Source organism: Stenotrophomonas sp. YJH_SMC_110 (genome assembly GCF_059369255.1).
Genome location: NZ_JCAFSM010000007.1, coordinates 1 through 56328, shown reverse-complemented (window position 1 = coordinate 56328; position 56328 = coordinate 1). Strand labels below are relative to the sequence as shown.

The window sequence follows — 56328 nt, the reverse complement described above, 5'->3', positions numbered from 1 at the left end:
CCCTTGAGATTCAGCGACAGGTCCATCAGCAGCTGGTTGCGGCGGTCTTCCGGGAAGAAGTTGACGATGCGGTCCATCGCCTGGTTGGCGTTGTTCGCATGCAGGGTGCACAGCACCAGGTGGCCGGTTTCGGCGAACGCGATGGCGTGATCCATGCCTTCGCGGGTACGCACCTCGCCGATCATGATCACGTCCGGCGCCTGGCGCAGGGTGTTCTTCAGCGCGGCTTCCCAGCTGTCGGTATCGATGCCGACTTCGCGCTGGGTGATGATGCAGCCCTCGTGCTTGTGCACGAACTCGATCGGGTCTTCGATGGTGATGATGTGGCCGGTCGAGTTCTGGTTGCGGTAACCGATCATCGCTGCCAGCGAGGTCGATTTACCGGTACCGGTGGCGCCGACGAACAGGATGATGCCGCGCTTGGTCATCGCCAGCGTCTTGATGATCGGCGGCAGGCTCAGTTCTTCCACGGTCGGAATGCGCGTCTCGATGCGACGCAGCACCATGCCGACCTGGTTGCGCTGGTAGAAGCAGCTGACGCGGAAGCGGCCGACGCCGGACAGGCCGATGGCGAAGTTGCATTCGTGCGTCTTCTCGAATTCCTCGCGCTGCGCCGGGGTCATCACGTTGAGGACCAGGTCGCGGCTCTGCTGCGGCGTGAGCGGGGTCTGGGTGATCGGCGAGATCTTGCCGTTGACCTTCATCGCCGGCGGCATGCCGGCCGTGATGAACAGGTCCGAGGCGCGCTGGTGCGCCATCAGCTTGAGGAACGAAGTGAAATCGATGGTGGTCGCGGTGCTGTTCACGGCGGGCTCCCAAGAGGGCATGTACCAGGAAACGGTCGGTGGAGGAAACGGCACGGAGACGGCGCCGCACTGGTGCACGCCGCCCGTGGTTGTCCCGCCTTACTCGAACAGGCGCTTGTCCTTGGCGTACTCGCGGGCCTGGTTGCGGGTGATCAGGCTGCGCTTGACCAGGTCCTGCAGGTGCTGGTCCAGGGTCATCATGCCGTACTGCTGGCCGGTCTGGATGGCCGAGTACATCTGCGCCACCTTGTCTTCGCGGATCAGGTTGCGGATGGCCGGGGTGCCGACCATGATTTCCCACGCTGCGGTACGACCGCCGCCAACCTTCTTCAGCAGCGCCTGCGAGATCACCGCACGCAGCGACTCGGACAGCATCGAACGCACCATCGGCTTTTCGCCGGCCGGGAACACGTCGATGATGCGGTCGATGGTCTTGGCCGCCGAGCTGGTGTGCAGGGTTCCGAACACCAGGTGGCCGGTTTCCGCGGCGGTCAGTGCCAGGCGGATGGTTTCCAGGTCGCGAAGTTCGCCCACCAGGATGATGTCCGGGTCCTCACGCAGTGCCGAGCGCAGCGCTTCGTTGAAGCCATGCGTATCGCGGTGCACTTCGCGCTGGTTGATCAGGCACTTCTGCGAGGTGTGCACGAATTCGATCGGATCCTCGACGGTGAGGATGTGGCCGTATTCGTTCTTGTTGATGTAGTCGATCATTGCCGCCAGCGTGGTCGACTTGCCCGAACCGGTGGGGCCGGTCACCAGGATCAGGCCCTGCGGCTGCTGGATCACCTCGCGGAACAGCGGCGGGCAGGCCAGGTCCTCGAGGGTGAGCACCTCGGACGGAATGGTACGGAACACCGCACCGGCGCCACGGTTCTGGTTGAACGCGTTCACACGGAAGCGCGCCAGCGACGGGATCTCGAAGGAGAAGTCCACTTCGAGGAATTCCTCGTAATCGCGGCGCTGCTTGTCGGACATGATGTCGTACACCAGCGCATGGACCTGCTTGTGGTCCAGGGCCGGGATGTTGATCCGGCGAACGTCGCCGTCCACGCGGATCATCGGCGGCAGGCCTGCGGACAGGTGCAGGTCGGACGCTTTGTTCTTTACGGAAAACGCCAGCAGTTCGGCGATATCCATGAGCGGCTACTCCCCAATAACGGCTTCGACTGGAAGGATCTTTCCCCGGGCGGCAGTATAGCCTCCTGATTCAACGGAACGCGTTACGTGGCCACTCCCCTGCCCCAGATCCTGAGCAACCTGCATGCCGCCGCCGAGGCGGCCGGCCGGCCCGATCCGCGCCTGCTGGCCGTTTCCAAGACCCAACCGGCCGAGGCCGTGGCTGCGCTGGCCGCGCAGGGCCAGCAGGCCTTCGGCGAGAACTATGTGCAGGAAGCGCTGGCCAAGATGCAGGCGCTGCAGCACCTGGCGCTGGAGTGGCACCTGATCGGCCACCTGCAGTCGAACAAGGCCGAGGCCGTGGCCACCCACTTCGATTGGGTGCAGAGCGTGGACCGGCCCAAGCTGGTGACGGCGCTGGCGCGCCATCGCCCGGCAGCGCGTGGTCCGCTGAATGTGCTGATCCAGGTCAACATCGACGATGAATCCAGCAAGCACGGCTGTGCGCCGGAGGATGTCGAGGTGCTGGCCGCTGCGATTGCCGCCGAGCCCACCCTGCGCCTGCGTGGCTTGATGGCGATTCCCGCGCCATGGCCCGAGGCGGAACGCCGTCGGGATGCGTTCGTGCGCATGCGCACACTTTTCCAGTCGCTGGCCGCCCAGCACGCGCAGGTCGACACGCTGTCGATGGGCATGAGCAGCGACTACGCCGACGCCATCGCCGAGGGCGCCACTTTGGTGCGCATCGGCACCGCCCTGTTCGGCGCGCGTCCTCGCCCGGCCTGATCTTGCAAGGAGAGTTTCATGACAGCTGATTCCATCACCTTCATCGGCGGCGGCAACATGGCGCGCAGCCTGATCGCCGGCCTGATCCGCCAGGGCGTGCCCGCCGCACACATCCACGTGGCCGAACCGGTTGCAGCACTGCGCGAGTCGCTGGCCACCGATTTCGGCGTGCAGGTGCACGACAATGCCGCCGATGCCGCCGCACAGGGCCGCACCTGGCTGCTGGCGGTGAAGCCACAGGTGCTGCGCGAGGTCTGCCAGTCGCTGCAGGCACTGGCCCAGGCAAGCCGGCCACTGGTGGTGTCGATCGCCGCCGGCATCACCAGCGCGCAGCTGGAACGCTGGCTGGGCGGCAACCTGCCGGTGGTGCGTGCAATGCCCAACACGCCGGCCCTGCTCGGCGCCGGCGTGACCGGCCTGTATGCCACGCCGTCGGTGGATGCACAGCAGCGCTCGCAGGCCGAACAGGTATTGGCCAGTGCTGGCCGTACCGTGTGGATCGAGCGCGAGGCGCTGATGGATTCGGTCACTGCCGTGTCCGGCAGCGGGCCGGCCTACGTGTTCCTGCTGGCCGAAGCGATGGAAGCGGCGGGCATTGCCCAGGGCCTGCCGGCCGACGCCGCGCGCACGCTGGTGGTGCAGACCCTGCTGGGCGCTTCGCGCATGCTCGATGAAGCCGGCGAAAGCCCGGCCGAGCTTCGCCGCCGTGTGACCTCGCCGAACGGCACCACCCAGGCCGCGATCGAGAGCTTCCAGGCCGGTGGTTTCGAAGTGCTGGTGGACAACGCGCTGCGTGCTGCGCAGGTGCGCGGGCAGGAATTGTCTGCGGCGAATGATTGATCCCGATGTGTGCCGACCAACGGTCGGCACCTACCATCATCCACGCATGGCGTGGATGCTCATTGCCCAAATGTGGCCATGACGAAATCCACGAAGCACTGCAGCCGCGGGCGCGGCCGTCGATCCGGCAGGTAGATCAGATGCATCGGTCGCGGTTCGGGCAGGTAGTCGCGCAGCAGCGGCTTCAGGCGCCCTGCTGCGATCTCCCCCGCCAACAGCGCGGTGGGCTGCAACACCAACCCGGCCCCGGCCACGGCGGCTTCGCGCAGCGCGAACCCGTCGTTGCAGGTCAGCCGCGCCTCCCAATCCACCTGTTCACCGTGGGCCAACTGCCAGCCATGGCCACCACGCCAGGCAAGATGGCTCAGGCAATCATGCCCCTGCAGGTCCGCCGGCGTGCGTGGCGTGCCGCGCCTGCGCAGGTAAGACGGCGCCGCGCACAGGCTCATCGCATACGGCGGCAGCGGCCGCGCCACCACCTCCTGCGATGGCAACGGCCCGACCCGGATCGCCACGTCGAAGCCGTCCTCGATCAGGTCCACACGGCGGTTGCTCAGATCCAGTTCGATGTTCAACTGCGGCTGCGCGAGCAGCAGGCCGGCCAGCTGCGGCGCCAGCACGCAGCTGCCCCAGGTGGTCGGCGCACTGACCCGCAGCAGGCCACGCGGCTGTACCTGCAGACCGGCCACATCGGCCTCGGCCTGCTGCACCTGCTCCAGCACTTGCCGGCATCCGGCCAGATAGGCGCTGCCGGCTTCGGTCAGGCGCTGGCGGCGGGTGTTCCGTTGCAGCAGCGCGGTACCCAGATGCGCCTCCAGCTGCTGGATGTACTTGCCCACCATCACCGCCGAGACCTGCAGCTGTTCGGCGGCGCCGGCGAAGCTGCCACGCTCGGCCACGGCAACGAAGGCCTGCATGCATCGAAGGGTATCCATTACTAATCCTTAGTTAGGAATCTGCGAATCATACGCCGCTTACCTAACCCCATTGTGAGGGCGCAGACTGCGCTCACTCCCTTACGCAAGGAACGGCCATGAAGATCCTCCTCGTTGGTGCCAGCGGCACCCTCGGCCAGGCAGTCGCCCGCCAGCTCGGCCAACAGCATCAGATTCTCGCCGCCGGCCGCAGCAGCGGCGAACTGCGCGTGGACCTGACCGATGACGCCAGCGTCGCCGAACTGTTCGCACGTACCGGCCCGGTCGATGCGGTGATTTCCACCGCCGGCAAGCTGCACTTCGGCCCGCTGCAGCAGATGACGCCGGCGCAGTTCAACCTCGGCCTGCAGGACAAATTGCTGGGCCAGGTGAGGCTGGCACTGGCCGCGCAGCATCATCTCAACAGCGGCGGCTCGATCACCCTGACCAGCGGCATCGTCAGCGCACAACCGATCCGCGACGGCGTCAACGCCACCTCGGTGAATGCCGCACTGGAAGGCTTCGTGCGCGCAGCCGCACTGGAGCTGCTGCCGCGCGGCCTGCGCATCAACGTGGTCAGCCCGAACGTACTGATCGAATCGATGGCCGCCTACGGCCCCTACTTCCCGGGCTTCGAGGCGGTAAGCGCACAGCGCGCGGCACTGGCCTTCCAGCGCGCGGTGGAAGGCATCCAGAGCGGCGAAACCATCACGGTCTGGTAAGAAAAAGGGGACGGAGGGGATTAAGTCGCAAGTGCACAAACGACATAATCCCCTCCGTCCCCTTTTTGTCGCTCACTCCCAGCGCATCGGGCCGTCGCCGCGCTCGCCGAGGACGTCGCCGGGATTGGCCAGGCGGCAGTGCTGCAGCGACAGGCAGCCACAACCGATGCAGCCGGTCAGTTCGTCGCGCAGCAGCTGCAGCATGTGGATGCGCTCTTCCAGCTCGGTGCGCCAGCGCGCGGACAGCCTGGCCCAATCCGCTTTGGTCGGTGCGCGTCCGTCAGGCAGGCTTTCGAAGGCACGGCCGACTGCTTCCAGCGGCATGCCCACCCGCTGCGCCACGCGGATCACCGCCAACCGGCGCAGCACGTCCCGGCTGTAACGACGTTGGTTGCCCGAGGTGCGCAGGCTGCTGATCAGCCCCTTGCGCTCGTAGAAATGCAGTGCGGAAACGGCCACGCCACTGCGCTGGGAGACCTCGCCAACGCTGAGTTCCTGGGATGCCATTGCTTGACCTCAACTACAGTTGAGGTGGCATGCTGCTACCTTCGCCGCCCGTTGACAAGCGCGGCCTGCACCTGACCCGTATGACCCCGACCCTCTCTCCCGCCGACACCCACCTGCCGGCTGACAGCTCGATCCTGTCCGCGCGCTACCGCGCCACGACCATCGGCATGGTCGCACTGGTCGCGCTGCACGCCTTCGAAGCACTGGCCGTCGCGGCCGCGATGCCCACCGTGGCCGAAGCACTCGATGGACTGCGCCTGTACGCACTGGCCTTTGGCGGCACCCTGGCCACCAGTGTGATCGGCATGACCCTGGCCGGGCGCTGGGCCGATCGCCACGGCCCCGCGCGGCCACTCTGGTACGGCCTGGGCTGCTTCGTGCTGGGCCTGCTGCTGGCCGGCTTTGCGACGCGCATGGGCATGCTGGTGGCCGGGCGCCTGATGCAGGGCCTGGGCGCGGGCGCGATTTCGGTCTCGCTGTACGTGATGGTCGGCCGCAGCTACCCCGAACACCTGCGACCGAAGGTGTTCGCGGCGTTCTCCGCAGGCTGGGTGGTGCCCTCGATGGTCGGCCCGGCGTTGAGTGGCCTGATGGTGCAGCACCTGGGCTGGCGCTGGGTATTCCTGGCAGTGCCACTGCTGGCGATACCGGCCGCACTGCTGCTGCGCCCGGCACTGGCGCGCATGCAACCTCCCGTTGCGGTCTGCAACGATGGCGAACGCAGCAACGTGGTGCGCTGGGCCTCTGGCGCCTCACTGGCCGCACTACTGCTCTACGTCGGCGGCCAGCAACAGGGCATGGCCGCCCTGCTCTGCATCGGCGTGGCGATGCTGGCGCTGCTGTTCTGCGTGCATCGGCTGCTGCCGGCCGGAACCCTGATCCTGCGCCGCGGCCTGCCCAGCGTGATCGCGTTGCGCGGCATTGCTGCAGCGGCGTTCTTCGCCTGCGAGGCCTATCTGCCCCTGCTGCTGCAGCGCGAACGCGGGCTCTCGCCCAGCTGGGCAGGCGCCGTGCTCAGCCTCGGTGCGCTGGGCTGGTTCGCCGGTTCATGGCTGCAGGGCCACCAGCAGCGTGGCTGGTCACGCCAGCAGCTGCTGCGCGTTGGCACGGTGATGATGACGTTCGGCATCGCCGCAACGCTGTCGGTGCTGTTCAACCCGATGCCGCTGCCGGTCGCGCTGGTCGGCTGGGCCGTGACCGGCTTCGGCATGGGCATGATCTACGCCAGCCTGTCGGTGCTGACCCTGTCGCTGTCAGCACCGCATGAGCAGGGTGCCAATACCTCGGCGCTGCAGCTGAGCGAGGCGTTGTCGGTGACCACCGCGCTGGCGGTGTCCGGCGCGTTGTTCGCCATGTTCGTGGAAAGCGCGCCGCATACCGGCTACCTGCTTTGCCTGGCCATCACCTTCGGTCTGGCGGTGCTGGCCGCAGTGGTCGCGCGGCGGGTGTAGCGCCGCCGGATTCCGGTAGTGCCGGCCGCTGGCCGGCAACCTCCGCGCACGCGGGAATCCGATGATGGCGACGGCCAGAGGCCGGCATTACCGTGTACCGGTCCCGACGTCATCGATATCCCGATGCAGGATGCGGCGCACTTCCAGCACGGCCTGCGGGGTCTCCTGCACGCTGTGGCCGGAAATGATCACCTTCTCCGACAGCGCGCCCGGCAGATGCGCGCTCCAGTACGGCACCAGCCCGTCATCGGACTTCTCCACCGGCAGCTCCGGCTTGCGCTGGGCGATGATCGAGTGGTACTTCAGGCCCGCTTCGATCGGCAGCTGTGCGGCGGCCTTCACGAACGGATCGCTGGCCTTGAGGTTGTCGATGCTGTTGGGAATCTTCGGCTTGGCGGTGCCGTCGACCTGCTGCTCGGCCTGTGCCAGCGCCATGAACACGTCCTCGAACTTGCCGAGAATGGTCAGCGGCAGGCGTACCAGGCGCCCGATCAGCCGCCCGACCTTGTTGCCGGCGATATCCGTGCCCTGGTGCGGCGCGGCGATGAAGATCGCGCGTTCCACGCTCGGCTGCGCCTTGAAATGCAGCAGTGGCCCCAGCTTGGCCTGCACCCGCTTCAGCCGCTCGCCCTTCAGGTCATAGTTGGCCAGCAGGTCATCCCACAGCACATCACCCGAGTCGCTCACCAGCAGCCGCGCGAGCACGCCGCCCATGCTGTGGCCGATATAGACCATGTCCTTCGATGCGCGTGTGCTGCCGTTGGGGTCGAAGTGCTTGAGCGTGTCATTGAACGCGTTGGCGATCTCGTAGCGGTTCAGCGCGATCGGTGCATTGGTCGGGTAGTAGACCTGCCACACCTGGAACTGCTGGCGCAGCTCAGGGTCGCCCATGATCTCGTTGGCCAGGTTCACCCAGGCTTCCGGGCTGCTGGCCAGGCCGTGCAGCATGAAGATGATGCGGCGGTTCGGGTCCCACGGCTGCATCAGGTAGATGTGCGGTTCGCCGATGCCCTCACTCATGCCGAACAGGGTGCGCAGTGACTGCCGGGCGAAGCCACTCTGCGCCAGCCACAGGCCGTAGGCAGCGGTGAAATTGCCGGCCAGCGGCACCTGTTCGCCGTGCAGGGTGATGCGTTCAGTGGCCTCCGGCGAATAGGCGTCCAGTTCAACCCGGCGCGTGCGCATCACGTCTTCCAGGCTGCTGCCTTCGAAACGCAGCAGCGCGGTGACGTTGATCGAGGACATCTCGCTGAATTCCGGCACCGAATCGTCATGCCGATGGCGGCGGCCACGGCGCTCGTCGTCAGCATCATCCGCCGCTGTTTCCGCCTTCGGCCCATCGCCCGCGATCACCGGCGCGACCAGCTTGGGCGGGTCCATCACCATCACCAGCTCGGCACCGAAGCCATCGCGGCGATAGGTGCTGCGCAGGCCGACGAAGCTGACCGTGCCGGCCGGCACCAGCTGCGCCGGAATGCTCTTCAGGTTCAACTGCTGATAGTTGGAGGCCAGCGACCAGCTGCCGACCGAGATCGGCTTCGTATAGTCCTCGCCGGCCAGTGCCGCTGCACGCGCGCGCACGAACAGCACCACCGCCGCCTTCTCGGCGGCGTAGTTGTAGTAGTCGCGCACCTGCGTCTGCCGGTCCTCGAAGGCGCGGTCGGACGGCGAGCGGCCGCTGTAGAACAGGTAGGCATAGGCATAGCGCGCGGCTTCCAGCCAGGCATCCAGCGCCGCATCGCTCATCGGCGGATCGCCGGCGGCGGTCTTCTTCGGCGTCAGCGCCAGTGCGGCCTTCACCCACAGTTCGGACAGCGCCGACAGCCGCTGCTCGACGTTGAGGTCATCGGTCATCAACAACGTGCTGCGGCAGACCAGGAAGTCCTTCTCGCACTGCGACTCATCCAGGCCCGCCGCGCTGAGCGTCTCGCGCGCGGCCGGGCTGAGCTTGCCGGTGTTGAGCACATCGGCGCGCTTGTTCACCAGCGAATCGCTGGACTTCACCTGCTTGACAGTCACCATCGCGCAGCCGCTGCTGCCCAGCAGCAGGAAGGCGGCGAACAACACCGGCAGCGCGCGCTGCCAGCGGATCAGGAAGAGTCGGGTCATTACTGCGGGTCCTGCTCGGTGCCGGGCACGCCCTGGCGGATCACGGTAGAGAAGTGGTCGCCGCTGCCCAGGTCCAGCGCACGCTGGGTGATGCGGCCCTTGTCATGCAGTTCGGCATAAGGCACGCCCGGCGTGAGCGCGCCGACCTCCTGAGCGTATTCGGCCAGGTAGCCGGACAGCAGCAGGCGGTAGTCCAGCGGCAGGCGCGGCGCGATGTGGCGGGCCAGATCGAAGACGATGGTGGTGCAGTTGCTGGTGAGCGTGTTGTAGAAGCCCGGCTTCGCATCCAGTTCGCGCGCCTGCGCGATGTACGCGGCGAACAGTTGCTTCAGTTGCGCCTGGTCCATGCCGTGCAGGCGGTACAGGTAGACATCCTCGCCACGCGCGTTGGTGCGGGTGCGGATGATGTCGGTCTCCTCCGCGGCCACCAGGGTCATCTCGAATTTGCGGAAGAAGCCGCCCAGCGCCGAGAACGATTCGCCGCGCTCCTTGCGGATCTCCAGCGAGAACACCACGTGGCGCCCATCCTCGAAACCGAACGAGATCAGGGTGTGGGCGATCGCCGGGCCCATCCAGTACGACAGCACCAGATCGGCCGAGCGGAGTTGGTCCAGGTCGTACGCGCGGCGCACCCAGTGCGCGTCGTGGTCGGTCTCGCTGCGCCAGGTGAAATCACGCACGTTGTCGAGCACCACGTGGCGCCCGTCGAAGGACACCACGTGCAGGCGCTGGGCCACGTCATCGGCCCAGACGCGGTCCTGGCGCGGGGTGAGCAGCAGCCACCACAGGCCGGCCAGCGCCAGCGACGCGCCGAACGCCATGCCCAGGCGACGATGGCCACGGCCACGCGCGACCTGCCACGACGCCCACAGCGCAACCAGCAGCCACAGCACCGCAATGCCATTGGCCAGCCAGCCCGGCCCCGGCATCTGATAGGCCAGCAGCCCGGTCACCCACAACGCTGCCAGCGCCATGGCACTTCCTGTCATCCAACGTCCTGCGGCTCTCACTGGCATCCTGTCGCGGTCCCGAAGCCGCATAGTTAGCCACAAGCGGGTTCACCGTGGCATCTACGGCCCGTTCAGGGACCGCGGCGCACCGTCTGCGGCGGTCCATGCGGCCAGGTTCACCTCACAGGAGCAACGATGGGCATCACTTCCGTGGCCGGCGTTCCGGTCCAACCCCAGCACCGCGCCACCTGCCACTGCGGCACGGTCGAGCTGTTGCTGGACCTCCCGGACGGCATCGTCGACCCGCGCCGCTGCGACTGCTCGATGTGCCGGCGCCGGGGTGCCATCGCCGCCAGCGTCCCCCGCCAGGGCCTGCAGGTGGTGCGCGGGCAGCATCACCTGCAGAAGTACCAGTTCAACACCCATGTGGCCGAGCACTACTTCTGCGGGGTGTGCGGCATCTACACCCATCACCGGCGCCGCTCCAACCCCGACCAGTACGGCTACAACGTGGCCTGCCTGGAGGGCATCGACCCGTTCGCGCTGGGGGTGATCCCGGTCAGCGACGGGGTCAACCACCCATCAGACCGCACCGGCTAGTGGCGCGTGCGCCGCGGTGGCGTGGCCACCTTCTGCCAGGGCGCCATGCCGCTGCGCCCGGCCCGCGCCGGGCGTTTCAGCCAGGGCCGGCGTGACGGTGCCTGTGGCGCGTCCTCGACCGGGGGAGGAAGGGGTCGACGGCTGGGCCAAAGATGGTCGAGCAGCCACATGGCGGGTCTCCGTGGGGGACGGGGACGATCAACACTAGGCCCGGGTGGGCATAGGCGGCGTGAGCGGGACACGACAGCGGGATGACGGCGGAGGCGGCGATGAGCCTGCTACACCATGTCCCCGACCAAGGCACCTGTGCGTTTCCGCAGCAACAGGCGCAACACGGCGGCACAGGCGGCGGTCAGCAGCGCCAGTACACGCAGCAGTGTCGCCAGCGCCTCACTACTGGCGTGCTGCAGCTGCATGCGGCTCATCGTCGGTAGCAGTGCCTGCGCCTGTTCCCGCGCCCCCGTGGCCAGATAGGCACCGGCACGCACCAGCGGTGCCGGCGACGCGCCCTGCAGCTGATGGCCGATCAGCAGCGCAAGCAAGGCAGTGACTGCGGCCAACGCGATGCCTTCGCCGGCCACCCGCACGGTTCCGAATATGCCTGCGGCCATGCCGGCACGTTGCACCGGTACCACGCTCACCGACAGTCCATCCATCAGCCCCCACGGCAAAGCCGTGCCTGCGCCGACCAGCATCAGCAGCGGCACCCACTGCGCGGGCGACGGGTGCGACGCCTGCCGCGACAACAGGTACAGGCCGGCGGCGCACACCAGCAGACCCAGCGTGCACAACCGCGCACTTCCCACGCGCTCCGCCCAACGCGCGGCCAGCATCGGAAGGACCAGCATCGGCGCGGACAGCGCCAGCATCTGCAGTCCCACCAGCGTCGCGCTCTGGCCATGCACGCCCAGCAGTTGCAGAGGTAACGCGACCAGCAGCACCACGTAGCCGAAGCAGGTCGCCACCGGCAGCAGCTGGACACCGAGGAACGCCGGTTGTGAGAACAGTGAGAGGTCCAGCAACGGTGAGGGGTGCCGCCGTTCGATGAAGACGAACACCCCGCCCAACAGCAGCGTCACCAGCAGCGCCAGCCGCACGCGCGCGGCATGCAGGCCGAACTCGCCCAGCCACAGCAGCGCCAGGGTCAACGCCGCCAGCGTCAGGCTGAAACTCAGCATGCCGCCGATATCCAGCGGTCGGCGCTCGCCATGACTTTCAGGCAACGCGCGTGCCCCCAGGCCGAAGGCCACCAACGTGAGCACACCGCCCGCGGCGAACACGCTGCGCCATCCCAATGTCTGCAGCAGCAGGCCCGCGAGCAAGGGCCCCAACGCCAGCCCCATGCCGAACGTGGTGCCCAGCAGGGCGAAGACACGGGCACGCGCCGGCCCCTGCCAGGCCTGTGCCAGCAGCGCCGTGCCGGATGCCAGCGCCGCCGCCGCGGCAACGCCCTGCAACCCGCGCGCCAGATCCAGCCATAGCAGCGTGCGAGCAAGGCAGACGGCGGCGGTGGCGGTGGTGAAGCCCGCCGTGCCCAGCAGGAACAGCCGCCGACGGCCATATCGATCGGCCAAGCCGCCCGCAGCGAGCAACAGACTGCCGAAGGTGAGCATGAAGGCGTTGGTCACCCAGGCCAGCGCGGTGGGCGATGCCGCCGCGGAACGGGCCAGCGCCGGCACCGCGACTGCACCGGCAGAGAAGGACAACGGCAACGCCAGCGCGGCCAGGCAGACCGCAAGCAGCGCCCAGCGCTGCTGCGCGCGGACAGGTACAGGGAGCATCGAATCCGGGGCCATGCGGGCCTCCATCCATCAGGGGCATTGATGATGGACAGGCCGCTATTCCAGAAAAACAGGCTCGGTGGATGTTGATTGCGGCCAGATGTTCCGCAATCATCCAAGCATGGACTCCATCTCCGCCCTGCTCGCCTTCGTCCGCACCGCGGAGGCCGGCAGCATTGTCGGTGCCGCCCGCGTACTCGGCCTGTCAGCCTCGGCCGTCGGCAAGCGCATCGCCCGGCTTGAACAGGAACTCGGCACGCGCCTGTTCCAGCGCACCACCCGCCGCGTGCATCTCACCGACGAAGGCGAACTGCTGCTGCAGCGCTGCCGGCGTGCACTGGACGAGCTTTCCGAAGCACAGGCGGACCTGGCGCAGCGACAGCACGCCCCCAGCGGGCTGCTGCGCATCGGCCTGCCCACCATCGGCTACCGCTTCCTGCTGCCGGTGCTGCCCGGCTTCCAGCAACGCTATCCGCAGGTGCAGCTGGAACTGGACTTCAACGACCGCATCGTCGATGTGGTCAGCGAAGGCCTGGATGCGGTGATACGCAGTGGCGAACTGGCTGATTCCAGCCTGACCGCACGGCGACTGGGGGGTTTTCGTTTCATCCTCTGTGCGGCGCCGGGCTATCTGCAGATGCATGGAACGCCCGGCGATGTGGGCGACCTGCGCATGCATACCGCGCTGCGCTTCCGTTACCCCACCACGGGAAAGCTGCATCCGTGGCAGCTGCCGGGCATCGAAGGCGACGCCGGGGCGCGCCTTCCCACGGCGATGACCTGCAACAACATGGAAGCCGTGCTGGCCGCTGCGATCGGATGCATGGGCCTGGCCTGGATGCCTGACTTCCTCGCCGCTGACGCGCTGGCCGATGGCCGCCTGCAACAGGTGCTGCCCACACTGCCCACGCACCAGGGGCAGTTCTCGCTGCTGTGGCCCGGCGGGCGCCATCCCAGTGCACGCCTGCGGGTGTTCATCGACTACGCCGTTGCGCACCTTTTCCGCCCGGAAAAGGGGACGGAGGGGATTAAGTCGTAATTGGTCCTGCTGTGCCTGAAACGACTTAATCCCCTCCGTCCCCTTTTTCCTAGCGGCTGAAGCGGCGCGCGCCGGCGACGCAGATCACCGCGACCAGAGTCACCAGCACCATGCTGAGGCTGACCGACTCGTGCAGCAGCAGCGCGGCCAGGGCCAGGCCGAAGAACGGCTGCAGCAGCTGCAGCTGGCCGACGGCAGCGATGCCGCCCTGGGCCAGCCCGCGGTACCAGAACAGGAAGCCGATCAGCATGCTGAACACTGCCACGTAGCCCAGTGCCCACCACGCCGAGGCACCGACCGCAGTGAACGAGGCCGGGCGCATCAGCACCGTCAGCGGCAGCATCACCGGCAACGCCAGCAGCAGTGCCCAGCTGATCACCTGCCAGCCGCCCAGATGACGGGCGAGCCGACCACCTTCCGCGTAGCCCAGCCCGCACACCACGATCGCCGCCAGCATCAGCAGGTCGGCCTGCAACGAGGCTTCGATTCCGTTGCGCGCGGCATAGCCGACCACGCAGGCACTGCCCAGCAACGAGAACAGCCAGAACGCCGGGCGCGGCCGATCGCCACCGCGCAGCACGCCGAACACCGCTGTACTCAACGGCAGCAGGCCAAGGAACACGATGGTGTGCGCCGACGACGCGTGACGCAGCGCGAGCGCGGTCAGCAGCGGGAAGCCGACCACAACGCCGAGGCTGACCACCACCAGCCCCGGCAGGTCGCCGCGCCGCGGCCATGGCTGGCGCAGCAGAAGCAGCAGCCCCAGACCGAGCACCGCGGCGATGGTGGCGCGTGCAGCGGTGACGAACCCGGCATCCAGCTGCAGCACCGCCAGGCGGGTGGCCGGCAATGAGCCGGCGAAGATCACCACACCGATGAAGCCATTGATCCAACCACTCGCCGGCCGTTCCACGCCTGTACTCCTGAAGGTGCCGGACGATGCCCGGCTGCACCTGTATGGAAGCATCCGGCGCGGAACGACCCCAGCTACAATCCAGTACAGCCGCAAGTAACTGTACTGCCCACACTTCCACTACGGTTCCACCATGCCGCGCCCGCTCACCCGCATCGAATCGGTCATCCAGACCGTCAGCACCCGCATCAGTGCACGGGTGGATGGCCCCGGCTCCCGCCTGCCTTCGGTACGTGCGCAGGCGGCGACCATGGGGGTTTCAGTCTCCACCGTGGTCGAGGCCTACGAGCGCCTGGCGGCCGAAGGCCTGATCAGTGCGCGCGCAGGCTCGGGCTTCTACGTCAGTGGCCCGGCCGCACCGCTGGCGCTGGCTGAAATGGAGCCGCGGCTGGATCGCGCGGTGGATCCGCTGTGGGTATCACGGCAATCGCTGGAAACGCCCGCGGGCGATCTCAAGCCAGGGTGCGGCTGGATGCCCAGTGACTGGCTGTATCACGATGGCGTGCGCCGCGGCCTGCGCCGGCTGTCGCGTGCCGATGCCATGCAACTGGTGGACTACGCCGGTCCGCTCGGGCTGCCCGCGTTGCGCCAGCTGCTGCAAAGGCGCAGCGCCACGCTTGGCATCGATGCACCGATGGAGCAGATCCTGCTGACCGAATCCGGTACGCACGCGGTCGATCTGCTCTGCCGTTTCCTGCTCAAGCCCGGCGACTGCGTGCTGGTCGATGACCCGAGCTACTTCAATTACCACGCGCTGCTCAAGGCGCACCAGGTGCAGGCCATCGGCGTGCCGTACACGCACAGCGGCCCGGACCTGGAGGCGTTCGCGCAAGCCCTGCAGGCGCATTCGCCGCGGCTGTACATCACCAATTCCGGCCTGCACAACCCGACCGGCGCGGTGCTTTCGGCCAACACCGCGCACCGCCTGCTGGGCCTGGCCGAACGCAGCGAGTTGATCATCGTCGAGGACGACATCTTCGCCGACTTCGAACTGCAGCCGGCACCGCGGCTGGCCGCGCTCGATGGACTGTCACGGGTGATCCACGTCGGCAGTTTCTCCAAGACGCTGTCGGCAGCGTCGCGCTGCGGCTACATCGCTGCGCGCCACGACTGGATAGAAGCACTGACCGACCTGAAGCTGGCGACCAGCTTTGGCGGCGGCCATCTGGCCGCGCAGTTGATGCACATCGCGCTGACCGATAGCGGTTACCGCCGCCACATGCAGTCGATACGTTCGCGCCTGGCCGATGCACGCCGGCACACACTGCGGAAACTGCAGGCGCTGGGCATCACGCCATGGCTGCAGCCGGAAGCCGGCCTGTTCCTGTGGTGCCAGCTGCCCGACGGCCGCGACGCCGCCGCACTGGCGCGGCAATGCCTGCGCGAGGGCATCGTGCTGGCGCCGGGCAACGCGTTCAGCCAGTCGCAGCGCGCGGCCGACTATCTGCGCTTCAACGTCTCGCAGTGCCAGGACCCGAGGATCTGGCAGGTGCTGGCGCGGGCGTTGCGCTGAGCTGGATGCAAGCCGGTCAGCGCAGGCAGGAGCGACCCGCGGCAAAGGCACTTGCATGCCACGGTACAGTGGTATGTCCCTGTTGCAGGAATGCACGCATGTCTTCGTTCTCCGATCCGCAGGCCGTTGCCCGCTATGCCGAGGGCCCGCTGCGCCAAGTGCCGGGCTTCCTCGCGTTGCAGCAGATGAGTCGCCTGTTGCTGGCCGAACACGTTCCTGCGCAGGGCCGCGTGCTGGTGCTGGGCGCCGGTGGCGGGCTGGAGCTGAAGGCATTTGCCGAGGCGCAGCCGGGCTGGCAGCTGCTGGGCGTGGACCCGGCTGCACCGATGCTGGCCCTGGCCGAACAGACACTGGGCCCGCTGATGTCGCGCGTGCAGTTGCTGGAAGGCTACATCGACGATGCCCCCGACGTGCGCTTCGATGGTGCCAGCTGCCTGCTGACCCTGCACTTCCTCGACGGCGCGCAGCGCCTGCACACGCTGCGGGAGCTGCACAGGCGCCTGCAGCCCGGTGCGCCGCTGGTGGTGGCCCACCACAGCGTGCCGCAGGATCCGGCCGGCAAGCTGCGCTGGTTGCAGCGCTACGCCGCGTTCGCCGAAGCCTCCGGCGTTGCCCACGCCGATGCACAGCGCGCGATCGACGCCATTGCCGAGCGGCTGCCGCTGCTGGCCCCCGAACAGGAAGTGACGCTGCTGCAGGAGGCCGGCTTCGACGATGTGGAGCTGTTCTATGCGGGCTTCAGCTTCAAGGGCTGGGTGGCGTACGCCGGCTGATGCCTACGGCACCACCGTGATGCCGATGCGCTGCATCAACAGCGCCACCTGCTGGACATCCAGCGTGGCGCCACGCAGGTTGGTGCTGCGCAGGTCCAGCTCGCCCAGATCGGAATTGGTCAGGTCGCAGTCGGTGAAGTTGGCGCTGTTCCAGTCGATTCCCTCGAACTGGCCACCGGACAGGTCCGAGCCGGCAAAGCTGGCGCCGCTGACGTTTGCACCGTCCCAGCGGTTCTCCCACAGTTCGCATTTCTCCAGCGTGACCCGCGAGAAATTGGCATAGCGCAGGTTCGACTTCTTGATGAAGGCGCTGCAGAACCAGCTGCGCGTGGTGATCTGGTTCATGAAGCTGGCGTTGCTGAAATCCGCACCCTGCGCGCGGCACTCGCTGATCTCCAGGCCCAGCGCCTTGATGAAGTTGAAGTGGCACATGCTGATGTCGCAGCTGCGGAAGCTGGCCTCCTTCAATGTGGCGCCATTGAAGCGGCAGCCGCTGCGGCTGTCGGCATCGTAGAAGCTGCAGTTGATGAACTCGGTGGCGGTCAGGTCGGCACCGGAAAAATCGCACTCATGGAACTGCTGGTCGACCACTTTCTGGCCGGTGTACTGGTCGCCGGCAATACGCAGGCGGTGATGGACAGCGGGGGTCATGCGATGGAATCCAATCGGGTTCGGTCATTGCGCCGCGTCAGCGGCCACGGGTCGCCAGCAGGCCATTGGCGCCGGCCCACTGGTTGATGTCATCGCGTCGGATGGCAGCGGCCATCAGGCCGGGGAACGCATCGGGCGTGCAGGCGAACGAGGGTACGCCCAACGCGGCCAGCTTGCCTGCCAGCTGCTGGTCGTAGGACGGCGTACCTTCATCGCTCAGCGCCAGCAGCACGATGAACTGCACGCCCGACTCCACCAGCTCGTGCGCACGCGCCAGCAGCTTGTCCTCCACTCCACCTTCGTAAAGATCGGAAATCAGCACGAGGATCGCGCCATGTGGTCCGCGGATAAGCCCTTGGCAATAGCTCACCGCGCGATGGATGTCGGTGCCGCCGCCGAGCTGCACGCCAAACAGCAGATCGACCGGGTCGTCCAGCTGCTCGCTCATGTCCACCACTTCGGTGTCGAACACCACCAGCCGCGTGGACACTGCCGGCAGCGAGGCCATCACCGCACCGAAGATGCTCGAATACACCACCGAAGCCGCCATCGAGCCGCTCTGGTCGATGCACAGCAGCACCTCGCGCTGCGGCTTGCGCGCCTTGCGCCCATAACCCACCAGTTCCTGTGGCACCACCGTGCGCAGTTCCGGCTGCCAGTGCCGCAGGTTACTGCGGATGGTGCGGTGCCAATCGATCTCGGCCAGGCGCGGCCGGCGGTTGCGGCGGGTACGGTCCAGTGCACCGGTCACCGCCGAACGCATGGGCTCTTCCAGCCGCCGCAGCAGGTCGTCGACCACCGCGCGCACCACCATGCGCGCGGTGTCCTTGGTCTCCGCCGGGATGACCTGGCCCAGGCCGATCAGGTTGGCCACCAGGTGCACGTCCGGCTGCACCTGCTCCAGCATTTCCTTCTCCAGCAGCATCTGGGTCAGGTTGAGCCGCTGCAGGGCATCGCGCTGCATCACCTGCACCACCGAGGAAGGGAAGTAGCGGCGGATGTCGCCCAGCCAGCGCGCCACGTTCGGCGCCGATCCACCTCGCCCGCCGCGCCGGTTGAGGCCGCCCTGGCCCTCCGGTTCGTATAGCGCGGAGAGCGCCTGGTCGATGCCCTGCAGGGGCTTGGGCAGTGCGCCGCAGCTGCCATCGGCCTGCTGGCCCAGGATCAGCCGCCAGCGCTGTTCGCGCGTGGTGGGCAGCTGGCCCACTGTGTCATTGGACAGGTCGTCTGGCGTGCTCATCCGGCAATCCCCAACAGTTCGCGCAGCATCGGCAGCGCGCGCTCGGCGCGTGCCAGGTTCCAGTCCGGGGCTTCGCTGGCCACCGCCTTCGTCACAGTGGCCCGCGCAACCCGGGTGCCCAGGTCGCGGCGGTCAGCCGCCTCGAACGCGGCAAAGGTGCGCCGCACCAGCGGCAGCACGCGCACCAGCTGGGTTTCATCCAGGCTCACCACCCAGTCATCGATCATCCGCCACACCGCATCGTCATGCAGCAGCACGGTGGCGTTGCGGTTGAGAAAGCCATCCAGCCACTGCGCGGCCTGCAGCGGCTCGGCACCCGGCGAGAGCTGCTGCTGCAACTGGGTGTGCACGGTGCCGGCGTCCAGCGCGCCAGTATCGAACAGCAGGCGCAGGCTGACACCACGCAGCAGTGCCGTGCTGGCCTGCGACAGCGCGACCCGGCGCAGCGCCTGCCGCCACGCATCGCGCCCGTCGGCATCGTCGCGCAGGCTGATCGCCCGCTCGGCAGCCAGCACGACCTCGCGGGCCGCTTCCGCGCGTGCTTCGTCCAGTCCGGTCAGCGCCAGCGACAGGCCGATCACCGCGCGTTCCAGCATGCTGTCAAACAGGTGCGCGACCTGCACGCCCTCGGTCTGCCGCACGTTGCCATAGCGATGGATGTTGGCCAGCGGCGGCAGCGCGCCAAGCAGGGCCAGCGGATCAGCATCGGTGGCCGCGCGCGCTTCCAGTTCGGCCGCAATGGCCTGCACGGCCTGCGGCAGATCGGCCAGCAGCACCTGGTCGACCAGCTCGGACAACGCCGGCAGGTCAGCCGCTGCGCGTGCCTGGCTGACCGCCAGGTTCGACGCCGCATCCACCAGCGTCTGTCCATGGCGGCTGGCTTCCACCAGCGCCACCAGGAAATGCGGCTGCCAGGCCAGCTGCCAGAGTTCGTGGAAGGTGCCACGTGCAGCGTGGCCGGAGCGCGCCAACCGGCCCCATTCAATGCCCAGCAGGCGCAGGCGGTGCAGCAGGTGGCTGCGGGCCAGATCGTTGTCCTTGCGCAGGTCCAGGTCGAGGGTCTTTTCCAGTGCCTCGGGCTTCAGCCGCAGGCGCTTCTGCTGCGCTTCCAGGTCACGCTGCAGCGGTACCACCGGCACGCCGTCAGGCACCTGGCCCAGCGCATTGCCAATCAGCAGCTGCTCGCGGATCAACTGCATCGGCGCATCGTCGCCATTGCAGATGATGCTGCGGCTGGCCTCGCCGATCTCCTCAAGGCCAGGCGCCGGGCGCCCGCGCAGGGCCGCCAGGGTATCGGCCAGGCGTGTCGCCTCGATCAGATGCGCGGACGAACAGTCCAGGCCGTGTTCGCGCAGCAGGCGGCCCACCCGCGCATACCAGCCCACCGCACGCTGACCATGCACCCCGGCATTGCGCCACAGGTGGTCGTACCAGCCCGGTGCATCGACACCGGCACCGTAGCCGCTGCCTGCGCTCAGGTGGCGGTAGGTCCACGGCACCCACGTGCTCTGCGTTTTGCGCCGGCTCTGGCCCTTCAGCAGGCGGTTGTCGGCAGCCGCACTGTTGGCGCGCAGCGCCGCCGGCTGCAGCGCCGGCACGTGCCACGCGCCGCAGACCACGGCCACGCGGCTGAAGTTCTTGCTTGCCGCGCGCAGTGCCGCGCGCATATGCGCCTCGCGCATCGCTTCCTGCTCGCCGCGGCGGCCGGGATAATCCAGGGTGTGTTCGCGCAGCGCGGTCATCGCTTCGGCAATCGCCTCGAACAGCCCCTGGCCATCGCCGCGTTCCTCCACCATGTGGTTCCACCAGGCCTCGCCATCGGCGTGGCCGGCGACCCGTGCCAGCCAGTCCAGCGGATCGGCCGGGCGCTCCTCGGCGGCCTCTTCGGCGGCGGCCTCAGCAGCATCGTCTGCCTCGGCATCCTCGGCATCCTCGTCCTGCGGCGGCGCCTGCCGCGCCTGCTCCAGCCACTCCAGCGACAACGCCGGTGGCACGTCCATGAAGCGCACCTCGACCGCATTGCGCGCGGCCCATTGCAGGGCCTGCCATTCCGGCGAGTACAGCGCGTACGGATGGAACACCGCCAGCTGCGGGTCGTCCACGCGGTAGGACAGCAGGGCCACGGGGGGCTGCATGGCCGCATCCAGCACGTGCGGCAACAGGTCCTCGGTACCGGCCGGACCCTCGATCAGCACGCAGTCGGGCTGCAACGCGTCCAGCGCGGCCAGCAGGCTGCGCGCGCAGCCCGGGCCGTGGTGACGGATGCCGAACAGGGAAGTCCCTTCACTCATCGGCGCGGGCCTGCTCAGGCGTGTTCGCGGAAGGCGCGGTACAGATCCTTCCACTCACTGCGTTCCTTCACCACCGTCTCCAGGTATTCCTTCCACACCAGCGCGTCCTGCACCGGGTCCTTGACGATGGCGCCGATCATGCCAGCGGCCATGTCCGCCGGGCGCAGCACGCCATCGCCGAAGTGGCCGGCCAGCGCCATGCCATTGTTGATGACCGAGATGGCCTCGGCGGTGGACAGCGTAGCGGTCGGGCTCTTCAGCTTCGACTTGCCATCCTCGGTGACGCCGTTGCGCAGCTCGCGGAAGATACGCACCACGCGCGCCACTTCCTGCAGCGCCGGCGGCTCGGCCGGCAGGTCCAGCGCCGTACCCAGTTCACCCACGCGCTTGAGCACGATGGCCACTTCGTCTTCCTCGCTGGACGGCACCGGCAGGATGACCGTGTTGAAGCGGCGCTTGAGTGCGCTCGACAGCTCGTTGACGCCCTTGTCGCGGTTGTTGGCCGTGGCGATCACGCTGAAGCCGCGCACGGCCTGCACTTCGCTGCCCAGCTCGGGCACCGGCAGGGTCTTTTCCGAAAGCACGGTGATCAGCGCATCCTGCACGTCGGCAGGAATGCGGGTGAGTTCCTCGATGCGGGCGATCTTGCCCAGGCGCATCGCGTTCATCATCGGGCTGGGCACCAGGGCCTTTTCGCTGGGGCCGTTGGCCAGCAGCTGCGCATAATTCCAGCCGTAGCGGATCTGCTCTTCGCTGGTGCCGGCGGTGCCCTGCACCAGCAGGGTCGAATCACCGCTGATGGCCGCGGTCATGTGCTCGGACACCCAGGATTTGGCCGTGCCCGGCACGCCGAACAGCAGCAGCGCGCGGTCGGTGGCGATGGTGGCCACGGCGATTTCCATCAGCCGGCGGTCACCGATGTACTTGGGGCTGACCACGAAGCCGTTGTCCAGCGTGCCACCCACCAGATAGGTGACGACCGCCCACGGCGACATCGTCCAGTTGGCCGGGCGCTGGCGGTTGTCCTGGCGGCGCAGCTCCTCCAGTTCCTCGGCGTATTGGTGTTCGGCGTGCTGGCGCAGGACGGCAGTGGTCATGGTGGCTCCGTGTGTAAGGGGTTCGATCAGAAGGGGGAATACAGGGCCTGGCGCAGGGCCAGCAGCGCACGCGCCTGTTGCGCGCAGTGCAGCATCGCGTCGGTGGCCGTGGCCGGCGGCTCGGCGATCTGCACGCCGGCCAGCGTGGACGGATGCAGCACCGCCAGCAGTTCCAGCAGGCGGTCGCGCAGCAGGTAGTCGTAGCGCAGGCGTTCATCGCCGAACAGTGCGCCCACGCTGGGGGCCAGCGCCTGCGAATAGGCCGCACTCAACGACTGCGCCGCGCCGGTGCTGTCCAGCACATCATCGAGCAGGCCCTGTGCGATCAGGTCCTGCAGCTTGGCCGGCCAGTACCGCTCGCGCTGCGCCGCAGGCAGCAACGCCAGCAGCTCGCTCTTGCGCGCATGGGTTTCCTTCAGCGCGACCAGCGCTTCCACCCACTCCGGTTCGCTGGCATCCACGCGCTCCAGCCACGCGCGCAGCAACGCCTGGTACCAGTCGCCCTCGCGCGCCCAGGCCACGACCTCGGCGGCCGGCTTTTCCAGCGTGCGGCACCACCAGGCCAGCGGCAGCTGGCGCGCCAGCTGGTACAGCCACCAGGCCCGTTCGCCCAGCACTTCGCCGTTGGGCCGCTTGCCGTCGATCGCCGCTTCGGCCCAGCCCGGGTCAAGCGTGGCCGGCGCCTCCAGCGTCCACGCCAGGCGACGCAGCAGGCCGCTGCGCGACTGCTGCAGCAACGCCGCCATCTGCGCCTGCAGGTATGCCGCGTGCGCCGAGTCGGGCAGTCGCGCCAGCATCGGCCCGGCCAGCGCGCGCACCTCGCGGCTGCGGTCCTTCAACAAGGCCTGCAACAGCGGCGCATCGTCCGCGCCCAGGCCCGCCTGCAGCGCGGCCACGAACGCGGCACGCTCGCGTGCGGGCAGTTCCTTCAGGCTGTCCTGCAACCGCGTACGCGCCGCCGCTACATCCTCCAGGCGCTGCTGCTGGAACACGGCCAGGCGTGCCTCGCTGCTGCCCTCTTTCCAGACCTGCTCGACCTCCTCCGCGCTGGCCTGCGCTTCCAGCGGTGCAGACGCATAGCGCCACTCCGGATTGCAGGCCGCCAGCCAGTAACCGCGCACCCCCAGCACCGCACGCAGCGCCTCGCGCAGCACGGCCAGGCGCGCGCCTGCCTCCAGCGCCTGTGGCAGCACCGCCACCGGCAGGTGCCGGCCGTGTGCGGCCAGCTGCGCGCAGGCCTGCAGCCGCAGCCGCTTGCCCCAAGGCGAGAACTGGCCGGGCTGGAACACCGTGGCCAGCAACGCAACCCACGGGTGGTCGGCCGCCAACTGCAGCGGGTCATCCGCCACTGGTGGCGGCACGCTCACCGCTGCGGCCGTGCGCACGGCGGCGCGCTCGCAGGCGGCGAGCACGCCCACTTGGCGGCTGTAGGCCAATGCCGGTTCGTCCGCATCGGCTACCGCCTGCAGCAGCACATCCAGCGCGCCACCCACGGCAATCACCTGCGGGCGGTCAATGCCCAGCAACGCCGGCTTCAACCAAGCCTGGTTCATGCGGCACTCCTTTCCCAGCGCTCGTCGCGCGCATTCCATGCCGACAGTGGCAACAGCACCTGGCCGTCCCACTCACCCATCACGCACACCGGATGGCCACCGGCAAACGCCATCAACGCCCACGCCTGCAGGCCCGGCAGCTGCAGCGGCAGCGCGCCTTCGGCATGCTGCAGCCAGCACTGCGTGCCGTCATGGGCGATGTGGACGTCCTGCAGGCGCATCGGCACCTGCGGCAACCAGGGGTTGCGCGCGTACGCCTGCGAGGCCGCGTCGAAGGTATCGGTGCGGGGCGTGGTGGTTTCAGCGCGGGCCGCTTCGAATTCGCTCACCAAAGCACGCAGCGGCACACTACCGGCATGGAAATGCAGCCGCGCCGCATGCACGCTGCCAGTGCGCCATTGTTCCTGCCAGCCGCGACCGCCGTGGCTGAAATCCTGCACCAGCGCACTGCGCCCGCTGTCCAGCCCATGCAGCCAGACGCGGCGCTCGACCAGGTTGCCCGGCTGTTCCAGCAGCCATTGCCCCTGCACGTGCCAGCGGTCGTGCACCGCCTCGCCATCGCGCTGCACCGCCTCGCGGTCTACCGGCCAGCCCAGCGCGGCGCGCAGGTCGGCCAGTCGCGCCGGTTCGTACTGCGCACGGCGTGCCACGGCCTGGGTCAGCAGCTGCAGCAGCCCCAGCCGCGCGCCCAGTTCGCCCAGGCCAGCCAGGCCCGGTATGCCCTCGCCCAGCGCAGCCTCCAGCTGGCTGGCCAGCCCCGGCGCCTGCGCATCAATCATGCGCGCGACCATGGTCTGGCCCTGCGCGTGGAAATCGGCGGGCAGGTTGGCCAGGCCCTGGCGGAACTGATCGGCAATCCAGCGCTGCAGCTCGGCTGCACCGGCTTCGATGCGGCCCCAGCGCACCTGCTCGCGCTTGGCGGTAGCCGCGGCCTGCGCCTGCGCATCCGGGGGCGGCGCAACAGCGGCCGCCTCCACGGCAGCCTCCTTGCGCGCGGCGCGGTCGCGGCGTCCGTTCAGCCATTCGTCCACCCACGCCGGTCGAGCCTGTGGCACGCAGCGCGGGTTGCCGGCGGCATACAACAGCAGCAGGGCCAGCCCGTGCTTGCAGGGAAATTTGCGGCTGGGGCAGGAACACCGGCTGACCAGCGCGGCCAGGTCCACCTGGGTCTGGTAGGGCTTGGAACCGCTGCCCTGGCATTCGCCCCACAGCGCCTCGTCATCGGCACCCAGCAGGCCCCATTTGCCATCGATGGCCAGGCCGCCGCCGGCCTTGGCCGACGCCGCATCCGGCGCAAGCGCGAGTACCTGCTCGCGCGTGAGTCGTACTTCCATATGCGTACCCACTTCAGATCGACCCATCATAGCGAAGGCGGATGACAATTGACTGTGGCAACGATCATCACGCACGGGCGTATCACCACGCGAGACCGGCCGCCATCATCCCCTTCGCTGGCGCGGCCGGCCGAATTTCATCCGCAGGCGACGGTAGCCGATCACCACGCCAGTCGCGCACAGCCCCGTACCCGCGACGCTCAGCAGCAACAGCACGCCCAGCCGCGTGTTCTCCTGCCGTAGCATGCCCGGCAGGTCCCAGCTGTGCAGGAAGTAGAACAGCCAGCGGCCGACGCGTTCGCGATGGCCCAGGATCAGCAACGGATCGCCGGTGGCCAGATCGATGTACACCCGCGTGGCGTGTTCATCGCCGAAGTCGGCCACCGCCACCGGGAAGCGCCGCACCGCCGCACCGTTCATCGCCTCAGGCGCGCGGGGATAGAACCAGGCATCCGGTGTATGCAGGATCGTGAATGCACGCAGCGGTGCGGTGCCCAACACCGGTGCACGCTGCTGCAGCCACGCCACCGGCAGTTGCTTCGCAAGCTGCAGCTGCCCATCTACGCGCGAGACGATGCGCGTACCGCCCTGCCCGTCCAGCAGCACCGCAAACAGCTGGCCATCGATACGCCGCCACTGGATCTCCACCGGCGCAAACCCCGCCCGTGCCGCGGAGGCCAGCAACGCCTGCGGCTGGGCCAGCGCATCATCCAGCGCCACCACCGCACCGCGATAACGCTCGGCATTCGTCGCATCCGCCGGGCTGCTGAACACCTGCAGCGGATTCATCGACATCAGCCCGCTGAAAATCCAGGTGAACACGAAGGCCGCAGCACACAATCCGATCAGATGGTGCCAGCGCATCCACGACTCCACGTACGGCGTCTTCGCACCGGAACGATAGTGCCCACGGAAACGCCAGCGCCATACGCCCACCACGATGCCGCTGATCGCCGCCACCGTGCACAGTGCGGACAGCACGATCACCACCCACGTCCACACCGGGTCGACCGACTGCATGCGCAGGAAGTACAGCCAGTGCAGCCAGGCGCCCACATAGTTCCAGCGCTGCTGCACATGCGGAGCGTCCAGCACCACTTCACCGGTACGCGAGGACACATACAGGTCGCCCGGCTGCGCGCCGCCCACCTCCACCCGATACAGCGGCCGATGCGCGTCCAGTGCACGCGAATGCGTCCAACGATCCTCATTCACGCGCATCGCACCCACGAAGGCCTGGCCGCCCGCGAACTGCGCAGCGGATGCTTCGGCGCGCTGTGCCGACACCGGCAGCAGCGCCTGGCCGGTCACGGCAGACCAGGCGCCCACGTTGCTGCCACTGCGCACCACATACGCCGGCTCGCCACGCAGCGTGGTCAATGCCACAGCCTCCGGCTCGGCCTGCACGGCGGCAGGCAGTACCGACAGCCCCTGCAGGTCGCGGGCCTCACCCAGCACCGGCAACGCCGCCAGCCGCTCGCCGGGCGTCAGCTTCGGGTAACCAATGAACAGCATCACCATGCCGCTGACGAACCACAGCAGCATCAGCAGGCATCCGCCGATGCCCAGCCAGCGATGCACCAGGTAGGTCCAGCGCTTGGCGGTGGAACGCATCGTCATCGCCAGCGCCCTCAGAAGCGATGGTCGACGGTGAATTCGACGCGCCGGTCCGCCCCCAGCAGCCACTGCGTGCTGGTGTAGTACGCGGTGGCGTAGTACGCCTTGTCGAACACGTTGAACAGGCGTGCGGACAATCGCGTGTGCGGTGCCGCCTGCCAGGTCAGGGCGAGGTCGGTGGTGCTGTAACCGGGCAACTCCAGCGTGTTGGCATTATCGGCGTAGCGCTTGCCGACATAGCGAACGCCACCCGCCGCGCTCCAGTCCGGCGCGAACTGCCAGCTCAGCCACACACTGGCCAGGCGCTCGGCCACGTTCGGCGGCACGTTGCCATCGCGCGACACCAGCATCGGCGGCGAACCCGTGGTTTCCAGGAAGTCCTCGAATTCGGCCTTCAGCACCGTCGCGTTGGCATCGAGCGACCAGCGCGGCGCGAAGTTCCAGTTCAACGACGCTTCAATACCGCGCGAGGTCTGCGCGCCCACCTGCACCCGGCGATCCGGCACCAGCGGATCGCGGCTGAGCAGCCCGGTCTTGCGGATGCGATACGCCGCCAGCGTCCACTCGCCACCGTCGAAGGCCTGCTTCAGGCCAACCTCGATCTGCCGGCCCTTGGCCAGGTCAAAGGCGCCGTTGGCCGGGCTGATCATCAGCAGGCCACTGACCGGGTCCGCCGCCTGCGAATACTGCGCATACAGGCTCAGCGTCGGCTGCAGCGCGAGTACCGTACCCGCACGCCAGCCTGTGCTGCTGTAGGTCTTTGAGAACGCGTTCTGGCCGCTGATCAGATCGGTGCGATCAATGCGCGCGCGGTCATGGCGCAGGCCACCCAGCACCGACCAGCGCTCGCTCAGCGCCAGCCGGTCTTCCACGAACAGCGCGTACTGCTCGGCACGGTTGCGGTAGCGCGGCAGGTTCGGCGCGTCGCTGGCGAACTGGCCCGGGACAGGATCGAACGGATCGACCGGGCCCGAGCTGCCGGCATAGGTGTTGTTGGTGTGCTTGAAGTGCGCGCGGTTGGCGTCCAGGCCCACCACGAAGTTGTTCTGCAGGCCACCCGCCGTTCCCTGCACACGCAGCGTCGAGGTCAGTCCGGTCTGGTCCTGGTTGTGGGTGATCTCGGTATTGCCCGAGCGATCGATCAAGCCGGTAGCGCGGTTGTAGACATAGGCCTCGGCATTGCGCCAATCACGCTGGCTGTCGATCTGGTAGACGCGGGTTCGCCATTCCACGTTCGCGTTCGGTGTCCACAGCGCGTCGAGCTGGGTCCAGCGGTCGCGGAAGCGGATCTCGCTGTCGTCCACGTTGTAGTTGCGGTGGCGCAGCGCCTCCAGCTGGCGGCCCTCGACCAGCGGCGTGCCGAAGTAGCGCATGGGTTTCTGGTAGCCCTGCGCATGGGTGAGCATCAGCTGCAGGTCCGCACGTGGCTGCCACAGCAACGCACCGGAGAATGTCGCGTCGCTGTTGCGTCCACGATCAACCCAGCCACCGCTGTAGTTGCCGCTCACATCAACCCGATAGGCCAGCTCAGGCGTCAGCGCGCCACCACTGCCGAAGCCCAGCCGCGCGGTGTCCTCGCTGCCCACGGTCATGCTGATCTGGTTCTCGATGGCGCCGCGCGTGGGCTTCTTCGGCACGATGTTGATCACGCCGCCGATCGCCCCGTCGCCATGGATCACCGAGGCCGGGCCGCGCAGCACTTCGATGCGCTCGATCGACCAGGTATCGAACGGGAACGTGATGCCCACGCCGCCGTACTGGCGCAGCCCATCGTACAGCCGCATCACCGAGGCACCGTCGGTGAAGCCGCGGCTGGACAGCGCACTCAGGCCATTGCCCGGATGCGGCATGGCACTGATCGCACCCGCCCGGCTGATCGCATCGTTGAGGTTGCTGTCGCCGCGCTGCTCCAGCTGCTCGCGCGAAATTACCGTCAGGCTGGCCGGTGTCTGCAACACGCTCAGGCCCAACGCAGAGCCCGCGCTGGCGGTGGACGACAGTTCACCGCCGCGGGTATCGACCACCCGCACGGTATCCAGCGTGGTCGGTGGGGCCGCGTCAGCGGCAAGTACGGGGGCGGTGTGCAGGAGCAACGCGCACAGGACAGGCAGCGTCGCCCGGCGCAGACGCGCGGGGTTGGGGTTCGTTTTCATTTTTTCACGGCATGCAAGGCCACCCCGCAATGGCAGGGCAGCAATCAAAAAGGGACAGACACGCGCGCGCGGGCACCGGCCGTGGCCGGCAACCTCATGGAAGAACGTTCAATGCAGCGCGCGTGCGGCTCAGGCGGCCATCAAGGCCGGCGGCCCACGCGCGCCCAACGTGCCGCTGATCTGTCGCGGCAACGCCTGCACCGCGCCGCGCAGCGCGCGGCACACCGGTGCCATCGGCGCCAACAGCAGCACTGCCGCCACCAGCAGGGTGATCAGCCGTGCAGCGATCAGGCAGTAATCGCAGTCCACGCCCATCTCATGATCGGCATGTGGATCGGCGGGCGGCTTCTTTGCGGTCTCGCCGTGCGGCATCGCCATCGCGTGATGGTCGTGCTGCCCTTCCATCGCGTGCAGCGCATGCTCTGCGTGCATTGCGTGGTCCATGGCCGCCACCGGCGCAGCGGCAGCCACGTGGCAATGCGCCAGCCAGCGGCTCACCAGCGGGGCGAGCAGCACCAGCAGCATGGCAAGCCATGCCAGGGCCTGGAACCGGCGGTGGAGAGCAGAACGGCGCACGCCGCCATTCTACGGGGCGATGGCCAACCTTGGATCCCGTTCAGGGTTTGGCCCCTGCGACACGGTGACGCAGGGGCTCGCCTCCAGCGGCGACATGTGAATGCACCGCACCGCAGTCCCTACGCTTGCAGGCCCCGCCTCGCCAACGTTAGCGTTCAGATGGCCACGGCAAGGAGCCAGAGGGATCCGCATGACCACCCGCATCACACACCGGCTGCGCATCAGCCTGCTCGGCCTGACCGCGCTGCTTGCCGCCTGTGCCGACAAGGGCCCGCCCCCACCGCCAGAGCCGCTGGAACTCTCACAGCCCATCGCCGTGGACACGCCGGGCCAACAGGTGCAGTTCGAGTTCGAAACCACGGCGCGCAATTTTGCCAGCTACCTTACCTATGCGGTGGAGCTGGATCTGCAGCACCTCTCCCCATCGCCAGGTGCTGCTTCTCCGCGCGACCTGCACATTCCTTTACGCGTCGGACTTCAGCAATGGTCCGGCGGCACGTGGCAGTCGCTGGCAAGCCCCGACGCCTACCAGATCGCACAGTCGCAATCTGGCCAGCCACTGCCAGACTGGCATCGCGATGCGGGACTGAACTATGCCCAGACCCAACGAGGCAGCGATGGGGCCTATCGACTCCATGTCGCGCTGCTGCCGTTGCAGGCGCGACGTCGCTACCGCGTCCAGATCAGCACGGTTGAAGACATCGCACCGCTTCGTGGCGCAAGCGCCAGGATACTGATTCACGAATCGCGTCCGCTCGCCAAGTAGCGCAGCGCCTTGGCACGCCCTAAAGAAGCAGCGCAGCGCACCCGCATCAACTCACGTATTGCGCCTGACCGTTCCCGAACGACCAGTTCTCCTTCTTCACCTCCACCAGATTGATGAACACATCCTCGCGGCGGATACCCACCGCCGCATGCAGGCCATCGGCAATGCCCAGGTACAACGCCTTCTTCTGCTCCAGCGTGCGCCCTTCGTTCCAGGTGATCTGGATGCAGATGAAGTCGTCGGTGCGATCCACGCCCAGGTAGCCGGGGTCGTGGATCAGCGTGCCGGGCGCGTGTTCCTGGAAGATCTGGAAGCGATCATTTTCCGGCACCCCCACCGCGCGCATGGCCTGGTAGATGGTTTCGCCGACGCGTTGCAGGTAGTCGGCGGATTTACCTTTGCGAAGATCGATGCGGGCGAGCGGCATGGCGGCACTCCAGAGTGGATGGGCACGGCAACGGGCTGAGACTACGCCTGCCCGGGGCGGCGGGACAGCGCAGGGATGGAACCCTCTGGCTCCATGCGTGGCATGGTCCCGCCTCGCCGCGCAGGGTGACGCGATTGCCGTGGCGGCGCCGCTCTGGAGTCGTCTCGTGCACGGTCGGCAGGGGCGGCGATGTGCGCCATCAGTGATGGGCCGCACTACTCGCAGGTGTCCGACGGCACACATCGGAAAACGTCTGGCCTGCCTAGGGCCAGTTGAGAACTTTCCTTACAGACTGATGTGATGGCCCGGCTTGAAGATCGCCGCGCCGAGGCAAGACGCCTTGGCCGGGATTGGCGTCTCGAATAAACGAACAGGCTTCAAGGACTGCGAGAGAAATCGCAGTTGAGAGAATGCACCGACTGCCCTCAATGGCGGGCGGTGCGTGGGGATCGCCAGATCCGCCAGGCGTTCTTCTCCCTTGAAGCTTGTTTGCCTTGGCACGCCAACCCGCACCGTCCGCCACCTTCACTCCAGAAGGTGGCCCTACGCCAGTGAGGGTTTCGCCATGACCAACCGAACCGCCATCCATCCCCGCCTGCACGCGCTTATCGGCGACGTCGCAGCCGACGTGCCCGAAGACCTTGCGCGTGAGATCGAATGCGCTCTAGCGGAGCGACTGCTGCCGCCTTCGCGCCCAACGTTCCTTTCCTGCCTCGATGCCATCCGCGCCGGTGATGACCAAGCCGGGCGCGCATGTACCCCGCAGACACTCAGCGCCACAGGCTTCGGCTCGCTCGACCGCTCGCTGGCCGCTTTGAATGCCGTACTGGATCTACTGCATGCCGCCGAACGTGCGCGCCTGGATGGCGATCCGCAGGATCAACTCGGTGACTTCCATCGGGACGGATTGATCGTTGCCGCACGCCAGATCGCGCGCGCTGCACAGGATGGGCTAGGCCATGCCATGGGATTCGCGGCAGGAAGACCTGGCTGATGCACGCGCAGCAAAGATGGCCCATTGCTGGAGGCCCTTTTTGTTCTGCAACATGGTAGGTGGCACAGGGATGGACGCGGCTCTTCTACCCAGCGAAGGCGGCCATTGCGGTATATGATCCACTCGGATCGGTGCACGAACGCCACGGTCATACTGCCTAGTCAAGTCATCTTGGACAGCGCTTTCGGGGAAAGAAAGGATGCATACATTCAAAAGGAACGCGGGCGATGAATCCGCCTGCGCATCAAGGGTTGGAGTTCGTCTCCGAACACTGGTTGCAGCAAGTACTTGGCTACACATTGCGCTGCCAATTGGGCTTGGCCTGCCTCCATCCGCGAACGCTGCAGGTCCGGAGACGGTTACCTACATTCATACCGACGCCCTTGGCTCCCTTGTTGCTGAGAGCGACGCCAACGGCAACGTGATAAAGCGTTATGACTACGAGCCCTATGGGACCCTGGTAGGAGGACAGGTCACCGACGGACCCGGATACACAGGGCATGTGAGCGACTCGACTACGGGCTTGAGCTACATGCAACAGCGATACATGGATCCGGAGCTGGGAGTCTTCCTCTCAGTGGACCCGGTCTCAGCGTATGACCAGCCTGTAGGCCAGTTCAATCGCTATCGGTATGCCAACGGGAATCCGTACAAATTCACTGATCCAGATGGGCGAAATCCAGCCCTGCCATTCATCTATGGCGCGATAGCGGGGGGCCTGTCCAATATTGCCATCCAGAAGCTGATGAATCCGGATAAACCAATCGATCAGACGCAGGCATTGATAGCAGCAGGGGTGGGTTCGGTCTCAGGCGGCGTGGGCGGTATCGCTGTCGCAGCCGTGGAGTCTGGAGTGATTTCTGTCGGCCGAGCCGTTGCCATTCAAGCAGCGGCGAATTTCGTCACTGGCGGCGCCGGTGCCGCCGCAGAGAGCGCCCTCAAGGGAGAGCCGATTTCCGCTGGTGGAGTGCTCACGGCAGCGACCGGAGGCGCTGTTGGTGGTCTGGCAGGTTCCGGTGTTGCAGCTGCAGCAGGCGACTTCGCGGGACCAGCCGCCAAAGGCGCTCTGAATAGGCTGAGCAGCTCCGCATCTCCCGGCGCCCCGAACATCGCCTCCACCACCGCATCAACAGGAGTCGCAATTCCTCGTCAGTCGATCACACAAGCGGGAGCATCACAGCTAGGGCAGAGCACCGCCGGAGCCGCCGTAGATGCGGCACAAAAGACGATGGAGAAGAAGAAGTGAATCCAGTACTACGTGGCTTTCTCGCATACCAAGCCGGGGGCATTCTCGTTCTTGGCGCCCTCTACTTCATTGCGATTCAATCAGGAAATCCGCATCCCTTTCGCGCATCATTCAGATTGTGGGCGGCGTATGCAGTTTTCTTTGCTGCCATATCTGCATTTGAGCTAGTAAAGCGACGACGGTATCGCAATCGGCGATGATCGGCCTCTGAAGTCGGGCTGCGCTCAACAATCGAATGAGAATCGAAAAGCGCTGAACCTAAAATCGGTCATCCAGACGTCCTCGAACTTCGACCATCGACTTGCAAGGACACGGATAGTGGAGTTCACGAAGGGTTTCGAGTACGAAAGCGTACAGGTGATAGTGGAGCGGGTAATCGAACGCAGAGACCTGCTTGACTATGTACGCACAAGCCTTTTCGCTAGGGAAAAAGTCAAAGCGGGCCAGGGTAAGCTAGTAGAGTCCCATATCCATCTGACGGCGAGTCACCGGTTACTTGGAGCCGACACGACCTCCATGCACTTACTCTGCGCATACGAAAAAGCCGGCTGAAAGCCGGCTTCTTCATAACACCTGAAAAGTCAGGTCTACTATTTGGTGGGCGGTACAGGGATCGAACCTGTGACCCTTGCCGTGTGAAGGCAATGCTCTACCGCTGAGCTAACCGCCCGGTGTGTTGCTGAGCCGCTCATTATAGGGGCTTTTCAGAGGCCGTCAACAGTTTTTCACAGTCGTGTTCACGGCGTTTCGGGGCACGCAGCCGGCATGGCCCGGCGCTACCGGAATCACATCGTATGGGTCGGCTTGTCCGAGCCGGTCAGGCCGGCCAGCAGGGTCTCGATCTTGTGGCGCACGCCCTCGCCTTCGGCACCGTCGGCCAGCTGCACCCCGATGCCGGCGGTGCGGTTGCCCTGCGCGCCGGCCGGGGTCACCCAGATCACCTTGCCGGCCACCGGCAGGCGCTCGCTGGAATCGGGCAGGGTCAGCAGCAGGAACACCTCGTCGCCCAGGAAATAGCGCTTGGGCGTGGGCACGAAGATGCCGCCATTCTTCACGAACGGCATGTACGCGCTGTACAGCGCGGCTTTGTCCTTCACAGCCAGGGACAGGATGCCCTGGCGGGCGTTGCTGGCACTCATCGATTTCCCCTTGCGGCAGGCCGCTCGTTCACCTTGTTCCAGGCCAGCAGCAACTCGACCACCGCGAGGTCTGCACGCACCGTGGTGCGCAGCAGGTCGCGGGTGCGGTTGGCCGCATCGAACCAGGCTGCAAGCTTGTGCAATCGCTCCGGCGTGGTCAAGGCGTCGGTACTGGCCTGGGCCAGCGCCAGATCGGCAGCGAAGCGCAGGCGCAGCGCCGCGTTGTCATCACCACACCACTTCTGCGCCAGCTCCACCGCGCCGGTCTTGCCGGCAGCCAGCTGTTCCAGATCTCGACCGACTTCGCGGCGCAGGCTCAGGCCGTCTTCGCGCAGCCAGTTGTCGGCCTGGCCGGGATGGCCGCGGGCGGCCTCCAGCGCTTCGCGCGCCGATGCTTCACTGTGGCCCAGCTGCTGCAGCCAGGCCAGTGCTTCGTGCTGCGGCGGCAGCTTGAATTCCAGTCGCTGGCAACGGCTGCGGATGGTCTGCGGCAGGCGTGCCGGGTCGCTGCTGATCAGCCACAGGTAGCGGCCGGGCTGCGGCTCTTCCAGGGTCTTCAGCAGCGCATTGGCCGCCGAGCGGTTGATCGCATCGGCCGGATCGACGATCACCACCTGCGCCACGCCGTACTGCGGGGTCAGCGCCAGCTTGTCGGTGATCTCGCGCACCTGCTCGATGACGATCTCGGTACGCAGCTTGTCGCCGCTCTTGTTCGGAATGAAGCTGACCAGCTGCAGGTCCGGATGGGTGCCGGCGGCGATCAGCTGGCGCGTGCGCGTGGCGTGCGTTGCATCACCCTGCGCCAGCACGTGGTCGGCCAGCGCCAGCGCCACCTCGCGCTTGCCCAGCCCGGCCGGGCCGCAGATCAGCAGGCCATGACCGAGGCGACCGGCGTCGAGCGCGGCCACGGTCTGGTCGAACGCGCGCTGCTGCCACGGCGAAAACGTGCTCATGCGCCCTCCCCGTCCTGCAGCCAACGCTCGACACGTGCGACCACATTGGCGGCCACGCGTTCCTGCACCTGGCCGGCGTCGATCAGCGCGAAGCGCTGCGGGTCCTGCTGTGCGCGGCTGCGGAACACGGCGCGCACGCGCTGGAAGAAATCGTCCTGCTCGCTCTCGATGCGGTCCGGCCACAGGTCACGGCCGTTGGCGCGTGCGCGGCCGACGGCCACGTCCACATCCAGCAGCAGGGTCAGCCCTGGCAGCAGGCCGACCGCGCGGCGCTCCAGGTCGGCAATCCACTGCGGGTCAAGCCCGCGGCCACCGCCCTGGTAGGCGTAGCTGGAATCGGTGAAGCGGTCGCTCAGCACGTAGGCACCGCGCTGCAGCGCCGGCCGGATCACCTGACGCACATGCTGGGCGCGTGCGGCGAACACCAGCAGCAGCTCGGCTTCGGCGCTGAGCGGCTCGGCAGCGATCTCGGCATCGGGCTTCAGCACCAGGCCGCGGATGCGCTCGGCCAGCGGCGTGCCACCCGGCTCGCGGGTCAGCACCACCTCGTGGCCGTGGCGGCGCAGGCAGTCACGGATGGCATTGATGGCGGTGGTCTTGCCTGCGCCCTCGCCGCCTTCCAGGCTGACGAAACGCGGGTGGCGAAGCAGCGCGGGACTCATTGCGCCGGGGTCTCCTGGGTACGTTGCTGGCGCAGCTGCTGCAGGTAGCGGGCTACGGCGGCGTTGTGCTGGTCCAGGCTGGGCGAGAACACGTGCGCGCCGCTGCCGTCGCCCACGGCGACGAAGTACAGCGCATCACCGGCGGCCGGCTGCGCCACGGCCATCAGCGCGTCGCGACTGGGCATGGCGATCGGGGTCGGGGTCAGGCCCGCACGGGTATAGGTGTTGTACGGCGTATCGGTGGTCAGGTCGCGGCGGCGGATGTTGCCGTGATACGCGGCACCGATGCCGTAGATCACGGTCGGGTCGGTCTGCAGGCGCATGCCGATCTTCAGGCGGCGCATGAACACGCCGGCGATCTGCGGGCGCTCGCTGGCCAGCGCGGTTTCCTTCTCGATGATCGACGCCAGCGTCAGCAGTTCGTAGGGCGTGTTGATCGGCAGGTCCGGCGCGCGGCTTTCCCAGGCTTCGTCCAGCGCCTTTTCCATTGCGGCGTGGGCGCGCTTGAGCACGTCCAGATCACTGTCGCCACGCTGGTAAACGTAGGTCTCCGGCAGGAAGCGGCCTTCCGGGTGCTGGCCACCGAAGCCAAGGCGCTGCATCAACGCGGCGTCATCCAGGGTATCGGTGGTGTGCAGCAGCGGCTCGGCGCGCTTGAGTGCGGCACGCAGCTGGCGGATGTTCCAGCCCTCGACAATGGTGACGCGGTGCTGCAGCACCTTGCCGGCGCGCATGCGCAGCAACAGCTCGCGCGGGGTCAGCTCGCCACTGAGCGCGTACTCGCCCACCTTCAGCTTGCCGGCCGCATCGAGCTGGCGCGCCAGCAGTTGCCACTGGGTGTCCTGGCCCTCGTCCACGCCGGCATCGCGCAGCTTGCGCAGCACGCTGTTCATGCCATCGCCGCTGGCGATGACCACGCTCTCGGCGGTCGGGGTGATCGGGGCGTCGGCGAAGCGGGTCTGCTGGTAGAAGAACCACGCGCCCGCGCCGGCCACGACGGCGGCCAGCACCACGACCAGCGTTACCACGAACAGACACCCGCGCTTGGCTCCCGCCATGGACTACCTCTGAACTCGATTCCGTCGTGCAGGATACCGTGCCGGTGGATTGGGGTCATGACCGGGGTGGCGCCTGCGTGCCGGCCAACGGTCGGTCAGTAGATCCACGCCATGCGTGGATGAACGCCCGGCGGCATGACTGCGGGGGTCAGAGCCCTCGCGCGGTGCGCAAGGGATCCGACCCCGACCGGATCAGCCCTGCTGGCCCAGCGCGCGCAGCAGGCCGCGGGCCTTGGCGCGGGTCTCGTCCAGTTCCTTGTCCGGGTCCGAATCGACCACGATGCCGGCGCCGGTGCGGAAGCTGACCTGGTGGCCATCCACTTCGGCGGTGCGGATCAGGATGTTCAGGTCCAGGTCGCCATCGCGGTTCAGCCAGCCGAACGCGCCGGTGTAGGCACCACGCGGCACCTGCTCCAGCTCGCTGATGATCTGCATGCAGCGCACCTTGGGGCAGCCGGTGATGGTGCCGCCCGGGAACGTGGCGGCGATCACCTCGCCGGGCGTGACCTCCGGGCGCAGGTGGCCGCTGACGTTGCTGACGATGTGGTGCACATGCGCGTAGCTCTCCACCGTCATCAGCTCATCGACCACCACGGTGCCGGGCAGGCAGATGCGGCCCAGGTCGTTGCGCTCCAGGTCGATCAGCATCACGTGCTCGGCACGCTCCTTGGGGTGGCCGACCAGCTCCTGGATGCGTGCGGCATCATCGTCCCCCTCGAAGCGCGGACGCGTACCGGCAATCGGACGGGTCTGCGCGTGGCCGGCATGCACCGACACCAGCCGCTCCGGCGAGGAACTGACCACATGGCGGCCGTGGGCACTGAACAGGCCGGCGAACGGTGCCGGATTGGCACGGCGCAGCTGCGCGTACAGCGCCTGCGGGCTGACCGGCGCAGCGAACTGCGCGCTCCAGCGCCGCGACAGGTTCACCTGGAACACGTCGCCGGCACGCAGGTACTCGATCACCCGGCGCACGCCGTCGGTGAAGCGCTGCGGCGCATCCTCGCCCACCGCCTGCGGCGGCTGCCAGCCCTGCCCGGCCTCGGGCAGCGCGGCCGAGGCCAGTGCCACCAGCGCATCCAGCAACGCCTGCTCGCCGGCCTCGGCGATGACGAAGCTGGCGCCGTTGTGATGGTCATGCAGCACCGCGGCCGGGCAGCGCAGCGCCAGCGCGGTCGGGCGGCCGTCCTCGCGCGCACGCGCCGGCAGCACCGGTTCGATCTGGCTGGCCACTTCGTAGTCCAGCATCAGCGCCCAGCCGCCGCGGAACGGCAGGCTGTGGCTGCCGTCATGCAGCAGGCGTTCGCGCTGCCAGGCACGGTCCAGCACCTGCAGGAAGCTGCCGGCGTGCACCGCGTCGTGCTGGTCGCGCACCTTGCCATCGGCATCCAGCCGCAGGCAGTCGCCCTGCGTGGCCAGCAGCAGGCTCCAGCGGCCCTGCGCGGTGCCCGAGGCAGTGGATTCCATCAGCAGCGGGAAGCGCGCCGGGTCATGCTGCTGCAGGGCCAGCAGATCGATCGGGTGCGGCAGCGGGTGGATCAGCGGTGCATGGGTCATGGCGGCCAGTTCGGGGGTTCAGATGCACGGAAGCCGCCTTGCGGCGGCTCCGTAGAACGCGGCGTCGAGCATGGCCCGACGCTACAACTCGGTCAGACGCGCTTGAAGACCAGCGTGCCGTTGGTGCCGCCGAAGCCGAAGCCATTGGACATCACCACGTCGACCTTGGCCTGGCGCGCTTCGTTGGGCACGTAGTCCAGGTCGCAGCCTTCGCCCGGCTGCTGCAGGTTGATGGTCGGCGGGATGACGTTGTCCTGCAGTGCCATCACCGAGAAGATCGCTTCCACGCCGCCGGCAGCACCCAGCAGGTGGCCGGTCATCGACTTGGTGGAGCTGACCATCATCTTGTAGGCGTGGTCGCCGAAGGCGGTCTTCATCGCCATGGTCTCGCCCAGGTCGCCCAGCGGCGTGGAGGTACCGTGCGCGTTGAGGTAGCCCACCTGTTCCGGGCTCACGCCCGCGTCCTTCATAGCCATGGCCATGCAGCGCGCGGCGCCTTCGCCGTTCTCGCTCGGTGCGGTCATGTGGTACGCGTCGGAGCTTGCGCCGAAGCCGGCCAGTTCACAGTAGATCTTCGCGCCACGCGCCTTGGCGTGCTCGTACTCTTCCAGGATCAGGATGCCGGCGCCGTCGCCCAGCACGAAGCCGTCACGGTCCTTGTCCCATGGGCGGGAGGCCTGTTCCGGGGCGTCGTTGCGGGTACTCATGGCCTTCATCGCGCAGAAGCCGCCCAGCGCGGTCGGCGACGAGCCACGCTCGGCACCGCCAACCACCATCACGTCGGCGTCGCCGTACTGGATCATGCGCATCGCGGTACCGATCGAATGGTTCGAGGTCGCGCAGGCCGACACCGCCGAGAACGACGGGCCCTTCAGGCCGGTGATGATGCTCAGCTGGCCCGGCAGCATGTTGATGATGGTCTTTGGCACGTAGAAGGGCGAGATCTTCTTGCCCTCGTGGAACTCGATGGTCTGCTCTTCGATGCCGAGCAGGCCGCCGATGCCGGCGCCGACGATGGCGCCGATGCGCTCGGCATTGGCGTCGGTGATCTCCAGGCCCGAGTCGTGCAGGGCCATGAACGAGGCACCGAGGCCGTAATGGATGAACGGGTCCATCTTCTTGGCATCCTTGCCGCTGACCCGGAACTTGCCGAACAATTCATTGTCGGCGGTGATGTCGAATCCCTTGACCTCACCTGCAATCTTGGTGGTGAACCGATCCAGATAGGCATCCGCAACGTTGGTCAGCGGACCGATGCCCGAACGACCGTGGGTGATGCCTTCCCAGCTGCTGGCCAGATCATTGCCCAACGGCGAGACGATACCCAGGCCGGTTACGACGACGCGACGCTTCATTGCTGATTCTCCTGACCCGGCTGATTTCAACGGGCAACTCGGTTTGCTTCGGTGTGATGCTCAAACACACGGGGCCGCAACTGCGGCCCCATGGGGTGCGGTGCGCGGCGAGCGTGGGCCCGCGCGCGCACTGCCGTCTGACATCAGGCCTTGACGTGGGCCTTGATGTAGTCGATGGCGGCCTGCACGGTGCTGATCTTCTCGGCTTCTTCGTCCGGGATCTCGCACTCGAATTCTTCTTCCAGGGCCATCACCAGCTCGACGGTGTCCAGCGAGTCAGCGCCCAGGTCATCGACGAACGATGCGCTGTTGGTGACTTCTTCTTCCTTGACGCCAAGCTGTTCGACGACGATTTTCTTGACGCGTTCTTCGATGGTGCTCATGGGATCTCGCTCCAGATGGAGTTGTGGTTCAAAAGTGGTCGCCATCAAAGGCGATGGCCGTGGGATAGTGTAGTGGAAACCGGCGCGGCCATGCATTGCAGCAAAAACCTCCGCAGATCAACCACTTGCGGCGCAATCCCTGCGCCCCTTGCTTACGGCATGTACATGCCGCCGTTCACATGGAGGGTTTCGCCGGTGATGTAACCGGCAGCCGGGCTGGCCAGGAAGGCCACCGCATGGGCGATGTCTTCCGGCGACCCCAGGCGTTCGAGGGCGATGTCGTTGATCAGCGCGGTGCGCGCTTCTTCCGGCAACGCCTTGGTCATGTCGGTGTCGATGAAGCCAGGTGCGACAACATTGACGGTGACGCCGCGCGAACCGATTTCCTTGGCCAGCGACTTGCTGAAGCCGATGATGCCCGCCTTGGCCGCGGCGTAGTTGGCCTGGCCGGCATTGCCGGTCACGCCCACCACCGATGCGATGTTGATGATGCGGCCCTTGCGCGCCTTCATCATGCCGCGCATCACCGCCTTGCTGGTGCGGAACACGCTGGTCAGGTTGGTGTCGATGATCGACGCCCAGTCCTCGTCCTTCATGCGCATGAGCAGGTTGTCGCGGGTGATGCCGGCATTGTTGACCAGGATCGAGATCGGGCCGAATTCCTTGGCGATGCCATCGAGCACGCTGTCCAGCGCGGCGGCATCGGTGACGTTCAGCGCGCGGCCGTGACCACCGTGGGCGGCCAGGCGTTCGCCGATCGCGGCAGCGCCGGATTCAGTGGTGGCGGTACCGATGACGGTGGCGCCCTGGGCGGCCAGCAGATCGGCGATGGCGGCACCGATGCCACGGCTGGCGCCGGTGACCAGTGCGATTTCACCCTGCAGGGGCTTGCTCATGATGTTTTCCTCAGGCTGGGGCGACCGCCGCACCCGTGCCGCTTGCCGCGGCCACCGGTACGGTCGGCAGGAACAGGGGGGATCAGGCCGACCATGCCTCGCGGGCGGCTTCGAAGTCGCCCGGCGTGGCCAGCGAACGGCCGTCGATGGCCTTGTCGATGCGCTTGACCAGGCCGGTCAGCACCTTGCCCGGGCCGCACTCGGCGATCCGGGTGACGCCACGGGCAGCCAGCGCCTGCACGCACCCGGTCCACTGTACCGGCTGGTACAGCTGCTGGACCAGCGCGGTGCGGATCGCGTCGATGCCGCTGTGCACCTGGGCGTCGACGTTCTGCACCACTGGCAGCTGCGGCGCGTGCCAGGACAGGCCGGCCATCACTTCGGCCAGGCGGTTGGCGGCTTCGCGCATGAGCGGGGTGTGCGAGGGCACGCTGACGGCCAGCTTGACCGCCTTGCGCACGCCCTTCTCGGCCAGCAGCGCCAGCGCACGGTCGACCGCGTCGGCGTCGCCACCGATCACGATCTGGCCCGGCGAATTGAAGTTGGCCGGCACCACCACCTGGCTGCCTGCCGCTTCGGCGCAGACGTCCAGCACCAGCTGGTCTTCGGCGCCGAGCACGGCGGCCATGGCGCCGACACCGGCCGGTGCGGCTTCCTGCATCAGCTGGCCGCGCAGGCGCACCAGGTGCGCACCGTCATGCAGGCTCAGTGCGCCTGCGGCAACCAGGGCGGTGTACTCGCCCAGGCTGTGGCCGGCCAATACCGACGGGTGCGGACCGCCCACGGCGTTCCAGGCGCGCCACACGCCGATGCTCGCGGCCAGCAGGGCCGGCTGGGTGTATTCGGTACGGTTGAGCATTTCCTCCGGGCCGCCCTGGGACAGCGCCCACAGGTCGACGCCGGCACCATCGGATGCCTCGGTGAAGGCTTCACGCACCTGTGGGTGCAGTTCGGCCAGCTCGGCCACCATGCCCACAGACTGCGAGCCCTGGCCGGGGAAGACAAAAGCGAGGGTGGATACGGTCACGCGGTCATCCGCTTGTTGCAATCGAAGCGGGCCATGATAAGGGGGAACATGCCGTGTCGTCTGTACGTGCGCGTATGCACGCGTATGGTGAATGGCCGGGCAAGCGCAACGGGGTCAGATCCCTTTTCCGCAGGAAAAGGGATCTGACCCCTGTCAGCCATCAGCAGAACAGCTGCAGGACGTCCAGGTCGCCGTCGGCGAGGAAATCCACGCACAGGCCCACCAGCATCAACACGCCGGCGGTGCTGGCGCCGTGGGCGATGAAGATGGAATGGGCCAGCGCGCGCGCCGAACGGCCCAGCTTCATGCAGACCCGGGCCAGGCTGCGCAGGCGGCCGCTGACCGCATGCACGTGCTCGCGCACCGGCGCCTGAACGTCACCCATCGCCTCGGCCATCATCGCCTGCAGGTGCCCGGGGCGGTCGGCGTAGTACTTGGCCACGCCGTAACCGAACATCAGCCAGTCGCGGGCCTGCGCTTCGGACAGATCCATCACTTCCAGCGGATCTTCCTCGAAATCGATGAAGCCGACCTTCTCGCCATCCCATGTGAGGTTGCGCGGCAATGGCTGCCCGAAATAGGCGCCGCGGGCATGAGCTTCAGCAATGGCCAGCATCGCCGCCATCACCAGCTGATCGCGACCGGCTTCGTCGGCTTCGCGCAGGCAGGTATTGAACGAGCTGCCGTTGTCGCCGATCACCAGCGCGGCATGACCGGTGCCCAGTACGTCCGGCACGTTCACACCCTGCGCCTGCAGTTCCGCGAGGCGGCGGGCCTCGGTTTCGCGTGCGGCGTCGCCACCGCGGTGCGGCGGCGGGCGCAGCGCATCCAGATGGAAACGGCGCGCAACAAAATTGAGCAGGCCCAGGGCCATTGCCCGGCTTCCCTTGCCGTACTGCTTCAGCCAGGCACGTTGCCCTTCGATGACGATGGGCTCAACCATGACAGGTCCTCCTTAAACGCGTTACGGCCCCGGAGGGGCCGTAACGACAAGAATTCACATTGTCGTAACTTGCACTATCAATAGCGCAGCAGGGCCGAACCCCAGGTGAAGCCGCCGCCGAAGGCCTCCAGCAGCAGCAACTGGCCACGCTCGACCTTGCCCGAACGCACCGCGGCATCCAGCGCCAGCGGCACCGAGCCGGAGGAGGTGTTGCCGTGCTTGTCGACGGTCACCACGACCTGGTCCATCGACATCTCCAGCCGCTTGGCGGTGGCTTCGATGATGCGCAGATTGGCCTGGTGCGGGATCAGCCAGTCCAGGTCGGACTTGTCCAGGCCGTTGGCGGCCAGGGTCTCGTCCACGACCGAGTCCAGCGCCTTGACGGCGTACTTGAACACGTCGTTGCCCTTCATGTTGATGGTGCCGCCACCGTTGGCGCCGTCCTTGAAGCCGGTCGAAACGCCGACCGGGTTCCACAGCAGTTCCTTCTTGCTGCCATCGGCATGCAGGTGGGTGCTGAGGATGCCGGTGTCTTCGTCGGCCTTGAGCACGACAGCGCCGGCGCCATCGCCGAACAGCACGCAGGTGGTGCGATCGTTCCAGTCGACCATGCGGGTCAACGTTTCGGTGCCGATCACCAGCACGTGCTTGCAGTCGCCGGAGCGGATGAACTTGTCGGCCACGCCCAGCGCGAACACGAAGCCGGAACAGGCTGCGTTGACGTCGAAGGCGGGGCACCCGGCCACACCGAGCTTGGCCTGGATCAGGCACGCGGTGGACGGGAAAATGAGATCAGGGGTGGTCGTGCCGACCACGATCATGTCGAGCTGCGAGGCATCGATGCCTGCGGCTTCAAGCGCGCGCAGGGCGGCGTTGTAGCCAAGGTCGCTGGTGGTTTCGCCTTCGGCCGCGATGTGCCGTTCACGAATACCGGTGCGCGACTGGATCCACTCATCCGAGGTTTCGACCATTTTTTCCAGGTCGGCGTTGGTCAGGACTTTTTCCGGCAAATAGCTACCGGTGCCCGCGATCCTCGAATAGATCCGCTTGCTCATCATGTTTCCTGTTGCGCGGGCCGCCGATCACCGGCACGCCCGGGAAAGAAGGCAAAGGCCGCTGCCCGGAGGCAGCGGCCTTCCCGGCACATCAATCTTCTTCGACAGCCGAGGTCTTGGTCTGGATGACCTTCTTGCCGCGGTAGAAACCGTCGGCAGTGATGTGGTGACGCAGGTGCACTTCGCCGGTGGTCGGGTCGGTCGACAGCTGCTTGGCGCTCAGGGCGTCGTGGGCACGACGCATGCCGCGGCGGGACGGGGTGACACGGGATTTCTGCACAGCCATGGGATTGCTCCAAACTCGGTTCGATTTGCTTCGTCGTATCGTCGCGCAGGACGCCAGCGCCCAGCACACTTTCGCTTTCGCCGCAGCCGCCGACGACAATCCGGCTGCTATTGTTTCTTCAGTGCTGCCAACGCCGCAAACGGGTTGGCCTTCTTCGTTTCTTCTTCGCTCGGTGCCCAGTCCTTGTCGACTGCTTCACCGTCGGGCGACAGCGGCACCACGGGCACCGCCAGCACCAATTCGTCCTCGACCAGATCCAGCGGACGCAGCTGGCCGTCTTCCGGCACCAGCAACGCCTCGTATTCCTCCGGCAGGGACGATTCCTCGTCCTCGTCGCGGATCAGGCCAAGCCTCTGGGTCACCTTCACCGGCAACAGGAATCGCTGCATGCTGCGCTGACAGGTCAGCGGCAGCGCGGTGTCGATGGTCAGTTCCACATAGGATACCCGCAAGACGTCGTCGCGACCGAATTCAAGCGAGTAGACACACTCGCCGTCGGTATCTGCGACCAACCCCTGCAGGCGGGTCAATTCAGCCAGGGAGACCTGACCGTCGAAGCGCCTTCGCGCTACAACCATCCGCCAGGCATCCAGCGTTTCGGGCACGTTCGCGGACATAAGCCGCTGAATACTAAGGATCGCACCGCCCGCTGTCAAATGCCCGCCCTGCACGACTTGCCGCTGGCGCCGTGGAGGGGCCAGACTGCCGCGCCCTGCCCCGGTATTGTCACATGTCACTGGTCCTGGCCTCCACCTCCCGCTACCGTCGCGAACTGCTGGAACGGCTGGGCCTGCCCTTCGACTGCGCACGCCCGGACGTGGATGAAACCCCTCTGGGCGCCGAGACCCCGCTGGCCCTGGCCACGCGCCTGGCCGCCGCCAAGGCCGCCGACGTGGCCGCCCGCCATCCGGGCGCCTGGGTGATCGGCTCGGACCAGGTGGCCGACCTGAACGGCCTGCCGCTGGGCAAGCCGGGCACGGTCGAGGCGGCCTGTGCGCAGCTGGCGGCAATGTCCGGACAGACGGTGCGTTTTCACACGGCAATCAGTCTCAGGCGGGATGGAGAATCCCTCGCCACCCTGGATCTGACCGAAGTACGCTTCCGCGTGCTGGACCCGCAGGAAATCATCCGCTACGTCGCCGCCGAGCAGCCGCTGGACTGCGCCGGCAGCTTCAAGTGCGAGGGCCTGGGCATCAGCCTGTTCGAGGCAATCGACAACCGCGACCCGACCGCGCTGGTCGGCCTGCCACTGATCGCGCTGTGCGGCCTGCTGCGCAGGGCTGGATTCGCGGTGCCGTGAACGGTAGAGCCGAGCCCTTGCTCGGCCGTCTTTTTTTAGGCTGCCCGCCATCTGTAGCAGAAGCAGCCGAGCATCGGCTCGGCTCTACAGGACCAGGGGACCTCAACGAACTTCGAACGGCTGCTCCTGCCACGCCTCCACGCTGCCGTCGCGGCCGTGCAGGCGCAGGCCAAGCCAATGCCGCCCCGGCGCCAGCGTGGTGGTATCCAGCGATGCGTCGAAGCCCACCGCCGGATGTTGCGGATCGGTGCTGTCCGGCCAGGTGTGGCGGATGTCGAACATGCGCCCGTAGCGCGCATCGCCAATCGAATGGCCATCGACCAGCACTTCGATGCGCGCCAACCCCACGCCATCCTTGAATGCCCAGCCCTTGATGGCGAGCGTTCCGGAGACCTTCTCACCGTTGGACGGCGCATCCAGCCAGGCCATTGCCGGCGTCACGCAGGGCCCCTGCGCGCGCTGCACCGGCAGCTGGAACAGCAGGAAGCGCTGGAAACCATGATCGCTGCTGACCACGCGCGGCGCCGGCAACGGCCCCACCTGCTCGCAGATGGCGTGATAGCGCGCCAGCAGATCGCGGTAGCGCTGGTCGCTGGGTGACAGCACCAGCAGCATCGGCGCACTGCGCGGGCCTTCGTGCAGCAGGCCCCACTGTGCCAGCTGTGCGGTCCGCCCATGCTTGTCGTTGAGCGGATGCGGCAGCACCTCGATATCACCGTTGCCCAGCTGGAAGCCCAGTTCGGCACCGACCTTGAAGTTGCCCGCCAGCACACGCGTGCCCGGCGGCATCTGCCGCAGTTCGTCGCGCACCGCCACGGCCAGCGGCTGCCAGCCGGCAAAGTTGCGCGGGTAGTACTTGCTGCCAGCCATCTGCTCGCGCAGCGCCGGCGTGGACGCCATCAGGTAGTAGCCGAAAGCCAGTACGGTGCCTGCAGCTGCCAGCCACCAGCCGGTGCGGCGCAGCCAGCGTGGCCAGCCGTTGAGGACCACCGGCACGGCCACCAGCAGCGCCAGGTAGCCCGGCAACGGCCAATGGAAACTGATCCGCTCGACATCGGTGAAGAAGCCCAGCAGGAAGATGCCCAGCGTCGACACCCCGCCCACCAGGCCGAAATAGCGCCATTGCACCCGCACACCACCACCACTGCGGGTACCCGCCAGGGCGACCTTCCACATCGCGATGCACAGGATCGGCGTCACCAGCATCGGCTGGATCACCAGGAACCACAGCCCTTCCCACTCGAACGTCCACGGGTGGCGCTCGACCACCTGGAACTTCAGGCCAGCATCATGGTTGTCCGCATTCCACGCCAGCAACGGCAGCCAGGCCAGTACACCCACCGCCAGCGCCACCCATACGCGCGGGTCGGCCAGCATGCGGCGGCCCTGCGGCAGCGCCAGCAGCGCAATGAAGCCGACACCGATGACGCCAATGAAACGGTAGTGGCTGAGCGCACCGATCAGCAGGCCCAGCGCCAGCTTCATCGCCGACGACGCATCCACGTTGTGCAGCAGGCGCGCACCGGCCTGCAGGCAGATCACCGCCGCCAGCGCCATCGGCACATCCGGCACGGCCAGCAGGCCCAGCGTGGCCGACAGCGGCATCAGCAGGGTCAGGCTGCCCGCCTGCCACCCTGCGACGTTGCCAAACCAGCGCGTGGCGATGCGCACCACCAGCAACGGCAGCAACGCACCGATGGCCAGGAACGGCAGGCGCAATGCGAGCACGTGATGGCCACCGATTTCCACGCCCAGGCGTGCAAGCCATGCTGTCAACCCCGGCAGGTCGGAATAGGCGGCGGCCAGGTGCTGGCCTTCCTGCCAATAGAACGCCTCATCGACGAACAGCGGCAGGCGTGCAGCCACCACCAGCTTGGCCGCTGTGATCAGCGTCCATAACCAGAGAAATATTGCCCGCGCGCGCTGTTCGCCTTGCATTGCTCTATGGATAATCGAGTGGATTCCAGACCTGAGACGATCATGCCAGCCTCGTCCCCCAATCCCAGCATGCTAACCGATCAACTGCGCCAGGCCCTGCGGGAGGCACAGGATCAGGTGAACGCACTGGTACTGGGCAAGGTGCCGGAAGTCAGGCTGGCCTTTGTCGCCCTGCTTTCCGGCGGCCACCTGCTCATCGAAGATCTGCCCGGGCTGGGCAAGACCACGCTGGCGCATGCATTGGCCAGCAGCCTCGGCCTCAGCTTCCAGCGCGTGCAGTTCACTTCCGACCTGTTGCCGGCGGACGTACTGGGCGTATCGGTGTACGAGGCCGGCAGCCGCCAGTTCCAGTTCCACCCCGGCCCGGTGTTCACCCACGTGCTGCTGGCCGATGAGATCAACCGCGCACCGCCGCGCACGCAGAGTGCGTTGCTGGAGGCGATGGCCGAGCAGCAGGTCACCCTGGATGGACAGACGCATCCACTGCCCGATCCATTCTTCGTGATCGCCACGCAGAACCCGGTCGACCTGTCCGGCACCTTCCCGTTGCCGGATTCGCAGCTCGATCGTTTCCTGCTGCGGCTGGCGATGGGCTACCCGAGCGTGCAGGCCGAGCGCGAGCTGCTGCGTGGCAGCGATCGCCGCGACCTGATCGCCCGCGCGGTGCCGAAGCTGGATGACACCCAGGTGCGTGCGCTGCGTGAAGCCGTTGGCCAGGTACACGCCAGCGACGCGCTGATCGACTACGTGCAGGCACTGTTGACCCGCAGCCGCCAGCATGCCGGCGTACGCGTGGGCCTGTCACCGCGCGCCGGGCTGGCCCTGCTGCGTGCCGCCAGGGCGCATGCACTGCTGCTCGGCCGCGGGCATGTGGTGCCCGAAGACGTGCAGACCCTGTTCGTGGCAGTGGCCGGCCATCGCCTGGTGGCGGAGGCCGAATCCAGCTCCGGGCCGGCACTGGCGCGGGCGATCCTGCAGACCGTCGCGGTGGACTGAAGGTGGCCACACGCTGGGCACGCATGCAGCTGCTGGCACGCCCACGCAGGCCCGAAGCCCTGCCGCAGCGACTGGATCGCCATCGCATCTATGTACTGCCGACGCGCTTCGGCCTGTTCGTCGCCACCCTGCTGTCGGCGATGCTGCTGGGCGCATTGAACTACAACAACAACCCGGCCCTGCTGCTGGCACTGTTGCTGGCCGCAGCAGCGATCGCCAGCGCCATTGCCGCGCACCTGCAGCTGTCCGGCATACAGATCGATGCAATCTCCGCCGAGCCGGTTCCGGCCGGGCACCCCCTGCGCCTGCGCGTGGACCTGTCGTTGCGCGACCCGCGCGCGCGCCACGGGCTGCACCTGCAGCTGGGCGCAAGCGAGGCGTGGGTCGCACTGCCTGCACACGGTCGCGGCGAAGTGGAGCTGGATGTCCCCAGCGAGCGCCGCGGCTGGCTGGAACTGCCGCGCATCCGCCTGTCCAGCACGCAGCCGCTGGGGCTGGTGCGGGCATGGTCGTGGGTGTGGCCGGAGCAGCCGCTGCTGGTCTATCCACTGGCCGAGGCACTGGCACCACCCCTTCCGGAAAGTGGCAGCGATCCACTGCACACCCGCGCCCATGCCAGTGGCGAAGAGCTGCACCAGCTGCGCCCCTATCGTGCCGGCGACGCCCCGCGCAGCATTGCCTGGAAACACTCGGCACGCCGCGACAGCCTACTGGTACGCGAATACGAGAAGCCGATCGGCATCGAAGTGGTGCTGGACTGGCGCACGCTGGCGCCGCTGGGCCATGAAGCACGCATCGCGCGGTTGGCACGCTGGGTCGACATGGCCGAGCGCGAAGGCCGGCGCTACACGCTGCTGCTTCCAGCCCATCCCCCGTTCGGGCCCGGCCAGGGCGCCAGCCACCACCACCTGTGCCTGCGCGCACTGGCGCTGATGCCCCATGACTGAGCCTGCCGTCCTGCTCGATCGCAACGCCCGCAGCTGGACCCTGGCCAGCGCAGCGCTGGCGCTGCTGCCACTGCTGCTGCAGCTGCCGCCGGTGCTGGCCGTCGTGATCGCGATCACCGCCGTGCTGACCGCTGCGCTTTCCTGGCGGCGGGTGCTGCCGATGCCGGTGCGCCTGCTGCTGGTGCTGGCCATGCTCGCCACCATCGTCTGGCAGATGGGCATGGTGCGGCCGGGGCGTGATACCGGCTGTGCGCTGCTGGCGGCGATGCTGGCCATCAAATCCAGCGAACTGCGCAACCTGCGTGATGCGCGCAGCCTGCTCGGCTTCGCGCTGTTCTCGCCGTTCGCGGCCTTCCTGCTCGACCAGGGCCCGCTGACCACGGGACTGGCTGCGCTGGCCGCGGTTGCCGCACTGCTGGCCCTGCAACGCCTGGCCCAGGACGAGGGCCGCAGCCCACGCCTGCCACTGCACGGTCAACTGCGCGGCGTCGGCCGCCTGCTTGGCATCGGCCTGCCGCTGGCACTGGCCTGCTTCTGGCTGTTCCCGCGCTTGTCCACGCCGTTGTGGGGCGTACCCGAACGAGCGGTGGGTACACCCGGCCTGGCTGACAGCATGGCGCCGGACCAATGGCTGGACCTGATGGCCGACGACACCCCGGCGCTGCGCGTGCAGTTCTTCGGCGCGGTGCCCGAGCCCGCGCAGCGCTATTGGCGCGGCCCGGTGCTGACTTCCTTCGATGGCCACCGCTGGAGCCGCGATCGCGCGACGGCCCGGCGCCCCGCCCCCGTGGTCGAAGCCGCCGCACAGGGATGGGACTACCAGATCGACTACGAACCCACCGACCGTCGCCTGCTGGTGGCCCTGGACCTGCCCAGCCGCGCACCGGAAGGCAGCAGTTTCGATGCGGACATGAGCCTGCGCAGCGACCGCACGCTGTCCGCGCTCAGCCGCTGGCGGTTGCATTCGGCGCCTCCGCAACGGTTCGACACCGATCTGTCGCCCTACCTGCGCCGCGCCGCGCTGCAGCTTCCCCCCGGCTTCAATCCGCGCACCGCCCAGCTGGCACGGCAATGGCGGCAGGAGGCCGGCAACGATGACGAAGCCATCGTCCGCCGAGCGCTGCAGTGGATCACCCGCGACTTCTCCTACACGCTCGATACCCCGGTGGCCGGGCGCGATCCGGTCGACGATTTCCTGTTCAACTACAAGGCCGGCTTCTGCCAGCACTTCAGCTCGGCCTTCGTGGTGCTGATGCGCAACGCCGGCATTCCGGCCCGGGTGGTGACCGGCTTCGCAGGTGGCACCCGCAACCGCATCGGGGACTACTGGGTAGTGCGGCGCATGGACGCCCACGCCTGGGCCGAAGTCTGGCTGCCCCAGCGCGGCTGGGTCCGGGTGGACCCGACTACGGCCGTGGCACCGGAACGCATCCTGGACACGCTGGACGACCGCTTGCAGGCCGGCACGGACACCCCGCTGCAGCAGCGCTGGCTGCAGCTGGGGCAAATGGGTGACTGGTTGCGCCGTGGCTGGAACGACCTGGTGCTTTCCTTCGACGCACGCCGTCAGCAGCAGCTGCTCAGGCCGTTCGGGCTGGATGATCTCGGGCCGGCGCAGCTGGTGGCCGGCTTCGTGGTCGCCGCACTGCTGGCATTGGCATGGATGGCCTGGCTGCTGGCCCGCGGCGAGCGCGAGCGCGACCCGCTGCTGCGCGCCTGGCACCGGCTGGGGCGGCGCTATGCGCGCCTTGGCCTGGCCCGCGCCCCCCACGAGACGGCATGCGACTGGTCACGACGGGTACACGCCGTGCGCCCCGACCCCGCCCTGCTGGCACTCAGCCAGCGTTTCGCCGACGCGCGTTACGCTGGAACTTGCACCGACCTCGCTTCATTATTGCGGGACCTGCGCAGGCATCGCCCGACTTCCGGAGCCTCCCCATGAACACCAAGTTCCTCCTCACCGCTGTGGCCACGCTGGCCCTGTCGGCCTGCGCCACGGCCCCCAAGCCGCTGCAGGGACAGTTCAGCCTGGTCTCCCCGCGCGACTCGGTCGCCACCCAGCAGGTCGGCACGCCGGTCCGATGGGGTGGTCGCATCATCGAGACTAAGCCCGGCCAGGGCGAGACCTGCTTCCAGATGATCTCGCGCCCCCTCAACGCCAGTGGCCGCCCGAACACCACCTCGTCCGACGCCAGCGACGGCCGCTTCATTGCCTGCCGCGCCGGCTTCTACGACCCGGCCGTGTTTGAAGCCGGCCGCGACGTGACCTTCATCGGCAAGATCGACGGCTACCAGAACACCCGCATCGGGGAGTACGACTATCGCCTGCCGAAGCTGTCGGCCGACGTGATCTACCTGTGGCCGGAACAGCGCCAGGTCGATGTGGTGCCCTACCCCTATGGCCCGTGGGGCCCGGGCCCGTATGGCCCGTACTGGGGTGGTTACGGCCGTTGGGGCTGGTGGTGATCGCCACCGGCCATGCGTGATCGAAAAAGGCCGCCTTCGGGCGGCCTTTTTTTCATCCACGCATCGCATGGATCCACTGCGGGCAATGGTGGATGCCGGGCGCTCAGCGCCCCGGCGTACCGAAATGCCCCAGCGGCGCACCGGCCAGCAGGTGCATGTGGATGTGGAACACGGTCTGCCCGGCATCCTCGCGGCAGTTCATCACGATGCGGTAGCCGTCCTGCGCGAACCCTTCGCGGCGCGCATATTCGGCGGCAGCCAGGGCAAGCTTCCCGATCAGGTGCGCCTGCGACGGCTGCAGGTCGTCCAGGGTCGGGATGATCTCGTTCTTCGGAATGAACAGTACGTGCACCGGCGCCTGCGGTGCGATGTCCTTGAAGCCCAGCACCTCGTCGTCCTCGTAGACGATGGTGGCCGGGATCTCGCGACGGATGATCTTGCTGAAGAGGGTTTCGTTGCTCATGGTCGGCCTCGGCGGGATGTCTTCCGCATTGTAGGCCGGACACGCCGGGCGCTGCCCGGACAGCGCTCAGTCGCGGAATTCGCTGCGCGTGCCGAACGCGTGCGACAGCGTGCCGCGGTCAACGTATTCGAGTTCGCCGCCGAGCGGCAGGCCCTGCGCCAGGCGGCTGGGCTGCACCTTGCGCGCGCGCGCCAGCTGCGCCAGGTAGTGCGCGGTGGCTTCGCCTTCGACGGTGGCACTGGTGGCGATGATCAGCTCCTGCACCTCACCTTCGGCCAGACGCTGCTCCAGCTGCTCCAGGCCCAGCTCGCGCGGGCCGATGCCATCGAGCGGCGACAGCCGGCCCTGCAGCACGAAGTAGACACCGCGGAAGCCGGTGGCGTTTTCGATGGCCAGGCGGTCGGCCGGCGATTCGACCACGCACAGCTGGCTGCGCTCGCGGCTGCTGTTGGCACAGGTCGGGCACAGCTCGGTTTCGCTGAAGTCGCGGCACTGCGCGCAGTGGCCGATGCGCTCCACCGCCAGCGCCAGGGCTTCGGCCAGTCGCTGGCCACCTTCGCGCTCGCGCTCGAGCAGGTGGTACGCCATGCGCTGTGCGGTCTTCTGGCCCACGCCAGGCAGCACCCGCAGTGCGTCGATCAATTGTTCAAGCAGGGGTGCGGACACGGCGGCATGCTTTCATGGCGTCGAGCAGGCTCGACAGCTACAGATTCTGTGGCACCCGCTTGCACGGGTGCCACGCTGGCAATCAGAACGGCAGCTTCATGCCCGGCGGCAGCTGCATGCCGGCGGTGGCCGAACCCATCTTCGACTTCGACTCGGCGTCGATCTTGTTCGAAGCGTCGTTGAAGGCGGCGGCGATCAGGTCTTCCAGCATCTCCGGGTCGCTGGTCAGCGACGGGTCGATGCGCACCTTGCGGCATTCCTTGGCACCGGTCAGGGTCACGCTGACCATGCCGCCGCCGGCACTGCCGGTCACTTCGATCTTGGCGATTTCTTCCTGGGCCTTCTGCAGGTTTTCCTGCATCTTCTGGGCCTGCTGCATCAGTTGGGCGATGTTTCCGCGCATGGTGTCTTACTCGTCAAAAGAACGGATGGAATCGGAAACAACCCGGGCACCGTGCTGCTGGATCAGCACCTGCACTTCCGGGTCGTCCATGAAAACGGCCTCTGCCACCTGCTGCCGCTCGCCACGCTGGCGGTCGGCCCGCTGATGCAGGGTCTCGGCCGGAACGTGTTCGGTTTCCACGGTCTCGACCACGATCTTCGGCGCCTGGCCGAGGGCCTTCTGCAGCATCTCGCCCAGGGCAGCCAGCGCGCGCTCCGAGCGCAGGTATTCAAATCCGGGCGAAAGGCCCAGTTTCAAGGTCCCGTGCTGGCAGCTGATGAACGCGGCGTTGGCGGCCAGCTGCCGCGAGGGGCCGCTGAGGCCGCTGTTGGCGACCAGGTCAAGCCAGTCTTCGGCCGTGGCCAGCTCGCTGACACCTTCCTGCGGCGCGGCGGCATGCGCCGGGGCCGGCTTGGCATGTTCGGCCGGCGCAATGGCAATGCCTTCGGCGCGGAACGGGCGCTCGGGCGGCGCAGGCTCGCTGGGAGCCGCGACGGGAGCCGGCGGTTCGTGCCAGGGCGCAGCCATGGCAGCGTCCGGGCCGGACATCTCGGCCGCCAATGCCTCGTCACGCGCCTCGGCTTCGTCAGTGGCCCACGGCGGCAGGTCGTCGCCTGCCTCTGCAGTGACGGCAGGCGCCGGCGCCTGTGGCTCAGCCTTCACCGGCGGCGGCGACACGGGCTCTTCCACCGGAACCGGCTCGGGCTCCGGCGTCGGATCTGGTTCCGGTTGCGGGGCCGGTTCGGGCTCGGGTTCAGGTTCGCGCGGCGCGGCCTGCACCGGCGCGGCGGCCTGCGCCGCTACCGCCGGGCTGCCCGAAGCGGCAGCAGCGGCCGGCGTCGCATCGTGGCTACCGGTACCGGCGCCACCACCGGCAGCGTTGCCACCCGGCGTGCCGCCCAACGCACCGTCGACGGCCTTCGGCACCGGCGGTACCGCTGCGGCCGGACGGAACGCCAGCATGCGCAGCACGGCCATTTCAAAGCCCGCGCGCGGGCTCGGCGCCAAAGGCAGGTCGCGGCGGCCATTCAGGGCCATCTGGTACCAGAGCTGCACCACTTCCGGGCGCAGGCGCTCGGCGAATACGGCGACATCCAGAGCTTCCGCCGCGGCAGCGCCCGGCACCAGCTGCTGCACCTGGATGCGGTGCAGCCCTTCGGCCAGCGCTTCCAGCACACCACTCCAGTCCGGCGAGAACTCTGCCAGCGCGGCTACCACCTGCAGCAGGCGCGGGCCATCGCCGTCGGCCAGCGCATCGAGCATCGCCGCCACCTGGGTGCGGTCCACGGTACCCAGCATGGTGCGCACCACGTCCTCACGCAGCGCGCCGCCGGCATAGGCGATCGCCTGGTCCAGCAGTGACAGGCCGTCACGCAGGCTGCCATCGGCGGCCTTGGCCAGCTGCACGATGGCGCTGCCATCGGCCTCGATCGCTTCCGCCGCCAGGATGCGGGTCATCTGGCCCTGGATCTGGTCTTCATCCAGGCGCTTGAGGTTGAACTGCAGGCAGCGGCTGAGCACGGTGACCGGCAGCTTCTGCGGATCGGTGGTGGCCAGCAGGAACTTCACGTGCTCCGGCGGTTCTTCCAGCGTCTTCAGCAGCGCGTTGAACGCCGCCTTGGACAGCATGTGCACTTCGTCGATCAGGTAGACCTTGTACTTGCCGCGCGAGGGCATGTACTGCGCGTTCTCGATCACCTCGCGCACGTCATCCACACCGGTGTTGGACGCGGCGTCGATTTCCAGCAGGTCGATGTAGCGGCCGGCGTCGATGTCCAGGCAGGCCGCGCACTGGCCGCACGGGTCGGCGCTGGTACCCTGCTCGCAGTTCAGCGACTTGGCGAAGATGCGCGCGATGGTGGTCTTGCCCACGCCGCGGGTGCCGGTGAACAGGAACGCGTGGTGGACCCGGCCGCTGTCCAGCGCGTTGCTGAGCGCACGGACCACGTGTTCCTGGCCCACCAGCTCGGCGAAACGCTTCGGACGCCACTTGCGGGCAAGGACGAGATAGGACATCAGGCCACCGTTTTCCATCGGATGTTCCATTGTGCCATGCCTGTCCAGCCCCCTCGCCAACAATGCCGCTGGATGCGCCCCTGATCAGGGTGCTTGTGTCCGGCCGCGCCGCCCGCTAGAATCTGCGCCCCTGCTGAGGCGTTTGCCGATGGCAGGGATCCGGAGAGGTGTCCGAGTGGTTGAAGGAGCACGCCTGGAAAGTGTGTAAGCGTCTAAACCGCGCTTCGGGGGTTCGAATCCCCCTCTCTCCGCCAGACAAATGAAGAAGCCGCCCTCTGGGCGGCTTTTTTATTTGGCTGGCGGAGAGCATCGGGCGAGAGAAGCCCTGCCGGGGTTCGACGGTTCTGCAGGAGCAGAACCGGACCGCCGAAGGCGGGTCCCGGGGCGCAGCGCGCACCGGGATCGGGTGCATGGATGCACCCGACAATCCCCCTCTCTCCGCCAGATAACTGAAAAAGGCTGCCTTCGGGCAGCCTTTTTCAGTTATCTGGCGGGGGATGCGAAGTGCGCTGCGCGCGCTTCGCCCCAAACGTTGCTGCGCAACGTTCGGGCCCCTCCCCTTGCCGGCCTCTCCCCGCCCCTGTCGGGGCAGCCCCTCAACAGAGGGGCTTGTTGCTCCAGATCCATCAATGGGTTTCCGCCGTGCGGGGATGCCTGGTCGGCTGTACCTCGCAGAAGCCACTGGCGGGAGATGCGAAGTGCGCTGCGCGCGCTTCGCCCCAAACGTTGCTGCGCAACGTTCGGGCCCCTCCCCTTGCCGGCCTCTCCCCGCCCCTGTCGGGGCACCCCTCAACAGAGGGGCTTGTTGCTCCAGATCCATCAATGGGTTTCCGCCGTGCGGGGATGCCTGATCGGCTGTACCTCGCAGAAGCCACTGGCGGGAGATGCGAAGTGCGCTGCGCGCGCTTCACCCCAGACGTTGCTGCGCAACGTTCGGGCCCCTCCCCTTGCCGGCCTCTCCCCGCCCCTGTCGGGGCAGCCCCTCAACAGAGGGGCTTGTTGCTCCAGATCCATC

The 56328-nt window shown here is 67.4% G+C and carries 51 protein-coding genes, 2 tRNA genes and 1 pseudogene (1 of these 54 only partly in view); 17 read left to right on the top strand and 37 right to left on the bottom strand.

Annotation, left to right across the window (positions count from 1 at the left end; translation table 11 throughout):
• On the bottom strand, positions 1-827 hold the 5' portion of the coding sequence (locus AC5P6H_RS13855) for a PilT/PilU family type 4a pilus ATPase (protein WP_042358565.1). It extends 337 nt beyond the left edge of the window; the window shows 827 of its 1164 coding nt (coding positions 1-827); its start codon is at positions 825-827; its stop codon lies beyond the left edge, outside the window.
• Positions 828-905: 78 nt separating this feature from the next.
• Positions 906-1943: a type IV pilus twitching motility protein PilT gene (locus AC5P6H_RS13850; protein WP_004147099.1), complete on the bottom strand. Its 1038-nt coding sequence runs from the start codon at positions 1941-1943 to the stop codon at positions 906-908.
• A gap of 87 nt (positions 1944-2030) precedes the next feature.
• On the opposite strand from AC5P6H_RS13850, the gene AC5P6H_RS13845 reads away from it, so the two are divergent.
• Positions 2031-2708, top strand: a complete 678-nt coding sequence (locus AC5P6H_RS13845; protein ID WP_032958502.1) for a YggS family pyridoxal phosphate-dependent enzyme — start codon at positions 2031-2033, stop codon at positions 2706-2708.
• 18 nt (positions 2709-2726) lie between these two features.
• A complete protein-coding gene (gene proC / locus AC5P6H_RS13840; protein ID WP_014646216.1) occupies positions 2727-3548 on the top strand; it encodes a pyrroline-5-carboxylate reductase in 822 nt (273 codons plus the stop codon).
• A gap of 59 nt (positions 3549-3607) precedes the next feature.
• Here proC and AC5P6H_RS13835 read toward each other — a convergent pair whose 3' ends face one another.
• Positions 3608-4483: a LysR family transcriptional regulator gene (locus tag AC5P6H_RS13835; protein ID WP_495202773.1), complete on the bottom strand. Its 876-nt coding sequence runs from the start codon at positions 4481-4483 to the stop codon at positions 3608-3610.
• 71 nt (positions 4484-4554) lie between these two features.
• Here AC5P6H_RS13835 and AC5P6H_RS13830 point away from each other — a divergent pair.
• A pseudogene (locus AC5P6H_RS13830) lies at positions 4555-5184 on the top strand (short chain dehydrogenase); the annotation flags it as partial.
• A gap of 72 nt (positions 5185-5256) precedes the next feature.
• Here the strand turns inward: AC5P6H_RS13830 and soxR are convergent.
• The gene (soxR, locus tag AC5P6H_RS13825; protein ID WP_021202603.1) at positions 5257-5691 is read right to left on the bottom strand and encodes a redox-sensitive transcriptional activator SoxR; all 435 of its coding nucleotides are present in this window, start codon (positions 5689-5691) and stop codon (positions 5257-5259) included.
• A gap of 29 nt (positions 5692-5720) precedes the next feature.
• Between soxR and AC5P6H_RS13820 the strand changes: the two genes are divergently transcribed.
• The gene (locus tag AC5P6H_RS13820) at positions 5721-7142 is read left to right on the top strand and encodes an MFS transporter (RefSeq protein ID WP_197606074.1); all 1422 of its coding nucleotides are present in this window, start codon (positions 5721-5723) and stop codon (positions 7140-7142) included.
• An 87-nt stretch (positions 7143-7229) separates the two neighbouring features.
• On the opposite strand, the gene AC5P6H_RS13815 is transcribed toward AC5P6H_RS13820, so the two are convergent.
• Both AC5P6H_RS13815 and AC5P6H_RS13810 read right to left on the bottom strand, forming a co-directional pair.
• Positions 7230-9251, bottom strand: coding sequence for an esterase/lipase family protein (locus AC5P6H_RS13815; protein ID WP_495202772.1), 2022 nt, complete (start codon positions 9249-9251; stop codon positions 7230-7232).
• Positions 9251-10225: an Lnb N-terminal periplasmic domain-containing protein gene (locus tag AC5P6H_RS13810; RefSeq protein WP_495202816.1), complete on the bottom strand. Its 975-nt coding sequence runs from the start codon at positions 10223-10225 to the stop codon at positions 9251-9253. Before AC5P6H_RS13810 ends, AC5P6H_RS13815 begins: the two co-directional genes overlap by 1 nt.
• A 171-nt stretch (positions 10226-10396) precedes the next feature.
• Between AC5P6H_RS13810 and AC5P6H_RS13805 the strand changes: the two genes are divergently transcribed.
• The gene (locus AC5P6H_RS13805; protein WP_014646209.1) at positions 10397-10801 is read left to right on the top strand and encodes a GFA family protein; all 405 of its coding nucleotides are present in this window, start codon (positions 10397-10399) and stop codon (positions 10799-10801) included.
• A gap of 278 nt (positions 10802-11079) precedes the next feature.
• On the opposite strand, the gene AC5P6H_RS13800 is transcribed toward AC5P6H_RS13805, so the two are convergent.
• Positions 11080-12597, bottom strand: coding sequence for an MFS transporter (locus AC5P6H_RS13800; protein ID WP_495202771.1), 1518 nt, complete (start codon positions 12595-12597; stop codon positions 11080-11082).
• Positions 12598-12703: 106 nt separating this feature from the next.
• Here AC5P6H_RS13800 and AC5P6H_RS13795 point away from each other — a divergent pair, with 106 nt between their 5' ends.
• Positions 12704-13621 (top strand): LysR family transcriptional regulator, encoded by a 918-nt coding sequence (locus AC5P6H_RS13795; protein ID WP_241887201.1) that lies wholly within the window; start codon positions 12704-12706, stop codon positions 13619-13621.
• A 49-nt stretch (positions 13622-13670) separates the two neighbouring features.
• Here the strand turns inward: AC5P6H_RS13795 and AC5P6H_RS13790 are convergent, their stop codons facing one another.
• A complete protein-coding gene (locus tag AC5P6H_RS13790; RefSeq protein ID WP_495202770.1) occupies positions 13671-14534 on the bottom strand; it encodes a DMT family transporter in 864 nt (287 codons plus the stop codon).
• 133 nt (positions 14535-14667) lie between these two features.
• Here AC5P6H_RS13790 and AC5P6H_RS13785 point away from each other — a divergent pair, with 133 nt between their 5' ends.
• Positions 14668-16047: an aminotransferase-like domain-containing protein gene (locus tag AC5P6H_RS13785; protein ID WP_495202769.1), complete on the top strand. Its 1380-nt coding sequence runs from the start codon at positions 14668-14670 to the stop codon at positions 16045-16047.
• A 98-nt stretch (positions 16048-16145) separates the two neighbouring features.
• Positions 16146-16820, top strand: coding sequence for a class I SAM-dependent methyltransferase (locus tag AC5P6H_RS13780; RefSeq protein WP_049441007.1), 675 nt, complete (start codon positions 16146-16148; stop codon positions 16818-16820).
• A gap of 3 nt (positions 16821-16823) precedes the next feature.
• Here the strand turns inward: AC5P6H_RS13780 and smqnr are convergent, their stop codons facing one another.
• The 9 genes from smqnr to AC5P6H_RS13735 form a co-directional block, all read right to left on the bottom strand.
• Positions 16824-17471 (bottom strand): SmQnr family pentapeptide repeat protein, encoded by a 648-nt coding sequence (gene smqnr, locus AC5P6H_RS13775; RefSeq protein WP_100449558.1) that lies wholly within the window; start codon positions 17469-17471, stop codon positions 16824-16826.
• Between the two features lie 37 nt (positions 17472-17508).
• Positions 17509-18711, bottom strand: a complete 1203-nt coding sequence (locus AC5P6H_RS13770) for a VWA domain-containing protein (protein WP_495202768.1) — start codon at positions 18709-18711, stop codon at positions 17509-17511.
• Entirely contained in the window at positions 18708-21002 is a 2295-nt protein-coding gene (locus AC5P6H_RS13765; RefSeq protein WP_495202767.1) for a DUF5682 family protein, read from the bottom strand. Before AC5P6H_RS13765 ends, AC5P6H_RS13770 begins: the two co-directional genes overlap by 4 nt.
• A 14-nt stretch (positions 21003-21016) precedes the next feature.
• Complete coding sequence (locus AC5P6H_RS13760; protein WP_049405058.1) at positions 21017-22099, bottom strand: ATP-binding protein; 1083 nt, start codon at positions 22097-22099, stop codon at positions 21017-21019.
• A 26-nt stretch (positions 22100-22125) separates the two neighbouring features.
• Entirely contained in the window at positions 22126-23652 is a 1527-nt protein-coding gene (locus AC5P6H_RS13755) for a DUF5691 domain-containing protein (protein WP_049405060.1), read from the bottom strand.
• A complete protein-coding gene (locus AC5P6H_RS13750) occupies positions 23649-24986 on the bottom strand; it encodes an SWIM zinc finger family protein (RefSeq protein ID WP_495202766.1) in 1338 nt (445 codons plus the stop codon). Before AC5P6H_RS13750 ends, AC5P6H_RS13755 begins: the two co-directional genes overlap by 4 nt.
• Before the next feature lie 105 nt (positions 24987-25091).
• A complete protein-coding gene (locus tag AC5P6H_RS13745) occupies positions 25092-26606 on the bottom strand; it encodes a PepSY domain-containing protein (protein WP_241884069.1) in 1515 nt (504 codons plus the stop codon).
• Positions 26607-26617: 11 nt separating this feature from the next.
• Positions 26618-28756, bottom strand: a complete 2139-nt coding sequence (locus AC5P6H_RS13740) for a TonB-dependent receptor (RefSeq protein WP_495202765.1) — start codon at positions 28754-28756, stop codon at positions 26618-26620.
• Positions 28757-28885: 129 nt separating this feature from the next.
• Complete coding sequence (locus AC5P6H_RS13735) at positions 28886-29281, bottom strand: DUF2946 family protein (RefSeq protein WP_495202815.1); 396 nt, start codon at positions 29279-29281, stop codon at positions 28886-28888.
• 241 nt (positions 29282-29522) lie between these two features.
• Here AC5P6H_RS13735 and AC5P6H_RS13730 point away from each other — a divergent pair, with 241 nt between their 5' ends.
• The gene (locus tag AC5P6H_RS13730) at positions 29523-30098 is read left to right on the top strand and encodes a hypothetical protein (RefSeq protein WP_495202764.1); all 576 of its coding nucleotides are present in this window, start codon (positions 29523-29525) and stop codon (positions 30096-30098) included.
• Between the two features lie 46 nt (positions 30099-30144).
• Here AC5P6H_RS13730 and AC5P6H_RS13725 read toward each other — a convergent pair whose 3' ends face one another.
• Positions 30145-30525 carry a tautomerase family protein gene (locus AC5P6H_RS13725; protein WP_014646195.1) on the bottom strand — a complete coding sequence of 127 codons (381 nt, stop codon included), beginning with the start codon at positions 30523-30525 and terminating at the stop codon, positions 30145-30147.
• Between the two features lie 565 nt (positions 30526-31090).
• On the opposite strand from AC5P6H_RS13725, the gene AC5P6H_RS13720 reads away from it, so the two are divergent.
• Both AC5P6H_RS13720 and AC5P6H_RS13715 read left to right on the top strand, forming a co-directional pair.
• Complete coding sequence (locus AC5P6H_RS13720) at positions 31091-31519, top strand: hypothetical protein (RefSeq protein ID WP_014646194.1); 429 nt, start codon at positions 31091-31093, stop codon at positions 31517-31519.
• A gap of 199 nt (positions 31520-31718) precedes the next feature.
• Complete coding sequence (locus tag AC5P6H_RS13715; RefSeq protein ID WP_080281850.1) at positions 31719-32765, top strand: RHS repeat-associated core domain-containing protein; 1047 nt, start codon at positions 31719-31721, stop codon at positions 32763-32765.
• A 595-nt stretch (positions 32766-33360) separates the two neighbouring features.
• On the opposite strand, the gene AC5P6H_RS13710 is transcribed toward AC5P6H_RS13715, so the two are convergent.
• The 14 genes from AC5P6H_RS13710 to AC5P6H_RS13645 form a co-directional block, all read right to left on the bottom strand.
• A tRNA-Val gene (locus AC5P6H_RS13710) sits at positions 33361-33435 on the bottom strand.
• 115 nt (positions 33436-33550) lie between these two features.
• Positions 33551-33904 (bottom strand): PilZ domain-containing protein, encoded by a 354-nt coding sequence (locus AC5P6H_RS13705; RefSeq protein ID WP_005412452.1) that lies wholly within the window; start codon positions 33902-33904, stop codon positions 33551-33553.
• A complete protein-coding gene (locus tag AC5P6H_RS13700) occupies positions 33901-34857 on the bottom strand; it encodes a DNA polymerase III subunit delta' (RefSeq protein WP_046429215.1) in 957 nt (318 codons plus the stop codon). The genes AC5P6H_RS13705 and AC5P6H_RS13700 overlap by 4 nt, the downstream gene beginning before the upstream one ends.
• A complete protein-coding gene (tmk, locus tag AC5P6H_RS13695) occupies positions 34854-35519 on the bottom strand; it encodes a dTMP kinase (protein ID WP_197556796.1) in 666 nt (221 codons plus the stop codon). The genes AC5P6H_RS13700 and tmk overlap by 4 nt, the downstream gene beginning before the upstream one ends.
• On the bottom strand, positions 35516-36577 hold the full coding sequence (gene mltG / locus AC5P6H_RS13690) for an endolytic transglycosylase MltG (RefSeq protein ID WP_495202763.1): 1062 nt from the start codon (positions 36575-36577) through the stop codon (positions 35516-35518). Before mltG ends, tmk begins: the two co-directional genes overlap by 4 nt.
• A gap of 192 nt (positions 36578-36769) precedes the next feature.
• Positions 36770-38134, bottom strand: a complete 1365-nt coding sequence (locus tag AC5P6H_RS13685; protein ID WP_495202762.1) for an aminodeoxychorismate synthase component I — start codon at positions 38132-38134, stop codon at positions 36770-36772.
• Between the two features lie 92 nt (positions 38135-38226).
• Positions 38227-39489 (bottom strand): beta-ketoacyl-ACP synthase II, encoded by a 1263-nt coding sequence (gene fabF / locus AC5P6H_RS13680; RefSeq protein WP_134808562.1) that lies wholly within the window; start codon positions 39487-39489, stop codon positions 38227-38229.
• Positions 39490-39632: 143 nt separating this feature from the next.
• Positions 39633-39872 carry an acyl carrier protein gene (acpP, locus tag AC5P6H_RS13675; protein WP_005415509.1) on the bottom strand — a complete coding sequence of 80 codons (240 nt, stop codon included), beginning with the start codon at positions 39870-39872 and terminating at the stop codon, positions 39633-39635.
• A 152-nt stretch (positions 39873-40024) separates the two neighbouring features.
• Positions 40025-40768 carry a 3-oxoacyl-ACP reductase FabG gene (fabG, locus tag AC5P6H_RS13670; RefSeq protein WP_005408312.1) on the bottom strand — a complete coding sequence of 248 codons (744 nt, stop codon included), beginning with the start codon at positions 40766-40768 and terminating at the stop codon, positions 40025-40027.
• A gap of 82 nt (positions 40769-40850) precedes the next feature.
• Complete coding sequence (gene fabD, locus AC5P6H_RS13665; protein ID WP_414611683.1) at positions 40851-41795, bottom strand: ACP S-malonyltransferase; 945 nt, start codon at positions 41793-41795, stop codon at positions 40851-40853.
• Positions 41796-41955: 160 nt separating this feature from the next.
• A complete protein-coding gene (locus tag AC5P6H_RS13660; protein ID WP_046429200.1) occupies positions 41956-42738 on the bottom strand; it encodes a BUD32 family EKC/KEOPS complex subunit in 783 nt (260 codons plus the stop codon).
• A 77-nt stretch (positions 42739-42815) separates the two neighbouring features.
• A complete protein-coding gene (locus AC5P6H_RS13655) occupies positions 42816-43793 on the bottom strand; it encodes a beta-ketoacyl-ACP synthase III (protein WP_014646186.1) in 978 nt (325 codons plus the stop codon).
• A 91-nt stretch (positions 43794-43884) separates the two neighbouring features.
• Positions 43885-44079, bottom strand: coding sequence for a 50S ribosomal protein L32 (rpmF, locus tag AC5P6H_RS13650; RefSeq protein WP_004154640.1), 195 nt, complete (start codon positions 44077-44079; stop codon positions 43885-43887).
• A gap of 107 nt (positions 44080-44186) precedes the next feature.
• Positions 44187-44696, bottom strand: a complete 510-nt coding sequence (locus AC5P6H_RS13645; protein ID WP_049404889.1) for a YceD family protein — start codon at positions 44694-44696, stop codon at positions 44187-44189.
• A 113-nt stretch (positions 44697-44809) separates the two neighbouring features.
• Between AC5P6H_RS13645 and AC5P6H_RS13640 the strand changes: the two genes are divergently transcribed.
• Positions 44810-45379: a Maf family protein gene (locus AC5P6H_RS13640; RefSeq protein WP_495202761.1), complete on the top strand. Its 570-nt coding sequence runs from the start codon at positions 44810-44812 to the stop codon at positions 45377-45379.
• Positions 45380-45481: 102 nt separating this feature from the next.
• On the opposite strand, the gene AC5P6H_RS13635 is transcribed toward AC5P6H_RS13640, so the two are convergent.
• Positions 45482-47317, bottom strand: a complete 1836-nt coding sequence (locus tag AC5P6H_RS13635) for a glycosyltransferase family 39 protein (RefSeq protein WP_197606096.1) — start codon at positions 47315-47317, stop codon at positions 45482-45484.
• 42 nt (positions 47318-47359) lie between these two features.
• Here AC5P6H_RS13635 and AC5P6H_RS13630 point away from each other — a divergent pair, with 42 nt between their 5' ends.
• The 4 genes from AC5P6H_RS13630 to AC5P6H_RS13615 are packed head-to-tail and all read left to right on the top strand — an operon-like array spanning position 47360 to position 51726.
• Positions 47360-48313 carry an AAA family ATPase gene (locus tag AC5P6H_RS13630; RefSeq protein WP_032958559.1) on the top strand — a complete coding sequence of 318 codons (954 nt, stop codon included), beginning with the start codon at positions 47360-47362 and terminating at the stop codon, positions 48311-48313.
• 23 nt (positions 48314-48336) lie between these two features.
• Complete coding sequence (locus AC5P6H_RS13625; protein WP_049441032.1) at positions 48337-49260, top strand: DUF58 domain-containing protein; 924 nt, start codon at positions 48337-48339, stop codon at positions 49258-49260.
• Positions 49253-51202, top strand: coding sequence for a transglutaminase TgpA family protein (locus AC5P6H_RS13620; protein WP_495202760.1), 1950 nt, complete (start codon positions 49253-49255; stop codon positions 51200-51202). The genes AC5P6H_RS13625 and AC5P6H_RS13620 overlap by 8 nt, the downstream gene beginning before the upstream one ends.
• Positions 51199-51726: a Slp family lipoprotein gene (locus tag AC5P6H_RS13615; RefSeq protein ID WP_014036182.1), complete on the top strand. Its 528-nt coding sequence runs from the start codon at positions 51199-51201 to the stop codon at positions 51724-51726. The genes AC5P6H_RS13620 and AC5P6H_RS13615 overlap by 4 nt, the downstream gene beginning before the upstream one ends.
• A gap of 103 nt (positions 51727-51829) precedes the next feature.
• Here AC5P6H_RS13615 and AC5P6H_RS13610 read toward each other — a convergent pair whose 3' ends face one another.
• The 4 genes from AC5P6H_RS13610 to dnaX all read right to left on the bottom strand — a co-directional run bounded on the left by AC5P6H_RS13610 (position 51830) and on the right by dnaX (position 55331).
• Positions 51830-52189 carry a histidine triad nucleotide-binding protein gene (locus AC5P6H_RS13610; protein ID WP_014646179.1) on the bottom strand — a complete coding sequence of 120 codons (360 nt, stop codon included), beginning with the start codon at positions 52187-52189 and terminating at the stop codon, positions 51830-51832.
• 66 nt (positions 52190-52255) lie between these two features.
• Complete coding sequence (gene recR, locus AC5P6H_RS13605) at positions 52256-52855, bottom strand: recombination mediator RecR (protein WP_049441038.1); 600 nt, start codon at positions 52853-52855, stop codon at positions 52256-52258.
• 82 nt (positions 52856-52937) lie between these two features.
• On the bottom strand, positions 52938-53258 hold the full coding sequence (locus AC5P6H_RS13600; protein WP_005408298.1) for a YbaB/EbfC family nucleoid-associated protein: 321 nt from the start codon (positions 53256-53258) through the stop codon (positions 52938-52940).
• Positions 53259-53264: 6 nt separating this feature from the next.
• Positions 53265-55331, bottom strand: a complete 2067-nt coding sequence (gene dnaX, locus AC5P6H_RS13595) for a DNA polymerase III subunit gamma/tau (protein WP_227864259.1) — start codon at positions 55329-55331, stop codon at positions 53265-53267.
• A gap of 143 nt (positions 55332-55474) precedes the next feature.
• Between dnaX and AC5P6H_RS13590 the strand changes: the two genes are divergently transcribed.
• Positions 55475-55567, top strand: a tRNA-Ser gene (locus AC5P6H_RS13590).
• Positions 55568-56328 lie beyond the last annotated feature (761 nt).

Coding starts and splice junctions, on each gene's coding strand:
- AC5P6H_RS13850 (WP_004147099.1), bottom strand. CDS start 1,943: ATGGATATCGCCGAACTGCTGGCGTTTTCCGTAAAGAACAAAGCGTCC.
- proC (WP_014646216.1), top strand. CDS start 2,727: ATGACAGCTGATTCCATCACCTTCATCGGCGGCGGCAACATGGCGCGC.
- AC5P6H_RS13835 (WP_495202773.1), bottom strand. CDS start 4,483: ATGGATACCCTTCGATGCATGCAGGCCTTCGTTGCCGTGGCCGAGCGT.
- soxR (WP_021202603.1), bottom strand. CDS start 5,691: ATGGCATCCCAGGAACTCAGCGTTGGCGAGGTCTCCCAGCGCAGTGGC.
- AC5P6H_RS13820 (WP_197606074.1), top strand. CDS start 5,721: ATGCTGCTACCTTCGCCGCCCGTTGACAAGCGCGGCCTGCACCTGACC.
- AC5P6H_RS13815 (WP_495202772.1), bottom strand. CDS start 9,251: ATGACCCGACTCTTCCTGATCCGCTGGCAGCGCGCGCTGCCGGTGTTG.
- AC5P6H_RS13810 (WP_495202816.1), bottom strand. CDS start 10,225: ATGGCGCTGGCAGCGTTGTGGGTGACCGGGCTGCTGGCCTATCAGATG.
- AC5P6H_RS13805 (WP_014646209.1), top strand. CDS start 10,397: ATGGGCATCACTTCCGTGGCCGGCGTTCCGGTCCAACCCCAGCACCGC.
- AC5P6H_RS13800 (WP_495202771.1), bottom strand. CDS start 12,597: ATGGCCCCGGATTCGATGCTCCCTGTACCTGTCCGCGCGCAGCAGCGC.
- AC5P6H_RS13795 (WP_241887201.1), top strand. CDS start 12,704: ATGGACTCCATCTCCGCCCTGCTCGCCTTCGTCCGCACCGCGGAGGCC.
- AC5P6H_RS13785 (WP_495202769.1), top strand. CDS start 14,668: ATGCCGCGCCCGCTCACCCGCATCGAATCGGTCATCCAGACCGTCAGC.
- AC5P6H_RS13780 (WP_049441007.1), top strand. CDS start 16,146: ATGTCTTCGTTCTCCGATCCGCAGGCCGTTGCCCGCTATGCCGAGGGC.
- smqnr (WP_100449558.1), bottom strand. CDS start 17,471: ATGACCCCCGCTGTCCATCACCGCCTGCGTATTGCCGGCGACCAGTAC.
- AC5P6H_RS13770 (WP_495202768.1), bottom strand. CDS start 18,711: ATGAGCACGCCAGACGACCTGTCCAATGACACAGTGGGCCAGCTGCCC.
- AC5P6H_RS13765 (WP_495202767.1), bottom strand. CDS start 21,002: ATGAGTGAAGGGACTTCCCTGTTCGGCATCCGTCACCACGGCCCGGGC.
- AC5P6H_RS13760 (WP_049405058.1), bottom strand. CDS start 22,099: ATGACCACTGCCGTCCTGCGCCAGCACGCCGAACACCAATACGCCGAG.
- AC5P6H_RS13755 (WP_049405060.1), bottom strand. CDS start 23,652: ATGAACCAGGCTTGGTTGAAGCCGGCGTTGCTGGGCATTGACCGCCCG.
- AC5P6H_RS13750 (WP_495202766.1), bottom strand. CDS start 24,986: ATGGAAGTACGACTCACGCGCGAGCAGGTACTCGCGCTTGCGCCGGAT.
- AC5P6H_RS13745 (WP_241884069.1), bottom strand. CDS start 26,606: ATGACGATGCGTTCCACCGCCAAGCGCTGGACCTACCTGGTGCATCGC.
- AC5P6H_RS13740 (WP_495202765.1), bottom strand. CDS start 28,756: ATGAAAACGAACCCCAACCCCGCGCGTCTGCGCCGGGCGACGCTGCCT.
- AC5P6H_RS13735 (WP_495202815.1), bottom strand. CDS start 29,281: ATGCTGCTGGTGCTGCTCGCCCCGCTGGTGAGCCGCTGGCTGGCGCAT.
- AC5P6H_RS13730 (WP_495202764.1), top strand. CDS start 29,523: ATGACCACCCGCATCACACACCGGCTGCGCATCAGCCTGCTCGGCCTG.
- AC5P6H_RS13725 (WP_014646195.1), bottom strand. CDS start 30,525: ATGCCGCTCGCCCGCATCGATCTTCGCAAAGGTAAATCCGCCGACTAC.
- AC5P6H_RS13720 (WP_014646194.1), top strand. CDS start 31,091: ATGACCAACCGAACCGCCATCCATCCCCGCCTGCACGCGCTTATCGGC.
- AC5P6H_RS13715 (WP_080281850.1), top strand. CDS start 31,719: ATGCATACATTCAAAAGGAACGCGGGCGATGAATCCGCCTGCGCATCA.
- AC5P6H_RS13705 (WP_005412452.1), bottom strand. CDS start 33,904: ATGAGTGCCAGCAACGCCCGCCAGGGCATCCTGTCCCTGGCTGTGAAG.
- AC5P6H_RS13700 (WP_046429215.1), bottom strand. CDS start 34,857: ATGAGCACGTTTTCGCCGTGGCAGCAGCGCGCGTTCGACCAGACCGTG.
- tmk (WP_197556796.1), bottom strand. CDS start 35,519: ATGAGTCCCGCGCTGCTTCGCCACCCGCGTTTCGTCAGCCTGGAAGGC.
- mltG (WP_495202763.1), bottom strand. CDS start 36,577: ATGGCGGGAGCCAAGCGCGGGTGTCTGTTCGTGGTAACGCTGGTCGTG.
- AC5P6H_RS13685 (WP_495202762.1), bottom strand. CDS start 38,134: ATGACCCATGCACCGCTGATCCACCCGCTGCCGCACCCGATCGATCTG.
- fabF (WP_134808562.1), bottom strand. CDS start 39,489: ATGAAGCGTCGCGTCGTCGTAACCGGCCTGGGTATCGTCTCGCCGTTG.
- acpP (WP_005415509.1), bottom strand. CDS start 39,872: ATGAGCACCATCGAAGAACGCGTCAAGAAAATCGTCGTCGAACAGCTT.
- fabG (WP_005408312.1), bottom strand. CDS start 40,768: ATGAGCAAGCCCCTGCAGGGTGAAATCGCACTGGTCACCGGCGCCAGC.
- AC5P6H_RS13660 (WP_046429200.1), bottom strand. CDS start 42,738: ATGGTTGAGCCCATCGTCATCGAAGGGCAACGTGCCTGGCTGAAGCAG.
- AC5P6H_RS13655 (WP_014646186.1), bottom strand. CDS start 43,793: ATGAGCAAGCGGATCTATTCGAGGATCGCGGGCACCGGTAGCTATTTG.
- rpmF (WP_004154640.1), bottom strand. CDS start 44,079: ATGGCTGTGCAGAAATCCCGTGTCACCCCGTCCCGCCGCGGCATGCGT.
- AC5P6H_RS13645 (WP_049404889.1), bottom strand. CDS start 44,696: ATGTCCGCGAACGTGCCCGAAACGCTGGATGCCTGGCGGATGGTTGTA.
- AC5P6H_RS13640 (WP_495202761.1), top strand. CDS start 44,810: ATGTCACTGGTCCTGGCCTCCACCTCCCGCTACCGTCGCGAACTGCTG.
- AC5P6H_RS13635 (WP_197606096.1), bottom strand. CDS start 47,317: ATGCAAGGCGAACAGCGCGCGCGGGCAATATTTCTCTGGTTATGGACG.
- AC5P6H_RS13630 (WP_032958559.1), top strand. CDS start 47,360: ATGCCAGCCTCGTCCCCCAATCCCAGCATGCTAACCGATCAACTGCGC.
- AC5P6H_RS13625 (WP_049441032.1), top strand. CDS start 48,337: ATGCAGCTGCTGGCACGCCCACGCAGGCCCGAAGCCCTGCCGCAGCGA.
- AC5P6H_RS13620 (WP_495202760.1), top strand. CDS start 49,253: ATGACTGAGCCTGCCGTCCTGCTCGATCGCAACGCCCGCAGCTGGACC.
- AC5P6H_RS13615 (WP_014036182.1), top strand. CDS start 51,199: ATGAACACCAAGTTCCTCCTCACCGCTGTGGCCACGCTGGCCCTGTCG.
- AC5P6H_RS13610 (WP_014646179.1), bottom strand. CDS start 52,189: ATGAGCAACGAAACCCTCTTCAGCAAGATCATCCGTCGCGAGATCCCG.
- AC5P6H_RS13600 (WP_005408298.1), bottom strand. CDS start 53,258: ATGCGCGGAAACATCGCCCAACTGATGCAGCAGGCCCAGAAGATGCAG.
- dnaX (WP_227864259.1), bottom strand. CDS start 55,331: ATGGAAAACGGTGGCCTGATGTCCTATCTCGTCCTTGCCCGCAAGTGG.